Annotated in this window: 57 protein-coding genes (2 of these 57 running past the window's edge); 35 read left to right on the top strand and 22 right to left on the bottom strand. The window is 66.2% G+C overall.

The genetic code is table 11. The annotated features are described in order from the left end of the window. From rlmN to msrA, 4 genes are all read left to right on the top strand, one after another. On the top strand, positions 1 to 168 hold the final stretch of the coding sequence (rlmN, locus tag RDV64_RS06680; protein ID WP_375143794.1) for a 23S rRNA (adenine(2503)-C(2))-methyltransferase RlmN. It extends 1,056 nt beyond the left edge of the window; the window shows 168 of its 1,224 coding nt (coding positions 1,057-1,224); its start codon lies off the left edge, out of view; its stop codon occupies positions 166 to 168. A gap of 1 nt (position 169) precedes the next feature. Continuing rightward, a complete protein-coding gene (locus RDV64_RS06675; RefSeq protein ID WP_309198491.1) occupies positions 170 to 640 on the top strand; it encodes a hypothetical protein in 471 nt (156 codons plus the stop codon). 146 nt (positions 641 to 786) lie between these two features. Next, a complete protein-coding gene (locus RDV64_RS06670; RefSeq protein WP_309198490.1) occupies positions 787 to 1,110 on the top strand; it encodes a hypothetical protein in 324 nt (107 codons plus the stop codon). 32 nt (positions 1,111 to 1,142) lie between these two features. Then, on the top strand, positions 1,143 to 1,802 hold the full coding sequence (msrA, locus tag RDV64_RS06665) for a peptide-methionine (S)-S-oxide reductase MsrA (RefSeq protein WP_309198489.1): 660 nt from the start codon (positions 1,143 to 1,145) through the stop codon (positions 1,800 to 1,802). On the opposite strand, the gene mepA is transcribed toward msrA, so the two are convergent. Together mepA and RDV64_RS06655 are read right to left on the bottom strand one after the other, a co-directional pair. Then, a complete protein-coding gene (gene mepA, locus RDV64_RS06660; RefSeq protein ID WP_309198488.1) occupies positions 1,768 to 2,670 on the bottom strand; it encodes a penicillin-insensitive murein endopeptidase in 903 nt (300 codons plus the stop codon). The two genes, msrA and mepA, sit on opposite strands and share 35 nt — an antisense overlap. Beyond that, positions 2,667 to 3,461 (bottom strand): prolyl oligopeptidase family serine peptidase, encoded by a 795-nt coding sequence (locus RDV64_RS06655; protein ID WP_309198487.1) that lies wholly within the window; start codon positions 3,459 to 3,461, stop codon positions 2,667 to 2,669. The genes mepA and RDV64_RS06655 overlap by 4 nt, the downstream gene beginning before the upstream one ends. 188 nt (positions 3,462 to 3,649) lie before the next feature. Between RDV64_RS06655 and RDV64_RS06650 the strand changes: the two genes are divergently transcribed. The 12 genes from RDV64_RS06650 (at position 3,650) to RDV64_RS06595 (ending at position 14,940) form a co-directional block, all read left to right on the top strand. Next, a complete protein-coding gene (locus RDV64_RS06650; RefSeq protein WP_309198486.1) occupies positions 3,650 to 4,357 on the top strand; it encodes a DUF1698 domain-containing protein in 708 nt (235 codons plus the stop codon). A gap of 152 nt (positions 4,358 to 4,509) precedes the next feature. Further along, positions 4,510 to 5,628: a TRAP transporter substrate-binding protein gene (locus tag RDV64_RS06645; RefSeq protein ID WP_309198485.1), complete on the top strand. Its 1,119-nt coding sequence runs from the start codon at positions 4,510 to 4,512 to the stop codon at positions 5,626 to 5,628. Positions 5,629 to 5,760: 132 nt separating this feature from the next. Beyond that, the gene (locus RDV64_RS06640; protein ID WP_309198484.1) at positions 5,761 to 6,399 is read left to right on the top strand and encodes a TRAP transporter small permease subunit; all 639 of its coding nucleotides are present in this window, start codon (positions 5,761 to 5,763) and stop codon (positions 6,397 to 6,399) included. 42 nt (positions 6,400 to 6,441) lie between these two features. Continuing rightward, positions 6,442 to 7,866, top strand: coding sequence for a TRAP transporter large permease subunit (locus RDV64_RS06635; RefSeq protein WP_309198483.1), 1,425 nt, complete (start codon positions 6,442 to 6,444; stop codon positions 7,864 to 7,866). After that, a complete protein-coding gene (locus RDV64_RS06630; protein ID WP_309198482.1) occupies positions 7,863 to 9,185 on the top strand; it encodes an amidase in 1,323 nt (440 codons plus the stop codon). Before RDV64_RS06635 ends, RDV64_RS06630 begins: the two co-directional genes overlap by 4 nt. A 3-nt stretch (positions 9,186 to 9,188) precedes the next feature. Next, entirely contained in the window at positions 9,189 to 9,950 is a 762-nt protein-coding gene (locus RDV64_RS06625; protein WP_309198481.1) for a sulfite exporter TauE/SafE family protein, read from the top strand. Positions 9,951 to 10,011: 61 nt separating this feature from the next. Next, positions 10,012 to 10,185 (top strand): hypothetical protein, encoded by a 174-nt coding sequence (locus RDV64_RS06620; protein ID WP_309198480.1) that lies wholly within the window; start codon positions 10,012 to 10,014, stop codon positions 10,183 to 10,185. Between the two features lie 135 nt (positions 10,186 to 10,320). Continuing rightward, positions 10,321 to 11,112: a 3'(2'),5'-bisphosphate nucleotidase CysQ gene (gene cysQ / locus RDV64_RS06615; protein ID WP_309198479.1), complete on the top strand. Its 792-nt coding sequence runs from the start codon at positions 10,321 to 10,323 to the stop codon at positions 11,110 to 11,112. Between the two features lie 23 nt (positions 11,113 to 11,135). Then, positions 11,136 to 12,044: a sulfate adenylyltransferase subunit CysD gene (gene cysD / locus RDV64_RS06610; protein WP_309198478.1), complete on the top strand. Its 909-nt coding sequence runs from the start codon at positions 11,136 to 11,138 to the stop codon at positions 12,042 to 12,044. Further along, positions 12,044 to 13,954: a sulfate adenylyltransferase subunit CysN gene (cysN, locus tag RDV64_RS06605; RefSeq protein ID WP_309198477.1), complete on the top strand. Its 1,911-nt coding sequence runs from the start codon at positions 12,044 to 12,046 to the stop codon at positions 13,952 to 13,954. Before cysD ends, cysN begins: the two co-directional genes overlap by 1 nt. 163 nt (positions 13,955 to 14,117) lie before the next feature. Further along, entirely contained in the window at positions 14,118 to 14,603 is a 486-nt protein-coding gene (locus tag RDV64_RS06600; RefSeq protein ID WP_309198476.1) for an SRPBCC family protein, read from the top strand. Beyond that, positions 14,584 to 14,940, top strand: a complete 357-nt coding sequence (locus RDV64_RS06595) for a metalloregulator ArsR/SmtB family transcription factor (RefSeq protein ID WP_309198475.1) — start codon at positions 14,584 to 14,586, stop codon at positions 14,938 to 14,940. Before RDV64_RS06600 ends, RDV64_RS06595 begins: the two co-directional genes overlap by 20 nt. A gap of 17 nt (positions 14,941 to 14,957) precedes the next feature. Here the strand turns inward: RDV64_RS06595 and RDV64_RS06590 are convergent, their stop codons facing one another. Next, positions 14,958 to 15,566, bottom strand: coding sequence for a DsbA family protein (locus tag RDV64_RS06590; protein WP_309198474.1), 609 nt, complete (start codon positions 15,564 to 15,566; stop codon positions 14,958 to 14,960). Positions 15,567 to 15,893: 327 nt separating this feature from the next. On the opposite strand from RDV64_RS06590, the gene RDV64_RS06585 reads away from it, so the two are divergent. Next, complete coding sequence (locus tag RDV64_RS06585; protein ID WP_309198473.1) at positions 15,894 to 17,075, top strand: glycoside hydrolase domain-containing protein; 1,182 nt, start codon at positions 15,894 to 15,896, stop codon at positions 17,073 to 17,075. A gap of 31 nt (positions 17,076 to 17,106) precedes the next feature. Here RDV64_RS06585 and RDV64_RS06580 read toward each other — a convergent pair whose 3' ends face one another. From RDV64_RS06580 to RDV64_RS06520, 13 genes are all read right to left on the bottom strand, one after another. Next, a complete protein-coding gene (locus RDV64_RS06580; RefSeq protein WP_309198472.1) occupies positions 17,107 to 19,305 on the bottom strand; it encodes an EAL domain-containing protein in 2,199 nt (732 codons plus the stop codon). 165 nt (positions 19,306 to 19,470) lie between these two features. Then, positions 19,471 to 19,893: a MarR family transcriptional regulator gene (locus RDV64_RS06575; protein WP_309198471.1), complete on the bottom strand. Its 423-nt coding sequence runs from the start codon at positions 19,891 to 19,893 to the stop codon at positions 19,471 to 19,473. Then, positions 19,893 to 20,594: an ABC transporter ATP-binding protein gene (locus RDV64_RS06570; RefSeq protein ID WP_309198470.1), complete on the bottom strand. Its 702-nt coding sequence runs from the start codon at positions 20,592 to 20,594 to the stop codon at positions 19,893 to 19,895. The genes RDV64_RS06575 and RDV64_RS06570 overlap by 1 nt, the downstream gene beginning before the upstream one ends. Beyond that, a complete protein-coding gene (locus tag RDV64_RS06565; protein ID WP_309198469.1) occupies positions 20,587 to 21,357 on the bottom strand; it encodes an ABC transporter ATP-binding protein in 771 nt (256 codons plus the stop codon). The genes RDV64_RS06570 and RDV64_RS06565 overlap by 8 nt, the downstream gene beginning before the upstream one ends. Then, a complete protein-coding gene (locus RDV64_RS06560) occupies positions 21,354 to 23,201 on the bottom strand; it encodes an ABC transporter permease (protein WP_309198468.1) in 1,848 nt (615 codons plus the stop codon). The genes RDV64_RS06565 and RDV64_RS06560 overlap by 4 nt, the downstream gene beginning before the upstream one ends. A 22-nt stretch (positions 23,202 to 23,223) precedes the next feature. Then, positions 23,224 to 24,072 carry a DMT family transporter gene (locus RDV64_RS06555; protein ID WP_309198467.1) on the bottom strand — a complete coding sequence of 283 codons (849 nt, stop codon included), beginning with the start codon at positions 24,070 to 24,072 and terminating at the stop codon, positions 23,224 to 23,226. A 57-nt stretch (positions 24,073 to 24,129) separates the two neighbouring features. Further along, entirely contained in the window at positions 24,130 to 25,341 is a 1,212-nt protein-coding gene (locus RDV64_RS06550) for an ABC transporter substrate-binding protein (RefSeq protein WP_309198466.1), read from the bottom strand. 28 nt (positions 25,342 to 25,369) lie between these two features. Then, positions 25,370 to 25,762, bottom strand: coding sequence for a cupin domain-containing protein (locus RDV64_RS06545; protein ID WP_309198465.1), 393 nt, complete (start codon positions 25,760 to 25,762; stop codon positions 25,370 to 25,372). 15 nt (positions 25,763 to 25,777) lie between these two features. Continuing rightward, positions 25,778 to 26,362, bottom strand: a complete 585-nt coding sequence (locus RDV64_RS06540; protein WP_309198463.1) for an amino acid synthesis family protein — start codon at positions 26,360 to 26,362, stop codon at positions 25,778 to 25,780. Next, entirely contained in the window at positions 26,359 to 27,213 is an 855-nt protein-coding gene (locus RDV64_RS06535; protein ID WP_309198462.1) for a UPF0280 family protein, read from the bottom strand. The genes RDV64_RS06540 and RDV64_RS06535 overlap by 4 nt, the downstream gene beginning before the upstream one ends. Further along, on the bottom strand, positions 27,213 to 28,643 hold the full coding sequence (locus tag RDV64_RS06530; protein ID WP_309198461.1) for a 6-hydroxynicotinate reductase: 1,431 nt from the start codon (positions 28,641 to 28,643) through the stop codon (positions 27,213 to 27,215). Before RDV64_RS06530 ends, RDV64_RS06535 begins: the two co-directional genes overlap by 1 nt. Next, positions 28,640 to 31,369 carry a molybdopterin cofactor-binding domain-containing protein gene (locus tag RDV64_RS06525; RefSeq protein WP_309198460.1) on the bottom strand — a complete coding sequence of 910 codons (2,730 nt, stop codon included), beginning with the start codon at positions 31,367 to 31,369 and terminating at the stop codon, positions 28,640 to 28,642. The genes RDV64_RS06530 and RDV64_RS06525 overlap by 4 nt, the downstream gene beginning before the upstream one ends. After that, entirely contained in the window at positions 31,366 to 32,202 is an 837-nt protein-coding gene (locus RDV64_RS06520; RefSeq protein WP_309198459.1) for an FAD binding domain-containing protein, read from the bottom strand. The genes RDV64_RS06525 and RDV64_RS06520 overlap by 4 nt, the downstream gene beginning before the upstream one ends. Before the next feature lie 104 nt (positions 32,203 to 32,306). Here RDV64_RS06520 and RDV64_RS06515 point away from each other — a divergent pair, with 104 nt between their 5' ends. Further along, positions 32,307 to 33,293 (top strand): DMT family transporter, encoded by a 987-nt coding sequence (locus RDV64_RS06515; RefSeq protein ID WP_309198458.1) that lies wholly within the window; start codon positions 32,307 to 32,309, stop codon positions 33,291 to 33,293. Here the strand turns inward: RDV64_RS06515 and RDV64_RS06510 are convergent. Beyond that, positions 33,271 to 33,978, bottom strand: coding sequence for an aspartate/glutamate racemase family protein (locus RDV64_RS06510; RefSeq protein ID WP_309198457.1), 708 nt, complete (start codon positions 33,976 to 33,978; stop codon positions 33,271 to 33,273). The two genes, RDV64_RS06515 and RDV64_RS06510, sit on opposite strands and share 23 nt — an antisense overlap. Positions 33,979 to 34,107: 129 nt before the next feature. Between RDV64_RS06510 and alaS the strand changes: the two genes are divergently transcribed. Both alaS and RDV64_RS06500 read left to right on the top strand, forming a co-directional pair. After that, on the top strand, positions 34,108 to 36,765 hold the full coding sequence (gene alaS / locus RDV64_RS06505) for an alanine--tRNA ligase (RefSeq protein WP_309198456.1): 2,658 nt from the start codon (positions 34,108 to 34,110) through the stop codon (positions 36,763 to 36,765). A gap of 157 nt (positions 36,766 to 36,922) precedes the next feature. Then, positions 36,923 to 37,132, top strand: a complete 210-nt coding sequence (locus RDV64_RS06500) for a hypothetical protein (protein ID WP_309198455.1) — start codon at positions 36,923 to 36,925, stop codon at positions 37,130 to 37,132. Between the two features lie 113 nt (positions 37,133 to 37,245). Here the strand turns inward: RDV64_RS06500 and RDV64_RS06495 are convergent, their stop codons facing one another. Continuing rightward, positions 37,246 to 37,647, bottom strand: coding sequence for a DUF4112 domain-containing protein (locus RDV64_RS06495; protein ID WP_309198454.1), 402 nt, complete (start codon positions 37,645 to 37,647; stop codon positions 37,246 to 37,248). A 122-nt stretch (positions 37,648 to 37,769) separates the two neighbouring features. On the opposite strand from RDV64_RS06495, the gene RDV64_RS06490 reads away from it, so the two are divergent. The 8 genes from RDV64_RS06490 to hydA all read left to right on the top strand — a co-directional run bounded on the left by RDV64_RS06490 (position 37,770) and on the right by hydA (position 44,898). Next, positions 37,770 to 38,606, top strand: a complete 837-nt coding sequence (locus RDV64_RS06490) for a transporter substrate-binding domain-containing protein (RefSeq protein ID WP_309198453.1) — start codon at positions 37,770 to 37,772, stop codon at positions 38,604 to 38,606. An 11-nt stretch (positions 38,607 to 38,617) separates the two neighbouring features. Beyond that, a complete protein-coding gene (locus RDV64_RS06485; protein WP_309198452.1) occupies positions 38,618 to 39,418 on the top strand; it encodes an amino acid ABC transporter ATP-binding protein in 801 nt (266 codons plus the stop codon). Then, positions 39,418 to 40,116 (top strand): amino acid ABC transporter permease, encoded by a 699-nt coding sequence (locus tag RDV64_RS06480; RefSeq protein WP_309198451.1) that lies wholly within the window; start codon positions 39,418 to 39,420, stop codon positions 40,114 to 40,116. The genes RDV64_RS06485 and RDV64_RS06480 overlap by 1 nt, the downstream gene beginning before the upstream one ends. Beyond that, positions 40,116 to 40,778, top strand: coding sequence for an amino acid ABC transporter permease (locus RDV64_RS06475; protein ID WP_309198450.1), 663 nt, complete (start codon positions 40,116 to 40,118; stop codon positions 40,776 to 40,778). The genes RDV64_RS06480 and RDV64_RS06475 overlap by 1 nt, the downstream gene beginning before the upstream one ends. Positions 40,779 to 40,920: 142 nt before the next feature. Beyond that, positions 40,921 to 41,850 carry an N-carbamoyl-D-amino-acid hydrolase gene (locus RDV64_RS06470; protein ID WP_309198449.1) on the top strand — a complete coding sequence of 310 codons (930 nt, stop codon included), beginning with the start codon at positions 40,921 to 40,923 and terminating at the stop codon, positions 41,848 to 41,850. Then, positions 41,847 to 42,500, top strand: a complete 654-nt coding sequence (locus RDV64_RS06465) for a flavin reductase family protein (RefSeq protein ID WP_309198448.1) — start codon at positions 41,847 to 41,849, stop codon at positions 42,498 to 42,500. Before RDV64_RS06470 ends, RDV64_RS06465 begins: the two co-directional genes overlap by 4 nt. Next, positions 42,497 to 43,444 carry a dihydrodipicolinate synthase family protein gene (locus tag RDV64_RS06460; RefSeq protein ID WP_309198447.1) on the top strand — a complete coding sequence of 316 codons (948 nt, stop codon included), beginning with the start codon at positions 42,497 to 42,499 and terminating at the stop codon, positions 43,442 to 43,444. Before RDV64_RS06465 ends, RDV64_RS06460 begins: the two co-directional genes overlap by 4 nt. Next, positions 43,441 to 44,898: a dihydropyrimidinase gene (hydA, locus tag RDV64_RS06455; RefSeq protein ID WP_309198446.1), complete on the top strand. Its 1,458-nt coding sequence runs from the start codon at positions 43,441 to 43,443 to the stop codon at positions 44,896 to 44,898. Before RDV64_RS06460 ends, hydA begins: the two co-directional genes overlap by 4 nt. Before the next feature lie 126 nt (positions 44,899 to 45,024). Here hydA and RDV64_RS06450 read toward each other — a convergent pair whose 3' ends face one another. From RDV64_RS06450 to RDV64_RS06435, 4 genes are read right to left on the bottom strand one after another with little or no spacing between them, the layout of a single operon-like run. After that, positions 45,025 to 45,474: a nucleoside deaminase gene (locus RDV64_RS06450; RefSeq protein WP_309198445.1), complete on the bottom strand. Its 450-nt coding sequence runs from the start codon at positions 45,472 to 45,474 to the stop codon at positions 45,025 to 45,027. Positions 45,475 to 45,525: 51 nt separating this feature from the next. Then, a complete protein-coding gene (hpxZ, locus tag RDV64_RS06445; RefSeq protein ID WP_309198444.1) occupies positions 45,526 to 45,921 on the bottom strand; it encodes an oxalurate catabolism protein HpxZ in 396 nt (131 codons plus the stop codon). A gap of 24 nt (positions 45,922 to 45,945) precedes the next feature. Continuing rightward, entirely contained in the window at positions 45,946 to 47,337 is a 1,392-nt protein-coding gene (locus tag RDV64_RS06440) for an AtzE family amidohydrolase (RefSeq protein ID WP_309198443.1), read from the bottom strand. Continuing rightward, positions 47,334 to 47,624, bottom strand: coding sequence for a hypothetical protein (locus tag RDV64_RS06435; RefSeq protein ID WP_309198442.1), 291 nt, complete (start codon positions 47,622 to 47,624; stop codon positions 47,334 to 47,336). Before RDV64_RS06435 ends, RDV64_RS06440 begins: the two co-directional genes overlap by 4 nt. A 220-nt stretch (positions 47,625 to 47,844) precedes the next feature. Here RDV64_RS06435 and RDV64_RS06430 point away from each other — a divergent pair, with 220 nt between their 5' ends. The 7 genes from RDV64_RS06430 to RDV64_RS06400 form a co-directional block, all read left to right on the top strand. After that, on the top strand, positions 47,845 to 49,782 hold the full coding sequence (locus RDV64_RS06430; RefSeq protein ID WP_309198441.1) for an ABC transporter substrate-binding protein: 1,938 nt from the start codon (positions 47,845 to 47,847) through the stop codon (positions 49,780 to 49,782). 162 nt (positions 49,783 to 49,944) lie between these two features. After that, positions 49,945 to 50,928 carry an ABC transporter permease gene (locus RDV64_RS06425; protein WP_309199444.1) on the top strand — a complete coding sequence of 328 codons (984 nt, stop codon included), beginning with the start codon at positions 49,945 to 49,947 and terminating at the stop codon, positions 50,926 to 50,928. Between the two features lie 10 nt (positions 50,929 to 50,938). Beyond that, a complete protein-coding gene (locus RDV64_RS06420) occupies positions 50,939 to 52,087 on the top strand; it encodes an ABC transporter permease (RefSeq protein WP_309198440.1) in 1,149 nt (382 codons plus the stop codon). A 5-nt stretch (positions 52,088 to 52,092) separates the two neighbouring features. After that, positions 52,093 to 53,871 (top strand): ABC transporter ATP-binding protein, encoded by a 1,779-nt coding sequence (locus RDV64_RS06415; RefSeq protein ID WP_309198439.1) that lies wholly within the window; start codon positions 52,093 to 52,095, stop codon positions 53,869 to 53,871. A gap of 42 nt (positions 53,872 to 53,913) precedes the next feature. Beyond that, positions 53,914 to 54,897: a mannonate dehydratase gene (locus RDV64_RS06410; protein WP_309198437.1), complete on the top strand. Its 984-nt coding sequence runs from the start codon at positions 53,914 to 53,916 to the stop codon at positions 54,895 to 54,897. Next, complete coding sequence (locus tag RDV64_RS06405) at positions 54,894 to 56,033, top strand: mandelate racemase/muconate lactonizing enzyme family protein (RefSeq protein ID WP_309198436.1); 1,140 nt, start codon at positions 54,894 to 54,896, stop codon at positions 56,031 to 56,033. The genes RDV64_RS06410 and RDV64_RS06405 overlap by 4 nt, the downstream gene beginning before the upstream one ends. After that, on the top strand, positions 56,030 to 56,416 hold the beginning of the coding sequence (locus tag RDV64_RS06400) for an alpha/beta hydrolase family protein (RefSeq protein ID WP_309198435.1). 648 nt of this gene lie beyond the right edge of the window; only the first 387 of its 1,035 coding nucleotides appear in the window; the start codon lies at positions 56,030 to 56,032; its stop codon lies off the right edge, out of view. The genes RDV64_RS06405 and RDV64_RS06400 overlap by 4 nt, the downstream gene beginning before the upstream one ends.

Below are 56,416 nucleotides of genomic sequence, written 5' to 3'. Positions count from 1 at the left end.
GACTGGGACACCATCGAAGAGTTCGCCGACATCGTGAACCGCGCGGGCTATGCCTCGCCGGTGCGCACGCCGCGCGGGCAGGACATCTTCGCCGCCTGCGGCCAGCTGCGCTCCGCCTCCCAGAAGGTCTCCGCGCGCGAGCAGCGCGCCGCCCTGGCGGCCGAATGAGATGACCGCGATCTGGGCCCTCACTGCCCAAATCTGCATGATCGCGCTCGGCTACGGGGCCGCCCTCGCCACCGGGGCCGCCTTTGCCACCGTTGCCGTCATGCAGTTCGAGACATCGCAGCTCACCAGCGACTGGCGGGTTCTCACCGAAGCGGTGGTGATCTGGCTGTCCTTCGGCATCACGGGCCTTCAGGCCAGTTTCGGCCCGGCCGCGATTGCCATTGCGGTGTGCGAGGGGATGAAATTGCGCGGGCTCGTCGCCTACCTTGTCGCAGCCATTGTGGTGGGCCTTGCCACGGCATTGCCGCTGGGCGCTGCGCTCTACGGGCAGGAGTACCCGCCGCTGGACCGTGACGCGCTGACACTGACGGTTGCTGCCGCCGCAGTGGGCGGGTTTTTCTACTGGCTGATTGCCGGGCGGACCGCTGGCCGCTGGATGGCCTACCCCTGGTCCGACGGGCACCCCCGCTAGCGCCTGCGCCGCGAGGGTTGCCATCGCAGCCGATCCGGCGCGCGGGATCCCCGTTCTCGCGCCTGGAGGGATGCGGCCTGCCCGCCCCTTGATTGCACTTTTACGGGTGCGGCAAATTCGCCCTGTCCGGATGATGAGGAACAATAATGTCTGGTTTGTTGTGGCTGCTCAGCCTGCCTTTTCGCGTGCTCGGCTATGTGAGCGTGATTGCGGCGTTTGCGGCAGGCTTCTGGGACCTGTGGCAGTCGGTCCGGACCGACAGCCTGGTTCTGACCCCGCTGGGTGAGTTGTGGTACCGGCTTTCTGCCGATTCGCTGAACCTCACCCAGGCGGTGACGCAGCGTTACATCCACCCCGCGGTGTGGGATCCGGTGCTGATCTACTTTCTCAAGCTGCCCAGCTTCATGGCGCTGCTCATTTTTGCCGCCTTGGTGCTGCTCATCGCGCAGCTTATCTATCGTCCGAGGTAGGCGGTTCCATCCGCCACAAGAGGAGGCTTGCCATGAATATCTTCGCACGCTTTTCCAAGCCGATGACGCTGCCCACGGCGGATGACGCCTTGCCCGGCCGCGCCGAGCCGCTCCAGACCGCCGAGCGCCATGCGGTGAACGGCGAGCCGTTGCAGGGCCATTGGCCCGGCATGGAGACAGCCGTGTTCGCCATGGGCTGTTTCTGGGGCGCCGAGCGCTTGTTCTGGATGATGGACGGGGTCACGGTCACCGCGGTGGGGTACATCGGCGGCGTGACGGCCAACCCCAACTATCGCGAAGTCTGTTCCGGAAAGACCGGGCACACCGAGGGCGTGCTGGTGGTGTACGACCCCGAGAAAGTCACGTTCGAAAAGCTGGTCTCAAAATTCTTCGAGGGGCATGATCCGACGCAGGGCATGCGCCAGGGCAACGATGTCGGCACCCAGTACCGCTCGGCCATCTTCGTCAACGGTGAGGATCGGCAGGCGGTGGCGGAGAAGATCAAGGCCGCCTTCGAGGCGAAGCTGAAAGCGGCGGGTCACGGGGAGATCACCACCACGATCCACGCCGCACAGACGTTCTACTACGCCGAAGCCGAGCACCAGCAATACCTGCACAAGGTGCCGAACGGCTATTGCGGGCTGGGCGGCACCGGCGTCAGTTGTCCGGTGGGGCTGGGCGCGGCGGCCTAGGCACGGGCAGCACGGCGGACAGGACGTTGCGGCAGGCCCGCGGCATCCGCGCCATGGTCAGCGGCAGTTTTTTCCTGGCGCCGGGCCGGGGCGTGTAGGGCGCATCGGTGAACCAGTAGTCCAGCGGGGCGCCGCAGCCGTCGCCCGCCGGCGGAGGCCGCTGGCCCCGGCACCAGCGCGCGCCGCGCGGGCAGTCAAGCCGCACATGAAAATGCTTATAATGGCCGTACCAGGGGCGGATCTTGCCCAGCCAGGCACGGTCCGCCGTGGGCGTTTCCCATGCGCAAAGGCTCCGCTTCAGCAGCGGATGCACGAAGATCCGCGCCACCCGCTCGTCGCGGGCCGCATGGCGCAGCAGCCGTGCAAACGGGGCGGTGAATTTTTCCGGCGCAACGGCGCTGCTGTCCGCGTTCAGCATGGACAGGAAGGGCACAGTCTCGCGCTCCTCTTCCGACAGGCGCGGCTCGGGCATGTCGGCAAACCAGATGTCGGCATCGAGGCCGATCTGGTGGCTGGAGTGGCCGGACAGCATCGGCCCGCCGCGCGGCTGGCTGAGATCGCCGACAAGCAGGCCGCGCAGCCCGAGCACGGGGGCCGCTGCCGCAAGCTCCTTCACGAAACCAACCAGCGCCGGATGCCCGTATCTGCGGTTCCGCGACAAGCGCATGGCCTGAAACGACGGCCCGTCGGCCGGCAGCGCCACTGCCCCCGCCAGGCACCCGCGCGAATAGCTGCCAATGGCCGCGGGCGCCTGCGGGCTCGGGGTCTGCTCCCGTCCGAAGGCGAATTTGGCAAGGTCGTCGTCACCCGCCGCGGCGGCACCGGGGCCAAGCAGCAGGCAGAGCGCAAGGGCGAGCGCCAGTCTCACCGGCCAACCAACGACCTGTAGCCCCAGCCGATCCACGACGGTTTCACCATGTGGCCGCCGGCGTGGAGGCAGAGGGCGAGAATGTCGCCGTTTTCGGCCGCAGCGCCCTCGCAGCTGAGGTCTTCCGGCGGGTCCAGCGGCGGCAGTTCGCGGTCATACGCGCCGGCAGTGCCAAGGGCCGCCAGCGCGGTTTTTACATCGCCCTGGCGCACATCGGCAATGGCGCGGCCGGCCATGGGCACCACGGGATCGGCGGTGCCGTGGATGTGGATGAGGTTGACGTCGCCGAATGCGCAGTCCCTGGGGACGGGCGCCCAGAAGGTGCCGGACACTGGCAGAAAGCCCCTGAACCGGTCGGCGCGGTGGCACGCAAGCGTCCACGTCATCATCCCGCCGGCGGAAAAGCCCGTCGCCAGAAGACGGTCTGCGTCAATGGGAAACCGTGCCGTAACGTCGGCGAGCACGGCGTCGAAATAGTCCAGCTCGCGGTGATCGTCGGTGAAGCCCTGCTGCGGCGCGTTGCGGATCAGCCAGTCCTCGCCACCGGACTTGGTGGCGATCAGCGCAACGCCGAGGTCCTGCGCCATCTTGCGCATCGCACCGTTGTTCATCACGCCCGCTGCATTGCCGCGGTAGCCATGGCTGTAGACAATGGCGCCGAACGGGCCGTCCCCCTCCGGCACCGCAATGCGATAGGTGCGCTTGCCGATCACACAATCAGTATCCGGTCCGCAGGCCATTGCGGACGGAGCCAGAAGCGCCAGGGCCGCAGCGCAGAACATGAGCCGCATAGTCCGATCTCCATTGAAGCTTCGACGTTAGCAGACCCGGCGGGATGGGCCAGCGCCGCGCCGCCCCCGCCTCGCCTGGTACGACGCCGCCGGGGCGCGGTGAACCTCATCACCAGATCGCTCGCCGGAGAGCTTGCGCCGCCCGCTTGCCGGTGCAAGCGTTCGCCAAAACCAACAGGACCTGCCGAATGCCCGATCCGACCCCGCCCGTTGCGCCGCTGACTGCCGATGAAAAGCGCAGCAGGGTGCAGGCCTTCCGCTGGTTTCACAGTCTTGACCTTGGCGACGGGGTGACGACACCGGGAGTCGTGTCGGCCGAGCGGCTGGCGTTCCAGTCCGACCGGGTGTTCAAGCATCCGGTTGACGGGCTCTCGGTGCTGGATATCGGCTGCTGGGACGGGCATTTTGCCTTCGAGGCCAAGCGGCGCGGTGCAGCGCGGGTGCTGGGTGCGGACCATTTCGTGTGGGACGGGCCGGGTTGGGGCGACAAGGGCGCCTTCGACCTGGCGCGCGGGTTGATCGACCCCACGGTCGAAGATCAGGTCATTGATATCGACGACATGACGCCGGAAACCGTGGGCGAATTCGATGTCGTCCTGTTCCTCGGCATCCTCTACCACCTCAAGAATCCACTCTCGGTGATCGAGCAGATGTCCCGTCTTGCAGGCAGGATGATCGTCATCGAGACGCACATGGACCAGCGCCTGCCGCCGGAGCCGCCGGCAATGGTGTTTTATCCGTTCGACGAGCTGAACAAGGATCCGTCCAATTGGTGGGGCCCCAACCCGGCGGCCGTCATTGCAATGTTGCACGCGTGCGGTTTCAGCAAGGTGGAAGCGGACGAACCCTATTATTCAGGCGGCGGATCGCGCTGTCTCGTTCATGGTATCCGCTAGAAATCACGCGGACTCGAAGCATAAAAGCAAAATTCCTGGAACTATAATTAGACCTTCCGCGAGTCGATTATTTGGATCGGACTTGCTCTCGCGGTAAAACTCGTGTCCTTTCAGTGGCAGCGATCGTAAGAATCGCCCCAGGGAGGACACCAATGAGCCACACGACTCGTCGTCGCTTTCTACAGACGGGCGGCGCTGCCGCCATCGGCGTTTCAGCACTTGCTGCACCCAACGTTGTTCGTGCGCAGGACGCCACTGTTCTGAAGATGCAGTCTGCATGGACGGCATCGAACATATTTCAGGAAATGGCACAGCAATACGCTGACCGCGTGGAGAAAATGTCCGGCGGCCGCCTGAAGATCGATCTTCTGCCGGCGGGCGCGGTGGTGCAGGCGTTCCAGCTCCAGGATGCTGTTGCCGATGGCATTCTGGACGGCGGCCACCACGTCACCGCCTACTGGTACGGCAAGAACAAGGCGGCCTCGCTGTTCGGAACCGGCCCGGTCTTCGGCACAGACGCGCAGCAGATGCTGGCGTGGATCAATTTCGGCGGCGGGCGGGCCCTTTACGACGAGCTGATCAACGACATTCTCGGCCTCGACCTTGTCGGCTTCTTCGCAATGCCGATGCCGACCCAGCCGCTCGGCTGGTTCAAGAACGAGGTCACGTCCATCGAGGACATGCAGGGGCTCAAATACCGCACCGTGGGCCTTGCGACCGACATCATGCAGGGCATCGGCCTTTCGGTGGCGCAGCTGCCGGGCGGCGAAATCGTGCCCGCGCTGGAACGCGGCGTCATCGACGCATTCGAGTTCAACAACCCGACATCGGACAAGCAGTTCGGCGCGCAGGACGTGTCGAAGGTCTACATGCTCGGTTCCTACCACCAGGCGGCGGAATTCTTCGAGATCATGTTCAACAAGGGCCTCTACGAGAGCCTGCCGGAAGAGCACCAGGCGATCCTCGAATATGCCGCCGAGGCCGCCTCCACCGCCAACTACGGGCTGGCGATGGACCGCTATTCGGCCGATCTCGTGGACCTGCGCGACAACAACGGCGTCAACGTCTACCGCACGCCCACCTCGATCATGGAAGCGCAGCTGGACAGCTGGGACACCGTGCTTGAAGACCTCACGCAGGACGATTTCTTCGGCCGCGTGGTCAAGTCGCAGAAGGACTGGTCGGACCGGGTCGGTTATTACAACCTCCTCAACCAGGCCGACTACAAGCTCGCCTACGACCACTATTTCCCGGGCAAGCTCGGCTTCTGACACCGCACGACGGACGGGCGGGGTTAAGCGGGACTCTCGCGCCACTGCCAGGTCCGAAACTGAAAGCGCCGCCCGGTTTTCCGAGGCGGCGCCTTTGTCCGCGCCCCTCGCGCTCCGGGAGCCTGACCGACCGTGGAAACCTACATCCGCTTTGCCGACAAGGTGTCCGCCTGGTTCGGCCGCGCGTTCGCCTGGTGCATCATCCTGATGACCTTCGGCGTCGCCTACGAGGTTGTGGTGCGTTACATCTTCCGCAACCCGACCTCCTGGTCCTTCGACATTTCGTACATGATGTACGGCGCGCTGTTCATGATGGCGGGTGCCTACACCCTGTCGCGCGACGGGCATGTGCGGGCGGACGTGTTCTACCGGCTGTGGCCGGTGCGCGTGCAGGGCGCCGTGGAATTCGTCCTCTACTTCCTGTTCTTCTTTCCGGGCGTTCTGGCGCTGATCATCGCCGGGTGGAAATACGCCTCGCGCTCGGTCGGCTACCGGGAGGTCTCGGTGATGAGCCCGGCCGGCGTGCCGATCTTCCAGTTCAAGATGATCATCGTTGCCGCCGGTGTGCTTCTGTTCATCCAGGGCATTGCGCAGGTGTTCCGCTGCGTCATCGCCATGAAGCGCGGGGCCTGGCCGCCGCGCGAAGGCGACATCGAGGAGCTGGAGACCCAGCTCATCAAGGGCAAAGAGACCGACATTCTGAGGCACGGCTCGGAGGCGGTGGACGTGGTGGCGCCCGCCGCGACACCCAGGCCCCGCCAGCCCCGCTGATATCCGCCCCACCGCAGACCCAGACCCAGCCAGGAGACCCCGGTGACAGATCCTCAAGTGGCCGTTCTGATGCTGGCTTCGTTCATCGTCATCATCATGCTGGGCTTTCCCATTGCCTTCACGCTGATGGCGATGGCGGTGGGCTTTGGCTACTACGCCTATTTCGACGCCACGCGTCAGTTTCGCGTCTACGACCGGATTGCGGAGGCCGGTGATGCCGGCATCTTCGAGCTGTGGAGCGAGTGGCTCCAGAGTTTCCTCAACAACCGCATTTTCGACCTTCTGGTGAACCAGACCTACGGCGTGATGAGCAACGACGTGCTCACCGCCGTGCCGCTGTTCCTGTTCATGGGCTACGTTGTGGAGCGGGCCAACATTGTGGACCGCCTGTTCTCCACCCTGCAGATTGCGGCGCGGCGCATTCCAGGCTCCATGGCCGTCGCGGCGCTGATCACCTGCGCGCTGTTTGCGACCGCCACCGGCATTGTCGGCGCGGTGGTCACGTTGATGGGTCTCCTGGCATTCCCGGCGATGCTCAACGCGCGCTACAACACAAGCTTCTCGGCCGGTGTGATCTGCGCGGGCGGAACCCTCGGCATTCTCATTCCGCCGTCGATCATGCTGATCGTCTACGCCGCCACGTCCAACGTCTCCATCGTCCGCCTTTATGCCGGCGCGCTGTTGCCGGGCATGCTGCTGGCCGGGCTTTACGTGGTCTACGTGATCGGCCGCGCGTGGTTGCAGCCGTCGATCGCGCCCAAGCTGCGCGAGGAGGATGTGTCGCACATCTCCACGAGCAAGGTGGTCATCATGATGATCACCTCGTTCGTGCCGCTGGCGGTGCTTATCTTTTCGGTGCTGGGGGCGATCCTGTTCGGCCTTGCAACGCCCTCCGAGGCGGCAGCCATCGGCGCGCTCGGCGGTCTGTTGCTGGCGATGGCCTACCGCGCACTCACCTGGGACCGCCTTCGCGAAAGCGTCTACCTCACGGTCCGAACCTCCGCCATGGTGTGCTGGCTGTTCGTCGGCTCGTGGACGTTCGCGTCGGTGTTTTCCTATCTTGGCGGCGAGCAGCTGGTGTCGGAGTTCGTCACCGGGCTCAATCTTTCACCGCTGGAATTCCTCATTCTCGCGCAGATCATCATCTTCCTCCTGGGCTGGCCGCTGGAATGGTCGGAGATCATCATCATCTTCGTGCCGATCTTCCTGCCGCTCCTGGTGGTGTTCGAGATCGACCCGCTGTTCTTCGGCATCCTTGTGGCCCTGAACCTGCAAACGTCCTTCCTGACGCCGCCGATGGCGATGAGTGCCTACTACCTCAAGGGCATCGCGCCACCACAGGTGCGCTTGGCGCAGATCTTTGCAGGCTGTATGCCTTTCTTGGCTATGGTCTTTCTCACGATGGTGATTCTCTACGTGTTCCCCGATATCGTCTTCTGGCTGCCCAATCTCGTGTACGGCCGTTGAGCGCGCCGTCCGCCGTCGAAATCGCCCGCCAGGTCGCCGCTGGCGCACTGTCTGCGCGTGACGTCACCGATGCGTGTCTGGCGCGGATCGAGGCGCGCGACGGCGAGGTTCATGCCTTTGTGCATGTGGACCCCGCCCACGCCCGCCATCAGGCGGATGCGCTGGATGCCCACCGCCGGGCCGGCTGCCCGCTGGGGCCGCTCCACGGCATTCCGGTCGGCATCAAGGACATCATCGATACCGCAGATCAGCCGACTGCGAATGGCAGCAAGCTCGACGAGGGCCGCCAGCCGAAGGCCGATGCGACGCTGGTTGCGCGACTGCGCGCTGCCGGCGCTGTCATCATCGGCAAGACGGTCTCCACCGAATTTGCCTATATCCACCCTGGGCCGACCCGCAATCCGCACAATCTGGCGCACACGCCGGGGGGCTCCTCTCAGGGGTCCGCCGCCGCGGTGGCGGACGGGATGGTGCCTTTAGCCGTCGGCACGCAGACGGTGGGGTCGGTGATCCGTCCGGCCTCGTTCTGCGGCGTGGTCGCGATGAAGCCGACCTTCGGGACCATTTCGGCAACCGGCGTGCTCGACCTTTGCAGCCCGTTCGACACCATCGGCGCGTTTGCCGCCAACCTGCCCGATGTTGCGCTGCTGGTGAACGCCATGCAGGGCCATGACCCGGCCGACCCGCGCACCAGGATGATTGCCCACGCCGACCTTCTGGCCGCAGCCACGAGCGAGCCGCCGGTGGCGCCGACATTCGCCGTTGTCGGCGGCCCGTTCTGGGACGAAGCCTCGCCCGACATGCAGGCGTTGCTGGGCGAGGTGGCCGATGCCCTCGGCGGGCGCGCCGAACGGGTCGACCTGCCGGCGGTGTTCGACAACGCGCTGCCCGCGCACCTCGCCATCATGAAGACGCATTTCGCCAAGAACCTTGCCCATTACCGCCGCCGCGACGCGGACGGCATCAGCCCGGTCATGCGGCAGGCCATGGATGAAGGCGCCGCCATCACCGCCGCGGACTACCTCAGCGCGCTCGACTGGCAGACCGTGCTGCGCGACGGTCTTTCCCGGATCTTCGACCGGTTCGACGCGATCATCACGCCGGCGGCGCCGGGCGAGGCGCCCGAAACGCTGGACAGCACCGGCGACAGCCGCTTCAACGCGTTGTGGACCTTCGTCGGCGCGCCTTCCGTGACCCTGCCGCTGGGCAAGGGCGCCCACGGTTTGCCGCTCGGCGTGCAGGTGGTCGGCAGGCCGGGCGAGGATGCGCGGCTACTGCGCAGTGCCGCGTGGCTGTCAAAAACGCTCGAAACGGCCTAGAGTTTGCCCGATTTTTCGGTTTCCCTCTGGGTCGCTGTCATCGCGATCACCCTTGTGGCCGGGTTCGTGAAGGGGACCGTCGGCTTTGCAATGCCGATGATCATGATTTCGGGCCTCGGCTCCCTGCTGCCGCCCGAGCTGGCGCTGGCCGCCCTGATGTTTCCGACCCTTGCCACCAATGCGGCGCAGGCCATGCGCGGTGGCGGTTCGGCTGCGCTCGCGTCCGCCAAAAAGCACTGGCGCTACATCGTGATCGTCATGGTGATGATTGCGTGCAGCGCACAGCTGGTGTCGATCCTGCCATCCTGGGCGCTGTTCCTGATCATCGGCGTTCCGGTGGTGATCTTCGCGCTGATCCAGCTTGCTGGCGTCCGGTTCACGATCCCGCCGTCCGGGAAGGTGTATGCCGAGTTCGGCCTCGGCGGCTTTTCGGGCTTTGTGGGCGGGATGTCCGGGGTGTGGGGGCCGCCGACGGTGCTCTACCTCACCGCGCTCGACACGCCGAAGGTGGAACAGATGCGCGTGCAGGGCATCATCTACGGCCTTGCCGCCGTGGTCCTGTGCGCAGCGCACATCAATTCGGGCGTATTGACCCTGGCCACGGCGCCGCTCTCGGCCGTGCTTCTCATTCCGGCGATGCTTGGCATTGCGGTTGGCTTCCGCATGTCCGATGCGCTGGATCAAGTGAAATTCCGCAAGGCAACCCTGGTGGTCCTGGTGGTGGCCGGGCTGAACCTGATCCGGCGTGGCATTGAAGGCTTCTGACGCTTCTGTCCCAGAATGCTGTTAGGTTTCAGCCATCGGCGTGCTGACAAGGAATTTGCCAATGACACCGCTTGATTGGGTGCTATCCCTCCTCGGCCTTTCCGGGCTGATTGCGTTCGTGGGAATTATCGCTGTTTTCGTGCCCGAGCCGGCCCTTCTGGCTGTGATCGGCATCACAGTAATGCTTGCAGTCTATGATTTCTGGGTCAGACCGCTCTTGCATCGCCACAATTAATCGGTAGGACGACCTCTGGATTGGGGCTTTCGTTTGTTGCAGCTATATGCATGCCGCTGATTGATGCACGGCTTCATGTTGCAGTGCAGCGAAGGTTCGTCTAGGCCTGCAGCCTAGCATTTGGAGCGTGCGTCAATGACACAGCCGACTTTGGATCGCCTCGTCGAGATTTCCCTCGAGGCGGGCCGCGCAATCATGCCCCACTACGAAAGTGGCGGCGAGGCCCGCGAGAAGGGCGACGGTTCCCCGGTTACCGTTGCCGACGAAGCAGCCGAAGAGATCATTCTCCAGCGCCTGCGCGAAGACGGCGTCGAGACCATTGTGGCCGAAGAGGCCATGGCCGCCGGCAAGATGCCCCCGCCTGCGGACATCTTCTACCTTGTCGACCCGCTGGACGGGACGCGTGAATTCATCTCCAAGAACGGCGAATTCACCGTCAACATCGCGCGGATCGAGCATGGCAAGCCGGTTTCGGGCGTGGTCTACGCACCCGCCATCAACGTGATCTACGCTGGCGACGAGAACGGTGCATGGCGCGCCGACGTGGTGGACGGCAAGGTCGGCACCCGCACGCCGCTGACGGTTGCAGCGCCCGACGCCGCAGTGCGCGTCGTCGCCTCGCGCTCCCACCTGACCGACGAGACCAAGGCGTTCATCGACCGGTTCACGGTCGAGAGCTTCGTCTCGTCCGGGTCATCGCTCAAATTCTGCCGCGTTGCTGAAGCTGCGGCAGACCTTTATCCCCGCATGGGTCGCACCATGGAGTGGGACACCGCAGCCGGGCACGCCGTGCTGAAGGCAGCTGGCGGTGAAGTCTACACGCTCGACGGCGCGCCGCTCTCCTATGGCAAGCGCGACGGCGACACGTTCGCCAATCCTCATTTTGTGGCCGCGGGTGCGTTCGACCCGTTCGCCCTCGCCGCGTAACCCTTTTTCACAGGACACACCGTATGGCAGTCGACCGCGGATCGCATCTGAAGCGACTGGAAGACGAATCGATTCACATCATCCGTGAGGTTGCGGCCGAATTCCGCAACCCGGTGATGCTGTATTCCATCGGCAAGGACTCGGCAGTGATGCTGCACCTTGCGATGAAGGCGTTCTATCCGTCCAAGCCGCCCTTCCCGCTGATGCACGTGGACACCACGTGGAAGTTCAAGGCGATGACGGACTTCCGTGACCAGATGGTCAAGAAGCTCGGCCTCGACCTGATCGTGCACACCAACGAGGACGGCGTGCAGCAGGGCGTCGGCCCGTTCAGCCACGGCTCGGCCTACCACACGCAGGTGATGAAGACCGACGCGCTGAAGCAGGCTCTCACCAAGTACGGCTTCGACGCGGCGTTCGGCGGTGCCCGGCGCGACGAGGAGAAGAGCCGCGCCAAGGAGCGCGTCTTCTCCTTCCGCACCACCAACCACGGCTGGGACCCCAAGACCCAGCGTCCCGAGCTCTGGCACCTCTACAACTGCCGCGTGGCCAAGGGCGAATCGATCCGCGTGTTCCCACTGTCGAACTGGACCGAGCTCGACATCTGGCAGTACATCATGATGGAAAACATCGAGATCGTGCCGCTCTACTACGCCGCCATGCGTCCGGTTCTGGAGCGTGACGGCCAGCTCATCATGCGCGATGACGAGCGCATGCCGCTAGAGCCCGGCGAGGAGCCGGAGATGAAGATGGTCCGCTTCCGCACGCTCGGCTGCTACCCGCTGACCGGCGCGGTGGAATCGCCGGCTGCGACGCTGTCCGAGATTGTCGCCGAAATGCTGATTGCCAAGACATCCGAGCGCCAGGGGCGCGTCATCGACCAGGACGAGAACGCGTCGATGGAGAAAAAGAAGCGCGAGGGTTACTTCTGATGCAACAGTCCGCCATCGCAGAAAATTTTTCAGCCGAAGAATTTGCCGAGTATCTGGAGAGTCAGGAAAGGAAGTCCTTCCTGCGCTTCATCACGTGCGGCTCCGTCGACGACGGCAAGTCCACGCTGATCGGCCGTCTTCTGTACGAAACCAAGCTGATCTTCGAGGATCAGCTGGCCGCCGTCGAGCGCGACTCGAAGAAGCACGGCACCACCGGTGAAGAGATCGACCTTGCGCTGCTGGTCGACGGCCTGGAGGCCGAGCGTCAGCAGGGCATCACCATCGATGTCGCCTACCGCTTCTTCACCACCGACAAGCGCAAGTTCATTGTGGCCGACACCCCCGGCCACGAGCAGTACACGCGCAACATGGCGACCGGCGCTTCCACCGCCGATCTCGCGGTCCTGCTGATCGACGCACGCCACGGCATCCAGGTGCAGACCAAGCGCCACGCCTTCCTGGTGTCGCTGCTCGGCATCCGCCACGTCGTGCTGGCGATCAACAAGATAGACCTCGTCAACTTCGACGAGGACAAGTACAACGCCATCGTGAAGGATTTCGAGCAGTTCGGCCGCTCGTTCGACTTCGACTCCATGGTCGCGGTGCCCATGTCCGCCCGCTACGGCGACAACGTCACCACCAAGTCCGAACGCACGCCGTGGTATCACGGCCCGTCGCTGCTGGAGCACCTCGAAACCATCGAGGTTCAGTCCGACCTGGAGCAGCGCCCGTTCCGGATGCCGGTGCAGTGGGTCAACCGCCCCAACCTCGACTTCCGCGGCTTCTCCGGCACCATCGCCACCGGCACGATCCGCCCCGGTGATCCCGTGGTCGTCGCAGCGTCCGGCCGTGACGCCAAGGTTTCGCGCATCGTCACCATGGATGGCGACCTGCCCGAAGCCGGCGCGTCCGATGCCGTGACCATCGTGCTCGACCGCGAGATCGACGTGTCGCGCGGCGACATCCTCGTTCCGCCGAGCCACCGCCCGGAAGTGACCGACCAGTTTGCCGCGCACATCGTTTGGATGGGTGAGGAAGAGCTGTTCCCCGGCCGGCCGTACCTGCTCAAGATCGGAACGCGCACGGTCACGGCGACGGTCACCGAGATCAAGCACCGGATCGACGTTAACACCTTCGACCACCTTGCCGCCAAGGAACTGGGCCTCAACGAGGTCGGCTTCTGTAACGTTTCGGTGTCCGAGGAAATCGCGTTCGATCCCTACGAAGCCAACCGCGATACGGGCGCCTTCATCCTGATCGACCGGATGACCAATCTCACGGTTGGCGCCGGCATGGTGTGGTTTGCGCTGCGCCGCGCGACCAACATCCACTGGCAGGCGCTGGACGTGTCCAAGACCTCCCGCGCGGCGCTGAAGGGGCAGAAGCCTGCGGTGCTGTGGTTCACCGGTCTTTCGGGCTCCGGCAAGTCGACGATTGCCAACCTCGTCGAGAAGCGGCTGCACGCGCAGGGTCGCCACACCTACATCCTCGACGGTGACAACGTGCGTCACGGCCTCAACCGCGACCTCGGCTTCACCGACACGGACCGGGTGGAGAACATCCGCCGCGTTGCCGAAACGGCGCGGCTGTTCACCGAAGCCGGCATGATCACGCTGGTCTCGTTCATCTCTCCGTTCCAGGCCGAACGCCGGATGGCGCGCGACATGGTGGAGGACGGCGAGTTCCTCGAGGTCTACATCGATACGCCGATCGACGTTTGCCGGACGCGGGACCCCAAGGGCCTCTACAAGAAGGCGGATGCTGGTGAGCTGAAGAACTTCACCGGCGTCGACAGCCCCTACGAAGGGCCGGAAAACCCGGAGATCGCCATCGACACCACGCTGGGTGAGCCCGAAGAGCACGCCGAGCGGATCGTGAAGCTCCTGAAGGAGCGCGGGATCATCGACTGATCCCTGCCGCTCGCGATTGCAGCCAATCAAAAGCCGCCGGCCCAGCGCCGGCGGCTTTTTTGCATTTTGATCGATCAATGGCGCAATAGGCAACAAAAAGGTTGCGCGAGCGGCTGATGCCTCTAAAGTGCAACTTATGAGTTGCCAATTGGAGCGCCAGATCATGACAATCGAACAGCCCGAACCCGCCTGCGTCGACGTTGCGGATGCCATAGTCGAAGAGATCGAGATTGCCGCGCCTGTCGCCCGCGTCTGGCGAGCGCTCACCGATGCGGCCGAGTTCGGCCAGTGGTTCGGTGCCACCATCAGCGCGCCGTTTCGCGAGGGCGAGACGGTGGAGGCGCACCTCACGCTGCGCGGAAAGGACTATGTGGTGCAAATGAATGTGCAGGCGTTGGAAGCGCCGGACCGCTTCGTCTACACATGGCACCCCTACGCGCTGGACCCCGCGATCGATTATTCGCAGGAGCCGGAAACGGTGGTCGAGTTCCGGCTTGCTGCCCGCGATACGGGGACGCTTCTCACCGTCCGGGAGAGCGGGTTCGACGCCATTCCCGCATTCCGCCGGGCCGAAGCCTTCCGGATGAATACAAGCGGCTGGTCCTATCAGCTCGCCAACATCGGACGCCATGCCTCAGAACGACCCTGACCCCGAACCCGGCCTTCCTGCCACGGCCCCGGTCTTCGCCGCCCTCGGAGACCGGACGCGGCTCACCATCGTGGCCACCTTGTCGGCGGGGGACCCGCGCTCCATCAGCGCGCTGGCCGATACATCAGACCTGACGCGGCAGGCGGTGACCAAACACCTGAAGGTGCTGGAAGGCGCCGGCCTGGTGCAAAGCCGCAGGATCGGCCGGGAAACGGTGTATTCGTTTGAGGGGGAAGCCCTTGCCGGCGCCTGTGCGCAGCTCGATGCCATCGCCCGCCAGTGGCAGGGTGCGCTGGGCCGCCTGAAGCAACATGTGGAGGACGACGCGGACAGTTGAGCCGGTCCGCGCGTCGCTCAGCTGTGCTGCGGCAGCGCGCCGGTGCGCTCCCAGTGCAGCGCGTCGGCCAGGCGATCGTCGCCCCAGAAGAGTGACCCGTCGGCAGTCACGAAGGACGGGGCCCCGAAAATGCCGAGTGATTTTGCGCGGTCCACCGCGGCAAACAGCGCTTCCTTGACGGGCGGTGCGGCGGCTTGCTCCAGCACGGTTGCAGGCGACAGCCCGGCCGCGAGCGCCGCTTCCTTGATGATATCGGGGTTGGCAATATCGTTGCCGTTGGCGAAGATTTCCGCAAATACCGCGCGCGAAAAGGCCGGACGCTGCGCTGCGTCGACGGCAATGGCGGCGCGGGCCGCCAGAACGCTCTTTTGCGGAAAATCGCCGGGTTTGGCGAAGCGTTCGCCCCGATGGGCGGCACGGCGGGCAATATCACGCCACATGTATTCGGCCTTGGTGGCCAGCATCAGGTTCGGCGAACCGCCATAGCCCGCTTCGGCAAAGATCGGCCCGAGCAGGAAGGGCTGCCAGATCACCTCCACGCCCTCGTCCGCAGCCAGCGCCTCCACCCGCAAGGCGGCCAGATAGGAGTAAGTCGAGGAAAAATCATACCAGAAGGTCAGCGCCATCGCTCGTCTCCGCTTGGTGCGTTGCTCAAAGGCGAAGGCAGGGCCTGCCCTTGCGGCATCACGCTGGGTCCAGCACCGATGGGAAAATCGGCGCGCTGTCAACAGCCCGGCTCCGGATGCCGTCGCCATGGCGGGCACTGCTTTCCGGAACGCAGGGAAGGGGCGCCGGATTGCGCCGCTCCGCAGGGCGCCGCCATTTCTCCGCCGCCGGCGCGGGAAAGCGTGCGGCCGGCATGTGAGTGACCTTGATGGGTTTGAGACCGGGATGGGGTTGAGACCGGGCGCTGTCTTCTCCAAGGTCGCTCCACATGCAAGCAGGGGGTCTACATGCGCATCGCACCGGTCGTCGCGGCATTCCTGGCCGCGGTTCTGCCGCACGCCGCACTGGCGGATTCGCGCCCGGCCATCATCGACGCGGCGTGGGACACCCGGCCTTACGTCAAGGCGCTTGCCGCCTCGGGCGTTGAGGTGGTCGGCCGCTATCTGGCGCGCTGTCCGCAGCCGGAGCGCGGCATTCCGGAAAAGCGGCTGATGGACCAGGGTCTCATCAACGATCCGCGCAGCGAGGTGCGGCAGATCATCGACAACGGCATGGCGGTGCTGTCGATCTACCAGTTCAACAACGACTCCAAGCAGAAATTCTTCGGCAAGGACCGCAACGGCAAGCCGCTGCCCGACGGGTCATGCCGCGCAACAAGCCGGCCGCGCACCCCGGCGCAGGAGGGCGCGCTGGACGCCAAGGCGGCCGTGGCGCAGGCCCGCGCGCTGGGCCAGCCGCGGGGCAGCGCGATCTATTTCGGCGTCGACATCGCGTTCAGCGCCGGCGATGCACCCACCCGCAAGGCAATGCTGGAATACATGACCGAGGTGCGCCGCATCCTGCGCGGTGCGCGCTACAAGCTGGGGGCCTACGGCAACGGCGATGCGCTTGATGTGCTGCAAAATGCACGATTGATCGACCATTCGTGGCTGTCCGCATCCCGCGCCTACCCCGGCACGACGGCCTTCCACAATTCCAGCCGGTGGGACCTCTTCCAGCACGGGGTGAACCTTGAATGGTTCACCGGAACGCCGGGCGCCTGCCGCCGCGGTCTGCCGCTGGACACCAACATCAAGAATGCCCGCTTTGCCAACAAGCCGCTGGGGGCCTGGACCCGCCGCGGGATCGTCCGGATCAAGGCAAGCCGCACGCGCGAGGTCTATGCCGCCCACCGTTTTGCCTGCGACGGCGATGCCCGCATCCGCAAAAGCGCCAACTCCGGCCCGCGCGATCTCATTTCCAGCCAGAGCCGCTGCCGGGGTGGCCGCACCGTGCGCCACAGCGACACGGTGGATTACGCCAACGCCGCCCGCATCGGCCGGCAGGCGGGCGATCTGGTCGAGGTCGATTATGACCACGACGGCACGTTCGACGGCTGGACCGCGCGGTCAAACCTCTCGCCCGACTTCGGCTCGAAGCCGGCATGGATCTCGTCGCGCGCGGCGAGGCGCGGCGCACGCTGCCGGTAGGCCGCGCCTGCGCGCCGAAGCGGGTCCGCGCCTACAGGCCGGAGTGCTGGAGGAGGGCGTAAATCCGTCGCTGGCGGCCCAGAAACTCGGCCGCCTCGTCGAACGGCAGCGCCGGTGCAAAGACGAAACCCTGGCCCACGGTGCAGCCGATTGCCCTGAGCTTTCGCAGCGTTTCTTCGTCCTCGATGCCTTCGGCCACCATCTGGAGGCCGAGCTTGCGGGCCATCTGGACGATGGCGGTGACGATCTGCTGGTCGGACGCGCTGGAGCCGGCGTGGGTGATGAAGCTGCGGTCGATCTTGATTTCGCGAATGAACGGCTCGCGGATGTGCTTGAGCGAGGCAAAGCCGGTGCCGAAATCATCCAGCGCAATGGTGAAGCCCGCGTCGCAAAGCGCGTGAAGGTTGTCCTGCACAATGTGCTTTTCGCGGATCAGGACGTTTTCCAGCACCTCGAACACGATGCGTGATGCGGGCACCTTGTACCTGGATTGCAGCGCTTCGACCATGTCGAGAAAATTCGCACGGTGCAGCTGCAGCGCGTTGAGGTTGACCGCAATGTGGCCGAAATCGAGCGACATGCGGGAGAATTGGCTGGCGGCCCGGAAGGCGCCCACCATCGACACATCCGACAGTTCGGCGCCGATGCCGGCGGCGTTGAAGGCCGGCATGAATGCGCCGGGCGTGAGAATGCCCCGTTGCGGGTGGATCCAGCGGCACAGCGCCTCGAAGCCCACCACAAGCCCGCTCTCCAGGTCCACTTTCGGCTGAAAGAAGGGCGTGAACTCGTCGTCCTTCAGCGCGAGGCGGACGTCCTCGATAATCTTGCGCTCCTTTTCGCGCTTGTCGCGGATGAGCGGATTATAGCGGTGTACGCTGCTGACGCCGCTGCGCGTCGCCTCCGACAACGCAAAGGAGGCGGCGTCGTAAAGGTCGAGCCCCGTGGTGGTATCGTCCGGATAGATGGCAACGCCGATGGAGGCGCTGAGGGTGCTGGCTTCGTCTCCGATGGAGACATTGCTCTCCAGTGCATCCTTGATGATGCGGGCGCGGCGCATGAGGCCGTCCTCGTCGGTCACGTGATCCATGACGATGGCGAATTCCTCGCCGCTGAGCCGGAGCACAACGTCGTTGGTGCGCACGTTGGCGGTGAGGGCGCGGGCGGCAAAGCGCAGCACCGCGTCACCGTTTGCGCGGGCAAAGTGCTGCTCCGTGTTCCGCATCGTGTCCAGCGAGATGAGGAGCAGCCCGGCCATTGTCTCGGATTTCTGGGCGCGGGTGGTGGCGCTGCTCACCGCGTCACCAAACGCGTTGGCATTGAGGATCTCGGTCAGCGGATCGTGCCGGGCGGTATGTTCCGCGGCGCGCAGGGCGGTGCGGTGGTCGCTGATATCTTCCACAGTGGCAATCCAGGCGGGATCGGCAGCCTCAACCTCAGCCTCGGGGTCCAGCATCATCCGCCGGATCCGAACGGATGTCATCGTGCCGTCGGGGTTGTCGATGTCGTACTCGCCGGACCTGGGGCCGTTCCCATGGGTACCGCTGAGGAGATCGCGCACGGCGGCCCGGTCGTGCGGGGCGAAGCAGGCGCTGAGATTCTCCACTGAATCGATGTCGCGCAGCCGCATGATGCGCAGGACCCGCTCGGACACGGTGAGGGTCCCGCTGTCCCCGTGGCAGGCGATGGTGCCGACCCCGGCCAGCGCCTGCACCTTCTCGTGCAGGGCCACTTCCTCGGTGAGCCGGTTGGTCCACATCATGGCCGCGCGCACGCGCTGGCCATAGTCGCCGCCGATTTCGTGCAGCAGCGCGGCGAGGGCGGTGTCCCGTTCTGAGGCCGTCTTGCGGCCGGGGTCGATGGCGGCGATCCACACATCGCGCCCGAACAGGGTCACGGGAATGCTGACGGCAATGCCGATGGGCGTGCTTGCCGGCAACGCCGGATCGATGAGGGTGGTGACCCCGGCGATTTCCGGCGCCTGCCAGGCGCGCACATAGGGTGCGGTGTCGAAATCCTGTTCTTCGGCAAGGGGGTAGATGGTGGTGTCCCCAAAGCCCGGCAGGTGGATCAGCGCCAGCGGCATGTCGAGAATCTGCGCCGCAAACTCGGCAAGTCGCGCTGCCCGGATGGTGTAGGCGGGCAGCGCGACTTCATTGAACCGGGATGCGGAGCCGTTGGCCCTTGGCGGATCGCGCGGCGGGCCTTCGCGTGGTGGCTGGGCGTGCGTCATCGGCAGCGGCGCCCTGCCCGCAAACCACCTGCACCACTCCGCTTCCGTCCTGCGACCACGCGTCCCCCGCTGCGCACCCGTGCGCTTCGCCGATGTGCGGAGCGAGCACTCCGTCAGCGGTAACGATAGAGGATGCGGCCTTCGTGGGGCTTTCCGGTCGGGCGGTCAGCTGATCCGGCGGAGAAGGGCAAGGAGGGTGGCGCGCTCCGCCTTGTCCAGATCGCCCAGCGTGGCGTCGGTGATCTGGTGCCCCAGCGCCTGAAGTGCCGGCAGGAGCTTGATCCCGTCTTCCGACAGGGCAATGAGCCGGCGGCGGCTGTCGGCAGGGTCGGCAGCGAGGGTGATGAGGGCCTTGGCTTTCAGCCGGTCGATCACGCCCTTGGTGGTGGCGACGTCCATTCCGATCATCCGGCCGAGCTGGTTTTGCGAGCCCTGACCCACCTCGCCAAGGCGGATCAGCATGGCGAACTGGGTTGGCGTCAGGTCGTGTTCCATGAGGGATTGGAACAGCGCCACGTGGCGCTGACCGGCCAGCCGCAAGAGGTATCCGATCTGGTCGTCGAGCCGGTAGGGCGCTTCGCCGGCCATCAGACGACCAGATATTGCTGGGCGATTTCCGGCTGTTCGGCCAGCGCCGCAAACGGTCCGGCAAAGCGGACCTCGCCTTTTTCGATGATGACCGCCCGGTCCGACACCAGCTTGGCAAAGTAGAGATTCTGTTCCGACAAAAGCACCGTGACGCCCTGCCGCTTCATCTCGAGGATCACGCCGGCCATCTCTTCCACAATGCGCGGCGCAATCCCTTCCGATGGTTCGTCCAGCAAGATGAGCCGCGGGTTCCCCATCAGCGTGCGCGCAATGGTCAGCATCTGCTGTTCGCCGCCGGACAGGCGCCCCGCGGCCTGCCGCCGCCGTTCGCCAAGGTTGGGAAACAGGGTGTAGAGCGCATCCTCGCTCCATGTGGCGGTGTTTTCGCGGGGTGGGCGGCGGCCGACCTCCAAGTTTTCTTCCACCGTCAGCGCTGCAAACACGCGGCGGTCTTCCGGCACATAGCCGATCCCCTCGCGGCAGATGCGGAAGGCGGGGGCGCCGGCAATCTCCTCGCCCTCGAAGCGGACGCTGCCCGAACGCGGCCGGACCAGCCCCATGATCGACTTCATGGTGGTGGATTTGCCGGCCCCGTTGCGGCCGAGAAGCGCCACGACCTCGTTGCCGGCGAGAGCAAACCCGACATCGCGCAGGATGTGGGCGCCGCCGTAAAAGGTGTTAAGCGCGGAAACCTCAAGCATTGGCGGCCTCCTCGCCAAACACCGAGCCGCCACCGAGATAGACCTCGCGCACCAGAGGATTGGCGCGGATCTGTTCGCCCGACCCTTCGGCGATCAGCTTTCCGCGGTTGAGCACCAGAATACGGTCGGCATGGGCAAAGACAACGTCCATGTCATGCTCGGTGAAGAGGACGCTGACGCCCTCCTGGTGGACGATGTCCGCCGTCAGCGCCATCAGCGACAGCCGTTCGGACGGGGCCATGCCGGCGGTGGGTTCGTCCATCAGAAGCACCTTGGGGCGGTTGGCGAGGGCAACGGCAAGCTCCAGGCGCTTCAGGTCGCCATACGCAAGCTCGGATGTGGCACGGCCGGCGTCGTCCGCCATGCCGACGCGGGCGAGCAGCGCCTCCGCTTCGGCGCGGTAGAGGCGGGTGGCGCGGGCAAGCATGGAGAGCGTGCGGTGGTGGTGCGAGATCAGCGCCATCTGCACGTTTTCGGCCACGGTCATGGTGGCGAAGGTCTCGGTGATCTGGAAGGTACGGCCCACGCCCAGCCGCCAGACCTTGCGGGGGCGAAGGCCGGTGATGGGCGTATCGCCGAGGTGAACCATGCCCCTGTCCGGCTTGAGGTAGCCGTTCAACATGTTGAAACAGGTGGTCTTGCCGGCGCCGTTGGGGCCGATCAGCGCCAGAAACTCGCCGGTATCCAGCGTGAACGACACGTCCGACACCGCATCCACGCCGCCGAACGACTTGGCGAGACCCTTGACGGTGAGCGCGCTCATGCCGGTGCCTTTCGCCGGAACACACCAAGGAGGCGCGATATTCCCCCGGAAATCCCGTCAGGGGCGAGGAGCACGATGGCAAGGATGATGGCGCCGAAGATGAAGCGCCAATAGTCGAGCCGGGTCACGAAATCCTCGATCAGCACGAAGGCGGCGGCGCCGAACAGCGGCCCGGAGAGCGCCTGAACGCCGCCCAGAAGCACCATGATGAGCCCGTCGATGGACTGGCTGATGGCGAGCGTATCGGGAAACACCGAGCCCTTGGAGAAGACGAAGACGACCCCGGCCAGCCCCGCGAACATGCCGGCGATGATGAAGCCCAGCCATTGGTGGGCGTTGAGGTTGATGCCGATCGCCTCGATCCGGGTTGGCGAGTCGCGTCCGCCGCGCAAGACGTAGCCGAACGGGGTGTGGGCGAGGTGTCGGATCAACAGAAGGCCGCCGCCGCACAGCGCCAGCGCGATGTAGAAGTAGGCGACGTTGCCGGAGGCCCAGCTCGCGGGCCACACGCCGAGAATGCCGTCATCCCCGCCGGTGATCCCCTGCCACTGGAAGGTGATGCCCCACAGGATCTGCGCGGCGGCCAGCGTAAGCATGGCAAGGTAAACGCCCGAAAGCCGCACGCAGAACCAGCCGAAGATCATCGCGCCAAGCCCCGCGACCAGCGGGCCGAACGCCATGGCCGCAAGCATGGGAAGTTCCAGTGCCCGCACTGCCAGCGCCGCTCCGTAGGCGCCCAGCCCGAAATACGCCGCGTGGCCGAACGAAACCATGCCCCCCACCCCCATGATGAAGTGGAGGCTGGCGGCGAACAGCATGGCAATCAGAACATCGGTCAGGAGGACCAGAATGAAGCCGCTCTCGAACGCGGGGAGGGCGACGGCACATGCAATCAACACCGCCGCGACGATGAGACCGCCACGGCCGAGCGGGCGCATCGGCGCCTCCGGCACCGTGGGAGCGCCGTGGGCGGAGGCTGCGGTCCCGAACAGCCCGTAGGGCCGGACCACCAGCACGATCGCCATCACCAAAAATGGCAGGATCAGCGAGATCTGCGGAAAGACGAGCACGCCGAATGCGTTGAGGACCGAAATGATGACGGCGGCAACGAACGCGCCGGTGACAGAGCCCATGCCCCCGATCACCACCACCACAAAAGCCTCGCCGATGATGGACAGGTCCATCAGCAGGCTGGCGGATTCGCGCGGGATCTGGATCGCGCCGCCAAGGCCCGCCAGAAAGGAGCCGACCATGAAGGTGCTGGTGAAAAGCCAGCGCTGGTTGACGCCGAGCGCGCCGACCATCTCGCGGTCTTCGGTGGCGGCGCGCACCAGAATGCCCCAGCGCGTGCGGTTGAAGATCAGCCAGATGATGGCGAGCACCAGCGGCCCTACCCCGATGAGCGCCAGATCGTACTCGGGGATCGGTTCGCCGAAGATCCGCACGGCCTTGGACAGGCCCGGCGCGCGTGGGCCGAGAAGGTCCTCCGCGCCCCAGATGGCCTGCACCACGTCCTGTACGATGAGGACGACGCCGAAGGTGGCGACGAGCTGGAACAGCTCCGGCGAACGGTAGATCCGCCGCAGGATCAGGATTTCGATGGCACCGCCGATGACCGCGACGATGCACGCGGAGGCGAGCACCGAGCCCCAGAAGCCGAAGACGCCAAAATCGAGCGTGGTGATGAGCGTGTAGGCGAGGTAGGCGCCCAGCATGTAGAGCGAGCCGTGGGCAAAGTTCACCACCCGCGTTACCCCGAAGATGATCGACAGGCCCGACGCGATGAGAAACAGCGAAGACGCGTTCGCAAGGCCGGTGAGAAGCTGCGCAAAGTAAAAGCTCATGGGCAGTCTCCGGCGGGGGATGTCATGATTTGGCAGCGCGCAGCAAGATCGCGCCCATCAGCGTTGTTGCGGTGGAAATGAGCTTGCCGAGGTCGAGCCGTTCGCCCAGCGCAAACACGCCGATCATCAGGGCAAAGACGATGCTGGTTTCCCGCAGTGCAGTGACCAGGGCGATGGGGGCATGGGTGAACGCCCAGACCACAAGCGCGTAGGCGGCGAAAGAGCAGCCGCCGCCGATGAAGAACATCCGGCGCCCGTCCGTGACGAGGCGGGGCAGCACGTCCGGCCGCATGAACAGCGTAACCACCCCGAAGGCGAACCCGCTGCCCAGCCCCACATAGGCGTAGAAGCCGAGCGGGCTGCCGGCGGCGCGGGCGCCGAGCCCGTCAACCAGCGAGTAGGCGGCAATGAATGCGCCGGTGCCCAGCGCCAGCACCGCGGCCTTGCGGTTGCGCAGGCCATCCCGTTTGCGCACCAGCGCCAGCGAGATGATGCCGGCGGCAATGAGGAGCACGGCAAGGAGCTGCAACCGGTCGAGCACCACCCCCAGGACGAAGACCGAATAGGCCGTGACGATCAGCGGCGCGCTGCCGCGGGCCATGGGATAGACCTGTGTGAGATCGCCGATCTTGTAGGCCGCCAGCAGGAAGAGCTGATAGCCGAGATGCAGGGCGATGCTGGCGATGATCCAGGGCAGGCTTGCCATGTCCACCGCCGGGGCAAAGGGCAGGACAGCCAGCGCAAACGGCACATGGCCGATGGAGACAGCCGCCATGCCCAGATGCTTGTCCGCACCGCCCTTGACGAGCGCGTTCCAGACCGCGTGGAGGAGCGCGGCCAGCAAGACGGCACAGAACACGGTGGTCGACATCGGCGGGAACTCGATTGGTGAAGGGGTGGGAGCGGCCCGCAAGCCGCTCCGCTCGTCTTACTGCGCGGGGCGCATCTTGGCGGCGTCGGCCTCGCTGGGGAGGAAATCCGCGCCGGGGGCATAGACCCAGTCGACCATGGAGGGCTTGCCGTCCACCAGGGCGGTCTTGCCCACATAGGCGCCCATGGTGGCCTGATTGTCGGCCTTGCGGAACACGAACGGCCCGGTGGGGCTGTCCACCTCAAGGCCTTCCATGGTGGCCAGAAGGTCTGCCGTATGGAGCGACGGCGCGGTCTCGATCAGCTTCTTGATGGTCATCACCGAGTTGTAGCCCACGATGGAGCCGGTCTTCGGCGCTTCGCCCCATTTTTCCATGTACGCCTTTTCGAAGGCGTCGTGCTCGGGGGTGTTCACGTCGTTGCCGGGGTAGCCGGTGACAATCCAGCCGTCCGGAGTCTCGTCGCCCAGCGGCTCCAGATATTCAGGCTCGCCCGACAGGAGCGACACCACCTCGCGCCCGTCGAACAGGCCGCGGATGGAGCCTTCGCGCACGAACTTGGCAAGGTCGGGGCCGAAGGTGACGTTGAAGATCGCGTCCGGCTTGGCGCCTTCCAGCGCGCGAACCGAGGAGCCGGCGTCGATCTTGAACAGCGTCGGCCACTGCTCTTCCACAAACTCCACCTCGGGCTTCAGTGCCTTCAGCTGGGTCTTGAAGGCATCCACAGCGTCGGTGCCGTAGGCGTAGTTGGGGGCAATCGTCGCCCATTTGGTGGCGGGGAGCTTGGCAGCCTCCGCGGCCAGCATGCCGGTCTGCATCCAGTTGGAGGGGCGCAGGCGGTAGGTGTAGTCGTTGCCGTCGGACCAGACGATCGCGTCGGTCAGCGGTTCGGAGGCGAGGAAGAAGATCTTCTTCTGGTTCGCAAAGTCGGCAACGGCGAGGCCGATATTGCTGAGGAAGGTGCCGAACAGGAAGGAGACGCCTTCGCGCGAGGTCAGCTCGTCGGCAATGCGGATTGCGGTGGCGGGGTCGCCGGTGTCGTCCCGGCTGATGATCTCCAGCGGCCGTCCGTCGATGCCGCCGGCGGTGTTGATCTCCTCCATCGCCAGCTCCCAGCCCTTCTTGTAGGGCTCGGTGAAGGCCGGCAGGCGGGTGTAGGAGTTGATCTCGCCAACTTTGATCGGCGTGCCATCCTGCGCGAGGGCGGCCGGGGCGAGCCCGGCAATCGTGCCGGCAAGTGCCAGTGCAAGCGTTACGCGTCGTGTGATCATGGTCGTCTCCCTTGGTGTCGGAGGGGGCTCAGGCGGGGTCGTTTTCGGCGTCCCGGCGATCGCCCGGATCATCGAGGTTCTGCTGGATCCAGCGGTCGCTGAGGTGGATGTCGGTGGTTTCGAGGCGGCCAGGCCCCATGTTGGTGAACTTGTGCGGGACGTTGGCGGGGCCAAGCACAATATCGCCGGCTTTTGCGTCGATCGTGTCGTCGCCGACAGTGTAGCGCACGCGCCCTTCGCGCACGATGAAGATCTCATCATACGGGTGAACGTGGAGCGGTGCGCCGCCACCGGGTTCGGAGGCGTGGAACAGCACCGTCACGTTGGTGCCGAGCGTCAGCCCCTCCACATGGCCGCGCCAGCTCTCGCCGGGTTTCTCCCAGGCAGCGCGGCGAAGCAGCGTTCCGCGACGCTCGCTCACAGGCGGGCCGCCCGGTCAGCGCAAGCCATCGTCACCCACGATTTCCTTCTTGGTGAGGCCGCCGACGCGCGGCAGCGGGCGTCCGGAATCGGTCACCGCGACGGCGACCAGAATCTCGTTGGCACGGGGGGCATCGTTGAGGCGCACCTCGATCCCGTCGAAGTGCGAGCGCACATAGGCGGCATTCTTGTGGCCAAGGGGGACGTCCAGGACCTGTCCGGGGCCGCCCATCTTCTTTGAGGAGGGGACGAGGGCCTTGCCGCCGCCCACCTCGTCGCGCAGGGGCGCGCCGAGCTTGGGGTGGAGGATGGCGGCGGCATGCTCCAGCTCGCCGTTTTCGCCCACTATCGCGGCCTTGCCGTAGCTTTCGACCCGCTCCGGCGCAATGCCGAGCGCCTGCACGGCGCGGTTGCCGAGCATGGCCCCCATCTCGGCACCGATCTCCATCAGCTCCGACAGGTCGTGCTGATAGGTTCCGGCGAACGGGTTCTCGATCACGGCGATGGCGGCGGCCCGGCGCGTTGCGGGGGCGATGGTGCGGCCCATTTCCAGGTGCGTCTCGTCGAGAAAGACGGCGATCTTGCGGACTTTGGCGCTCATCGGTCGGGATTGCCTTGGGTGATGATTGGGAAATTGAGGAATGTGCCGACGGTGCGGCCTTCGCCAGCCAGGATCAAGGCTGTCGCCGCGATCAGCCCCTCTGCCTGCATTTCGCGTGCAGCGGATGCGCCCCGTTCCAGCGCCTCGGCCACCTCGGCGCGGGACAGCGGGCCGACCGCGGTGGTGACGGGGCGGGTGCCGAGGTCGCTGTCCGGGTCCAGCAGATTGGCAGGCGTGCGGATGATGGCAGGGCTTCCCGGCAGGTCGACGGCGTTGGCAATGAGGGTGGCGGCGGCGTCCGCTTCGGCAGCGCGGGGGGCAAGCACCGTCACGCTGTCGGCAATTCCGAGCGAGAGGCTGCGGCCGTGGCGGCCGGAGGTTGCGATGCCGCCGATCCCGTCCCCGGCGCTGATGGCAATGTGGCCCGCCGTCGATCCATCGCCCAGCGCAATGCGTGCGTCGGCCTTTGTGCCGGGGGCCAGATGAAGCGCAATGTCGCCGCCGTTGTTGACGATGGCGCGGGTGAGGGGGGCCGCTGCAATCATCGCGACCAGAACTTCGTCCGCCACGGCGCCGGCAACGGCGGCCATCGGGGTCACGAAGGCGGTGTGAGGGGCAACGGCCCTGGTCATCCGCGCGCCGACAGGGGAGGCGCCGATGCCGCCCGCGGTGCGCAGCGCAGGGAGTTCGGCTGCAAGTTCGGCCAGAATGGTGGCGAAACGGGCGGTGGCGGCGGCTTCGGCAACGGTCACGGCGTCCGCGGCGCCCTCGGCGCTGATGACGAGGTCGATCGGACCGTGTGACAGGTGGAGACGGCCATCGGCAAGGCGGTGCGCGCTGGCCCGTTCCATCACGCGGCCTCGCCGTTTTCGGTTCGCACGCCGGCGGGCATCCCCTTTGCCAGCACGTCCTCAAGGCTTTGCACCTCGTTGATGTAACCGCCGAGCGCGGCGTAGTCGCTTCGCCGCAGGGTAAACTCGATGGGGGCGACCAGCGCCGGTGTCGGCACGGAGCCGAATGCGTTTTCGGGCATGGCGAGCACGTCGGCCATCACCGTGATCCCGCCACCCGGCCACACGAATGCCGGTGCCCCGCCCACCGTGACGCGGGTGAGCGCGGCCTTCACCGAGCGGGTGAGCCTCACAGGGTTTTCCGTCACACCGGCGCGCAGCGACCCGCCTGCGCCCCCCATGAAGAGCACCGACGCCGTGGCCGGTTCGCAATTTTCCGAAATGCGCGCCACCACCGCCTCCAGTGCCGTGGTGAGGTCGGTGGGGACGGGCTCCAGCGCCTCATTCAGCGTGTAGTAGGCGGATTGTTCGCCGGTGGTGGAGACCATCAGCAGGCGCATGCCGGGCCACGCGACCTTGGGGTTGAACGGCCCCAAAATCTCCAGCGGGTCCGCAATGTCCGTGCCGCCCCACGACGTGCCGGGCCCGGCAACCTGGAAATACCGCCCCGGCGTCGACTTGCGGCCCTTCAGCTTGATGCCGGTGGGCGGCACGTCGAGCAGTCGCCCCGCCTGATGCTCGGACAGGACGCCGGTGATGTGGTCGTCCACCACCACCACATCGTCCACCAGCGGCGCCCACTGGCGGGCGAACATGCCGATGGTCGCCGAGCCGCAGCCGACGCGCATCCGCGCTTCTTCCGTGCCGTTGATCACCGGCGCCTTGCCGGCCGCGATGACGAGACGGGCGCCGTCCTCGACCTCCATCTCGACCGACTGACGGTTGCACAGCGCCAGAAGGGTCGCGCAGGTGACGCGGCCCTCCTTCTTGGAGCCGCCGGTGAGATGGTCGACGCCGCCCAGCGAGAGCATTCGCGAGCCGTATTCGCCGGTCATCACATGGCCGACGGGCTCGCCGTCCACGCGCACGATGGCGCGCTCCTCGCCGATGTGGCGGTCGGTGTCGATCTTCACCTTCACGCCGCAGTAGCTGAAGATGCCTTCGGTCACGACGGTGACCATGTCTTCGTCGCCCACCTTCTGGCTGACGATGAAGGGGGCGGGCTTGTAGTCCGGATAGGTGGTGCCGGCGCCGATGGCGGTGACGAACTTGGCGCCCGACGAAAACGCCTCGCCCTCCCAGTCCTGAGCGCCCGACAGGAAGGGGACGACGCGCTGGTCGTCGCCAGCGATGTCCAGCACGGTCAAGGGGTCGAGGCGGACGAGGTTGCCGTCGTGGTTGGCGTACCGGTCGCATGCGCCCGTCCGCCCGTCGGCAATGTAGCAGAGCACCGGGCAGGCATCGCAGCGGATCTTTTCGGCGGCGGTCATGGCCTGGCGGCCTTGATGGCGGCACGCACCCGGTCCGGTGTGGCGGGCACATCCGTGAGGCGTGCGCCGGTGGCATGGCGGATGGCGTTGAGGATCGCCGGTGCGGTGGGGATGAGGCAGTGTTCGCCAAGGCCCTTGGCGCCATACGGGCCGTGCGCGTCGGCCTCCTCGATGATAAGCGTTTCCACCGGCGGCATGTCGCCGATGGTGGGGATCAGATAGTCGTGCAGGTTCTCGGTGCGGCCGGGGATGTATTCTTCCATCAGCGCCATGCCCATGCCCTGCGCAATGCCGCCCTCCACCTGGCCCTCCACCAGCGCCGGGTTGATGGCCTTGCCCACGTCGTGTGCGGCGGTGAACTTGATGAGCCGCACACGCCCCAGCGCCACGTCGACTTCCAGCTCCACCAGATGTGCCGCGTAGCCGAACACGGCGTAGGGCGCGCCCTGACCGTTCTCGTCCAGCGGTTCGGTGGGCGGATCGTAGCTTTCTGCAACCACCAGTGCGTACGGCCCCTCGGCGGCCGGCAGCTCGATGATCTGCTTCCGGTCGCCGTCGACCACCGCCAGGCCCCGGCCGGGGACGATCTCGGCATCCGGGCCGGCATTGGCAAGGCGCAGCAGAGCCGCGCGCAAACTTTCGCCGGCGCGTTTGGCGGCGTTGCCGGAAATGAACGTCTGCCGGGAGGCGCTGGTCTTGCCGGCATCGGGCGTCACGTCCGTATCAGGGCCGACGAGGGTGATGGCGGCCACCGGCACGCCGAGCGCCGTGGCGAAGATCTGCGCGATGACGGTGTTGGAGCCCTGGCCAAGGTCGGTGGCGCCCTGGTGGAGGACGATGGTGCCGTCCGCCGTTACCCCCGCCTTGATGGTGGAGGGGTTGGCCATGGAGGTGTTGCCGCAGCCGTACCAGCCGCAGGCAATGCCGGCGCCGCGGCGCAGCGTAGCGGTCGAAAGGGCTTCGGCATCGGCCCGCGCACGCTGCCAGTGCGGCCTCAGCGCCTCCAGGCACGCCGCAATACCGACGCCCTGTTCAAACACCTGCCCGCACACGGTGGGCGTTCCGTTGCGCAGGACATTGGCGAGGCGGAATTCCAGCGGATCGTGGCCGAGCGCCAGCGCAAGATCCTCGAACAGCACCTCCTGCGCGATGGCCGATTGCGGAACGCCAAAGCCGCGAAAGGCGCCGGACGGCGGGTTGTGGGTGTGGATCGCCTCGCTGGTCGCCTCGTAGTCGGCCACGCCGTAGGGGCCGGAGGCGTGGACGGGCACGCGGTTGGCCACCGTCGGCCCCCAGCTGGCGTAGGCGCCGGTGTCGAACACGCCGTGGAAGGCAAAGCCGCTGATCCGGCCGTCCCGTGTTGCGCCGATCCGCGCGTGGATGGTGGCTGGGTGCCGCTTGGTGGTGGACTGCATCGATTCGGTGCGGGTGTAGGCGATGCGGGCCGGTCGGCCCGTCTTCAAGGCGGCGATGGCCACGAAGGGCTGGACCGAAAGGTCGAGCTTGGAGCCGAAGCCGCCGCCGATCCCGGTGGGCACCACGCGCACATCCGCCAGCGGCCGGCCGAGGATGGCGGCAAGGCCTTCCTGGTCCATCACCGGGGCCTGCGTGCAGGCATGGACTTCGATGCGCCCGTCCACCACCTGCGCGAACCCGGCTTCCGGCTCGATATAGGCGTGCTCGACGAAGGGCGTGGTGAAGGTGCCCTCAACCACAATGTCGGCGCGGGCAAGGCCTGCGGCGGCGTCGCCATGGCGGACCGCGCCGCGGCACATGACATTGCCGGGGCGGCTGCCATGGATGCGGGGCGCCGTGTCGGCCAGGGCAGCGACCGGGCTTTCCAGCGCAGGCAAAGGTTCCCACGACACCGGAAAGGCGGCAAGGTCGAGCGCCGCAACCACCGCCGGCTCGCCGACAATGGCGGCAATGGCCTCGCCGCGGAAGCGGGCGGTGCCCTCGGCAAACACCGGCTGGTCGGCAAAAGGCGGGATCACGCCGAAAATGTTGCTGCCCGGCACGTCGCGCGCGGTGAGAATGGCGGCAAGGCCGGTTGCGTCGCGGTAGGCGGTGAGATCGCCCAGTGTGAAGGCGGCGTGGGCGTGGGGCGAGCGCACCACCTTGACGACCAGCGTTCCCTCGGGCGCGACATCGTCGCCGAACCGCTCGGTTCCGGCCACCTTGGCGCGGCCGTCGATCCGGGGGATCGCGTCGCCGACGCGGCCCTCGCCGTGGACCGCCGGGGCGCCGGCCACATCGAGAACCGCGGCGATGATCTTGCGGTAGCCGGTGCAGCGGCAGAGGACGCCGGCAAGCGCCTCCTCCACGGCACTGGCGGTTGGGGCCGCATCATGCTCGAGCAGGGCCGCGGCCGACACGAGCATTCCCGGCGTGCAGATGCCGCATTGCGCGGCCCCGTGCCTTTGAAACGACGCGCCGAGGGCAGCCCCCAGCGGCGAGGCCGCAAGGCCGGCCACAGTGTCGACGGCGCGCCCCTCGGCCTGCCCGGCACTGACGAGGCAGGCGCAGACCGGCTCGCGGTCCAGAAGCACGGTGCAGGCGCCGCAGTCGCCCGCATTGCAGCCGACCTTCACGTCACGGGCGCCGAGCCGCTCGCGCAGCACCTGGCTGAGCCGTTCGCCTGGCGCGCCATCGTGTGCCACCGCAACGCCGTTGAGGGTGAACGAGGCGGCAGCTTCCGGCGCGCTGCGGACGGCAGCATCGCTCATGACGGGACCTCACCAGCAGATTTCAGGGTGCGGCGCACCAGCTCCAGCGCAGCCTCCATCCGGAACGGGGCGGAGGCGCGCACATCGCCGATGGGCGCAAGGTCCGCGAAATGATCCGCCGCCACCGCGCAAGGTGCATCTGCCACCAGCGTGCCGGCCAGCGCGGCTTCCAGCGCGGGAAGCCGTGCGGCAACGGCCGAGCACGCCCCCACGGCAACGCGGGCTGCGCTGATGTGCCCGTTTTCTGTCTCCAGAACGGCAGCGGCCATGGCGATGGAGATGACCAGATAACGCCGGGCGCCGAGCTTGACGAACGCGCCGCGCGCCGCCGCGCCGTGCGGCGGGATGAGAATTGCCGTCACCATTTCACCCGGTGCAAGGCTGGTCTGGCGGACACCGGTGAGGAAGGCGGACAGCGGCTCCGTGCGTAAACCGCCGGAGCCTGCCACCTCGATGCTGGCGCCCAGAGCCAGCAGGGCCGGCACGCCGTCTGCCGCAGGAGAGGCATTGCACAGGTTGCCGGCAATGGTGCCGGTGTTCTGGATCTGCACGGCGCCAACCTCGCGCGCGGCGGCCTTCAGCCCGTCGAATGCCGGGGGGAGGGGGGCGCGCACGATGTCGGTCCAGGTGGTGGCGGCGCCGAGGCGCCAGCCGCCTTCGTGCGGGGTGATGGCGCGCAGGCCATCGATGCGGGTGATGTCCACCACGGGGAAGTTGAGCGGGCGGTCGCCAAGCGCTGCGTAAAAGTCGGTGCCGCCCGCAAGAATGCGTGCGTCCGCCACGCAAAGCGCAGCCAGAGCCTCGTCAACAGTTCGCGGGCAGTGATATGACATTCACCCGTCCTGATCGTTGGTATACGAACGTTAAGCCGCGCTCAGCGAAGTTGTCAATTTGGAATAATGCGCGACAACGCACGGCGGGCGGTGAAGGAGCGGAATTGAACGCATCGAACACTTCGGCACCGCAAGACACGGCGCAGGTGCCGCCTGCCACCGGCGTGGCTGCGGTGCACGCCGCATCCGAGGTGATTGCCGTGCCGGCTCACCCTGCGGCACCGGCCGTGCCCGCTGCTCGGCCGTTGCTGGCGGTGGGGCTGATTGCGCTGGCCTCCGCGCTGGTGGCGATGACGACGGTGCTCGCCAAGGCGCTCGGCACGCCTGTTTTGGGTGCGCCGCTGCATCCGCTTCAGATCACCAACGGCCGCTTTCTGTTTGCGCTGGGTGCGGTGGCGCTGGTGGCCGCTGCCGTGCGGGCGCCGTTCACGCGGCCGGCGCTGCCGCTCCACGCGCTGCGCGCCGTTTGCGGGTTCAGCACCGTCACGCTGATGTTCATGGCGGCGACCCTGATCCCCCTCGCCGACGCCACCGCGATCTCGTTCCTGAGCCCGGTGGTGACGCTGGTGCTGGCGGGCCTCATCCTGCGCGAACGGGTGGGCCGGTGGCGCTGGATTGCGACGTTGATTGCACTGTCCGGCGCGTTCGTCCTCTTGCGGCCGGGGGAGGGCGCCATGTCCCTCGGCGCGGTGGCGGCGCTGGGAGCGGCGCTCTTCATGGGGCTGGAGCTGACGATCATCAAGCGCCTGTCGGGGCGCGAGCCGCTGTTGCAGATCCTGCTGCTGGCCAACGTCTTCGGGCTGATCCTGTCGTCGGTGGCGGTTTTGCCGGTGTGGCGGATGCCGACGCCCGGCCAGTGGCTGGCGCTGTGGGCGCTGGGCACGCTGATGCTGGGCGCGCAGATGTGTTACACTGCCGCCATGAAGCGGGCCGACGCCAGCTTTGTGGCGCCGGTGGGCTACACCACGCTCATCTTCGCAGCGGTGTACGACATCGCGATCTTCTCGGTCTGGCCCGACCTCGTGAGCGTGGCTGGCGCCGGCCTCATTCTCGCCGGCGCGCTGGTGCTTACGACCCGCGCGCAGCGGTGAGCTGGGTCGGCATCACGGGCACCGTCTCCCGTTCGGAGCGGGCCAGAAGCGCAACGCCCAGCGCCTGCGCCGTAGCTGCCTGCACGGGGTCGATCACCGGAACGCCCATGGCGCGGGCCAGCGGGGCGCGGTGCTTCACCATGCCGGCGCAACCCAGAATGATGGCTTCGGCGCCCTGTTCGAGGAGACGCTCGGCAGCGGTCTGGACGGCGGGGTAGGCGGATTCTTCCTCCGCGTCGGCGACACTCATGTGGAGCGGCGCCGAGCCGGCCCAGCGCGCGGTCACGCCCATCTCGCGAAATGCGCGCGACTGCCGCCGGATGGAGGCAGGCCCCAGCGCAACCACGCCGAAGCGGTCGCCCAGCGTGAGTGCGCTGAACACGGCGCATTCGCGGATGCCGAGCACGGCGGCGCCCGTCGCCTCGCGGCAGACGGCGAGGCCGGGGTCCGAAAAGCAGGCGATGATGAACGCGTCAACGTCCCGCCGCGAGGCGACGATGTTGCGCAGCGGCAGCGTCACGGCTTCCACGTCGGCCTGGGATTCAACGCCGAAGGGGCCGGTTGTCAGCGTGATGCACTCGACTTCGGGCCCGCCATGGACCTTGTACGGGGTGACGGCGCCTGCCATGCCGTCGGTCACGGCCTGGTTCGAGTTCGGGTTGATGAGAAGGATTTTTCCCAGCATTCGCGTCGGCTCCCGTGTGACAAAATGGCGTGGGCTTGGTGGATCCGGCAAGCCCGCGCGCTGACAACTGGTGACATTGGGCGAGGAAGCGGCTACCTCGCGCATTGATTAGACTTGGGAGAGCATCGGGTGAGTGGCGTCAACGATATCCGCTCGAAGTTTCTGGATTATTTTGCGAGCGAGGGACACGAAATCGTGCCGTCGAGCCCGCTCGTGCCGCGCAACGATCCGACGCTTCTGTTCACGAACGCCGGCATGGTCCAGTTCAAGAACGTTTTTACCGGTGCGGAAAGCCGGCCGTACAATCGTGCGGTAACGTCTCAGAAGTGCGTCCGCGCGGGCGGCAAGCACAACGACCTTGAAAACGTCGGCTATACCGCGCGCCACCACACCTTCTTCGAGATGCTGGGCAATTTCTCGTTCGGCGATTATTTCAAGGAAGAGGCGATCACGCTCGCATGGCGGCTGATCACCAAGGAATTCGGCCTCTCCCCCGACCGCCTGCTCGCCACCGTCTACGCCGACGACGACGAGGCATTCGGCCTGTGGAAGAAGATTGCCGGGCTGCCGGACCACAAGATCATCCGGATCCCGACTGACGACAATTTCTGGCGGATGGGCGACACCGGCCCCTGCGGCCCGTGCTCGGAAATCTTCTACGACCATGGCGACCACATTCCGGGCGGCCCTCCGGGCTCTCCCGACGAAGACGGCGACCGGTTCATCGAGATCTGGAACCTTGTCTTCATGCAGTACGAGCAGGAGACGCCGGACCGCCGGCTGGACCTGCCCAAGCCGTCGATCGACACCGGCATGGGGCTGGAGCGGATCGCGACCATCCTGCAAGGCGTCCACGACAATTACGACATCGACCTCTTCAAGGCGCTGATCCGCGCCACCGAGGACGCCATCGGCGCCAAGGCAGAGGGCGACGCCGCGCCGAGCTTCAAGGTGATTGCGGACCATCTGCGCGCCCTCGGCTTCCTGATGGCGGACGGCGTGATGCCGTCCAACGAAGGCCGCGGCTACGTGCTGCGCCGCATCATGCGCCGCGCCATGCGCCACGCCAACATGCTGGGCGCGACGAAGCCCGTGCTTTACAGGCTGGTGCCGGCGCTGGTTCACGAGATGGGCCAGGCCTACCCTGAGCTTGGCCGCGCCGAGCAGCTGATTGCCGAGACCACCGAGGCAGAGGAGCAGCGCTTCGGCCGCACCCTCACCCGCGGCCTCGCGCTGCTGGAGGAGGCCACCGAGGGGCTGACGGCAGGCGCCTCGCTCCCCGGCGAAACAGCGTTCAAGCTCTACGATACGTTCGGCTTCCCCTACGACCTGACCGAGGACGCACTGCGCCCGCGCGGGCTGACGGTGGACCGCGCCGGGTTCGACGAGGCGATGGCCGGCCAACGCGCCGAAGCACGCAAGAACTGGCAGGGCTCGGGCGACGCGACGGACGAGCGCGTCTGGTTCGGCGTGCGCGACCGCGTCGGCGTCACCGAATTCCTCGGCTACGACACGCTGGTGGCGGACGGCTCGGTCGGCGCCATTGTGGTGGACGGCAAGGAAGTGGACGAACTCACCTCCGGCGAGGCTGCGCTGGTCTTCAACCAGACGCCGTTTTACGCCGAAATGGGCGGCCAGGCGGCCGACCACGGCGTTGCCGTCGCGGGCGGTGCCCGCTTCGTCATCACCGATGTTGCGAAGGCGGCGGACGGGATTTTCGTCCACCATGGCCGGCTGGAATCGGGCGCCATCAAGCTCGGCGATGCGCTGACCCTCAAGGTCGACCCCGCCCGGCGTGACCACATCCGCGCCAACCACTCCGCAACCCACATCCTGCACGAGTGTCTGCGCCGGACGCTGGGCGACCATGTGGCCCAGAAGGGCTCGCTCGTCGCGCCGGAGCGGCTGCGGTTCGACTTTTCGCACAACGCACCCATCAGCCCCGAAGACATCGCGGTGATTGAAACCCATGCCAACGACCGGGTGCGCGAGAACGACACCGTCGACACCCGCGTGATGGCGATCGACGAGGCCCGCCAGTCCGGCGCGCGGGCGCTGTTTGGCGAGAAATATGGCGATGAGGTCCGCGTCGTCTCCATGGGGCGCAACCGGGCTGACGACGGGGCACCGGCCAACACGCGCTTTTCGGTTGAGCTGTGCGGTGGCACGCACGTCGCCCGCACCGGCGACATAGGCCTTATCGCGCTGACCGAAGAGGGCGCCGTGTCCTCCGGTGTGCGGCGGATCGAGGCGCTCACAGGTGAGGCGGCCCGTGCCTATCTTTCGGGCGAGCGGGCGCGCCTTCGCGCGGTGGCATCCGCGCTGCGGGTGTCGCCGGCCGATGCCGCCAGCCGTGTGGAGGCGCTGATGGAAGAGCGTCGCCGCATGGAGCGCGAGCTGGAAGACGCCAAGCGGAAGCTGGCGCTTGCCGGTCCCGGTCAGGCGGATGCGGCGCGCCAGGTGGCGGGCGTCAGTTTTGTCGGCCGCGTGGTGGACGGGCTCCCCGGCAAGGCGCTGAAGGGGCTTGCCGACGAGGCGCGGCAGGCCGCAGGCTCCGCAGTGGTTGCCATTGTCGGCACGGCGGAAGGGCGCGCCAGCGTGGTCGTGACCGTCAGCGAAGACCTGACCGGGCGCTTTGATGCCGTTGCGCTGGTGCGGGCTGCGTCCGAGGCGCTGGGCGGCAAGGGCGGCGGCGGGCGGCGCGACATGGCGCAGGCCGGCGGCCCCGATGCCGGCAAGGCGGAAGACGCCATCGCCGCCATTGTCGCCGTGATTGAACAGGGCTGAGGCTGCAAAACAACGCGGCGGTGGCGCAACTATAGGCTTGACGTGGCCCCGGTCTCCATTGTTCCATGACTGACTTCGGCTGGTGCGTGATCGCGGTCACTCAGTCATGCGCACACCAGCCTTAGATCTCGGGTCGTGAAACTCGGAGACTGATGCGATGAACGACGTTACCGCCGCCGCTCAATCCACCAGCCCAGTGGGCTCTTTGTTCGGGCTGATCAAAGCCATGTTCGGCAAGGGGCCCGTGCATTTGCCGGTAGAACGCCCGGACGCTCCGGGCCACGAAGGCGAATTCGCCGACGAGGGCTATTTCAGCGAATACCCGTTCCGGTGCCACGGCATCTACGGGGGATTCGGCCACTACTGACGCGCATTTCGTGTCGCGGCCGCCCTGCGCATAAAAAAAGCGGCAGGATTGGTCCTGCCGCTTTCGGTCTTAATGTATGCTCGCGCCAGATGACGCGGCGGTCCGCCGCTCCGTCAGAAGCGGCGTTTCATCTTGCCGCGTTCGATGTCGCGGTGCAGCAGTCGCATGTTGCTGCGGTTCGACTTCCAGAACACGTCGATCACCGTGCCCAGCACCGGGATGGCACCGAACACGGTGTCCCCCATCACGTTGACGCCCATGCGGGCCAGCGTGCGCTTGCGGGCGCCCATCTTATAGCCCTGACCCAGAATATAGGCGGACATGCCGAGGCCGGCGAGATCGCCGATGCCGGGCACGAGTCCCAGCATCGAATCCACGCCGAAGCGGATCCCGAACAGGCTGAAGCGGCTGTCCAGCATATGGGCAAGCTTGTCGAGCTGTTCGGTCGACGGCGGAGCCTCTTCCGCTTTGCGGTGGCTTCCAGACGAACGCGGCATTGTCAGTGTGGGGGCCATCACGGTCACTCCTTGGTTGCGCATACAACAGAATTGCAACCCGGTCGGTTCCACTTGTTCAATTGACTGGCACAAAACTGGCCTGCATATTTTCAATGCAACCCCATCAGGAGATGCCAAACATGGCTTCGTCGCTTCGCCTCATTGCCCTCACCCTCGCTCTGGGTGCCGCGTCTGCCGCCCATGCGCAGGATAAATACAACGTTGCGCTGGACGGCACTTTTGCACCGCACGCGATGCCGAAGCTCGGCGGCGGCGTTGAAGGCTTCAACGTCGATCTGGCGAACGCCGTCGGCGAAAAGCTCGGCGTCGAGATGGACATCACCGCGACCCAGTGGTCCGGCCTTCTGCCTGCCCTCCAGGCCGGCACCTACGATTTCATCGTCGCACCCACTACGGTGACCGAAGAGCGCGCCGAGAGCCTCCTGTTCACCGAAGGCTATCTCAACACCGACTTCCAGTTTGTCGTGAAGGCCGGTCACGAGCCGGTGACGGACCTCAAGCAGTTCGCCGGCAAGACCATCGCGGTCAACAAGGGCTCGGTCTACGATTCCTGGGCGCGTGAGCTTGAGCCGGAAATCGGCTGGACCGTCGAGAGCTACGGCACCAACGCCGACGCGGTGCAAGCCGTGATCTCCGGCCGTGCCGATGCCAACGTGGCCGGAAACACCGCCTCCCAGTGGCTTGCGAAGAAAAGCCCCGAACTCGACATTTCGTACAATTTCGTCACCGGCAAGGTGTGGGCGATGCCGTTCCGCAAGGACGATGCCGCCACTCGCGACAAGGTGGAAGCCGCGCTCGAATGCCTGAAGCTCGACGGCACGATGGCGGCCCTGTCCGAGAAGTGGTTCGGCGTCACGCCGCCTGAAGGCGCGGCGGCCGTGACCGTGCAGGTCGGCTTCGGCGAGCCCGGCTACAATGGCTACGACGAGACCCCGCACGAAGCGACCTGCGACTGAGCGAGCAAGCCATGCAGCAGGTAGTGGCAGAAACCTTGCCCGATCGTTCCACCGCCGGCGCGCGTTCCCTCACGGGGGCGCCGCCAATCCTGAAGGTCCGCGGCCTTCACAAGCGCTTCGACGCCTTCGAGGCCCTGAAAGGCATCGATCTCGACGTGGCGACGGGGGAGATGGTGTTTCTCATCGGCCCGTCGGGGTCGGGCAAGAGCACGCTGCTGCGCTGCTGCAACCGGCTGGAGGAGCCCACCGAGGGCACCATCACCGTGGACGGCACAGACATCACCGCCCGCGGCGTAAACCTCAACGCCGCGCGCAAGACCATCGGCATGGTGTTCCAGTCGTTCAACCTTTACCCGCACAAGACGGCGCTCGGTAACGTGACGCTGGCGCTGCGCAAGGTGCGCGGCTTTTCCAGGGCAGAGGCCGACGAGCGGGGCAAGGCCGCGCTTGCCGACGTGGGCCTTGCCGACAAGGCCGGCAACCACCCCGCCGCGCTCTCCGGCGGGCAGCAGCAGCGCGTGGCGATCGCCCGCGCGCTGGCGCTGGAGCCCAAGGTGATGCTGTTCGACGAGCCCACCTCGGCGCTCGACCCCGAGCTTGTCGGCGACGTGCTGGACGTGATGCGCAAGGTGCGCGAGGCGGGGATGACGATGCTGGTCGTCAGCCACGAAATGCGCTTTGCCGCCGAAGCTGCCGACCGTGTGATCTTCATGGACAACGGCCGGGTGGTCGAGGAAGGCACGCCGGACGCCGTGTTCAAGGCGCCGCGCGAAGAACGCACGCAGGCGTTTCTCTCGCGGGTCAGCCACTGATGGAAACGGCCCCCATGTCGGGTTACGAGCGTTTCGTCGACACCTTCTTCAACCCCGTCGTCACCGAACGCTATCTGCCGAAAATTCTGGAGGGGATGGTCGTCACGCTGGAACTTGCGGTTCTGGTGGTGGTGACGGGCATCGTTCTCGGCCTCGCGCTGGCCTGTCTGCGCGCCTACAAGATCCGCGCCGTCAACGCGCTGATCATCCTGTTTGCGGACATGTTCCGCTCCCTGCCGCCGCTGGTGCTGATCCTTCTGTTCTATTTCGGTCTGCCCAATGTCGGCATCTCGCTGTCGGCGTTTCTGGTGATCTGGATCGTGCTGGCGCTCACCCTCGGCGCCTTTGCGGAGGAAATCTTCTGGGCCGGCCTCACCTCGGTGGACCGGGGCCAGTGGCAGGCCGCCCGCTCCACGGGGCTGAATTTCACGCAGACGCTGTTCTCCGTGATCATGCCGCAGGCGGTGCGGATGACGGTCCCGCCGCTGACCAACCGGGCCATCGCCATCACCAAGTCCACCGCGCTCGGCATGGTGATCGGCCTTGCCGACATTCTGGGCGAGGCGACCACCGCCCAGTCCTTCTCCGGCAACGCCTCGCCTTTGATGATGGCGGCCATTGCCTATGTCATCCTGTTCCTGCCGCTCGTGATCTTCTCGCGCTGGCTTGAAACCCGCTTTCGCTGGAAACGCGCCTGATGCACGACCTCATCCAGCAATTCTTCAACTTCGAGATCATGAAGGCCGCCTGGCCGATGCTTCTGTCCGGCCTCGGCATGACGGCGTTGATCTGCGTCATCGTCATTCCGCTCGGCCTCGTCTCGGGCATCTGTGCGGCGCTGATGTCGATGTCCGCCAACCCGTGGATCCGCTGGCCGACCATCGCCTACGTGGACTTCTTCCGCGCCATCCCGCCGCTGGTGCTGCTGATCTTCGTCTATTCCGGGCTGCCCTTCGCCGGCATCCGGCCGTCGCCGTTGCAGGCGGTGGCGATCGGCTTTCTCCTCAACAACTCGGCGTATTATGGCGAGATCTACCGGGCGGGCATCCAGTCCATCGGGCGGGGGCAATTCGAAGCGGCGCGCTCCACCGGGCTCAGCCACACGCAGACGATGCTCCACGTCGTTCTGCCGCAGGCGATCCGGAACGTGCTGCCCGACCTCATTTCCAACACGGTGGAGGTGGTCAAGCTGACGTCGCTTGCCTCCGTCGTGTCGCTGGCGGAGCTTTTGTACCAGGCCAACATGGCGCGCTCGGTCACCTTCAACGCCTCGCCCATTGTGGCAGCGGCGCTGATCTACCTTCTGCTCCTGTGGCCGTTCGTGCGTCTTGTCAGCCGGATGGAGCGCCGCCTTGCCTGAGGCACACGGTTCGCGCGGGAAGTTTTTGCAACGCGCGGCCGGCTTGTAATAAACCAACACCAACGCCGCGCGGCCGCATTCGTGCACGCCGCGCGCAACCCGTGCCGGCACACCCCGGCGCGCGACCCATGGGACGTAGAGCATGAGAAATATCACCGTCGGCGCCGCACAGCTCGGTCCGATCCAGAAGGCTGAAGGTCGCCAGAACGTCGTCGCGCGGATGATCACGCTGCTGGACGAAGCCGCCTCGAAGGGCGCCGATCTGGTCGTCTTCCCCGAGCTGGCGCTGACCACGTTCTTCCCCCGCTGGTACATGACCGACAGCGCCGAGATCGACTCGTGGTTCGAAAAGGAGATGCCGAACGCTGCCGTCCAGCCGCTGTTCGACGCCGCCAGGAAGCACGGCTGCGCCATCACCTTCGGCTTTGCCGAAAAGACGCCGGACGGGCACTACTTCAACACGTCGATCTTCGTCGACAAGGAAGGCAACATTGCCGGCAAATACCGCAAGGTGCACCTGCCCGGCCATTCGGAGTGGGATGACAACCGCGCCTTTCAGCACCTGGAAAAGCGCTATTTCGAGCCGGGCGACCTCGGCTTTCCGGTCTACCGGACGCTGGGCGGCATCTTCGGCATGTGCATCTGCAATGACCGCCGGTGGCCCGAAACCTTCCGCGTGATGGGCCTTCAGAATGTCGAGATGGTGACGCTCGGCTTCAACACGCCGTCGGTGAACTCGGAGAAGGGCGGCGAGGGCATCGAGCAGCGGCTGTTTCATCACCGCCTGTCGCTCCAGGCCGGCGCCTACCAGAACGCCACCTGGGTGGTGGCCGTGGCCAAGGCCGGCAGCGAGGACGACCACCACCTGATGGGCGGCACGCTGATTGTCGACCCCAACGGCCACATTGTCGGCGAGCTGCCCGGCGAGGACGACGGGGTGCTGGTCCACACCTGCGACCTCGACGAGACGAAGTTCGGCAAGTCCACCATCTTCGACTTTGCGCGCCACCGCCGGATCGAGCACTACGGCCTCATCACCGAGCGCACCGGCGCCGAAGAACCCGCCGAATGACCGCCTTTCACTTTGACGACCTCACCCGCGCCGAGCGTTACAAGATGCTGTGCGCTGCGGTGATCCCGCGGCCGGTGGCGTGGATCACGTCGGTTGGGCCGGACGGCGTGGTGAACGCTGCGCCCTACTCCTTCTTCAACGTCTTTTCCGATGAGCCTGCGCTGGTGATCATCGGCATCGACAAGAAGGCGGACGGCGGGCCGAAGGACAGCCTGACCAACATCCAGTCGGCCGGGGCGTTTGTGGTCAACCTTGCCGACACCGCGCTGGTGGACGCGATGGTGAACACGGCCGCGTTGTTCCCCGCAGGCGTCGGCGAACCGGACGCTCTCGGCCTTGCGACGGCGCCCGGCACGGTGGTCGCGGTGCCCCGGCTGGCCGACGCGCCGATCTCGCTGGAATGCAGCCTGTTCGAGGACAAGCCGGTGGGCGACTATCGCCACCTCATCATCGGCGAAGTGCGCGCGCTCCATGCCCGGCCGGGCCTTTTTGACGAGACCACCAAGCGGATGACGGTGCCGCATTACGACCCGGTCGCCCGCCTGTTTGCGCAAGGCTACGCCAAGCTGCACGAGCCCTACGAAAAGCCGGTGCCCGACTGGCGCGATCTTGCCCCCACAGCCGCAGCAAACGCCGAGGAGCCAAAGTGAGCCACCGCCTGACCGAGGACGCAACGGGCGTCTACATCATCTCCGCGACGCCATTTGAGGATTCCGGTGCGGTCGACCACGCCAGCCTCGAAAAGCTCACCGAATTCTACATCGGCAAGGGCGTCTCCGGCATCACCATCCTCGGCATGATGGGCGAGGCGCCCAAGCTGACGTCGGAGGAAGCGACGGCCGTCATCGGCCGGGTGATGGACACGGTCTCTGGCCGCGTGCCCGTTGTCGTCGGCGTCTCCAATCCGGGGCTCGACAACCTCGTGAATCTCGCGGAAACCGCGATCTCCAGGGGGGCAGCCGGCGTGATGGTGGCGCCCAATGCCGGCCACAAGACCGAGTCCGGCGTTGTTGGCGCGTTCCAGGCCATCGCCAGGCGCCTGCCCGACGTGCCGCTGGTGTTCCAGGATTTTCCGCTGACGACACAGATGCCGATTTCGGCCGGCGGGTTCGCCAACCTCGTCGCCAACGTGCCTTCGGTGGTGATGCTGAAGCACGAGGACTGGCCGGGTCTTGCCAAGCTTTCGGATGTGCGCGCCGTGTCCGAGAAGCGCGGCGTGAAGCGCGTTTCGATCCTGTGCGGCAATGGCGGCCTCTACTTGCCGCAGGAGCTCGCGCGCGGCGCCGATGGCGCGATGACCGGCTTTGCCTATCCCGAAATGCTGGTCGAAGTCGTCCGCCGCCACAAGGCCGGCGACGTGGATGGCGCCGAAGACCTGTTCGACGCCTACCTGCCGCTGGTGCGCCACGAGCAGCAGCCGGGCTTCGGCCTTGCGGTTCGAAAGGAAATCCTGCGGCGGCGCGGCGTGATTGCATCGGCGGCGACGCGCGCCCCCGGCCCCAAGCTGGACGCCACCGGCCACGCCGAACTCACCCGTCTGATGGACCGGCTCGAAAAGCGCCTCGCCGTCGTCGCACCGGAGCTTGTGGCATGAGCTATGATCTCGTCATCAAGGGCGGCCTTGTCGCCACCGCGTCCGACACCTTTGCCGCCGATGTCGGCATCAGGGACGGCAAGATCGCGGCCATTGCCGCCGCGCTGGACGGCGGCGCCGAAACCATCGACGCGACGGCCAAGCTGGTGCTGCCGGGCGCCATCGAGACCCACGCCCACATCGAGCAGGAATCGGCCACCGGCGCGATGACGGCGGACGACTACCGCACAGGGTCGATCTCCGCGCTTTACGGCGGCAACACCTCGTTCGTGCCGTTCGCCGCGCAGCACCGTGGCCAGTCGGTCACCGATACGCTGGCGCTCTACCACGAGCGGGCGGAAAAATCGGTGATCGACTACTCGTTCCACCTGATCGTGACGGACCCCACCGAAGAGATCCTCAAGAAGGAGCTGCCGGAAGCGTTTGCGGGCGGGATCACCAGCTTCAAGGTCTTCCTGACCTACGACAAGATGATCGTGCCAGACGAGGCGATGCTGGACATCCTCGTCACCGCCCGCGAGCACGGCGCGCTGACGATGGTCCACGCCGAAAACAACGCGCTCATCAAGTGGATGGTGAAGCGCCTTGTCGAGACCGGCCACACCGCGCCGAAATACCATGCGGTGAGCCACCCTGCGGCGGCGGAAGCGGAAGCTATCAACCGCGCCATCACGCTCGCCAATTTCGTGGGTGCGCCGCTTCTGATCGTCCACGTCTCCACCGAGGAGGGCGCCAACCTCGTGGCGGATGCCCGCCGCGCCGGCCACCCGATCTTCGGCGAGACCTGCCCGCAATATCTGTTCCTGACGCGGGACGACCTCGACAAGCCGGGCGCCGAGGGCGCGAAATTCTGCTGCTCCCCGCCGCTGCGGGACGTGAAGACGCAAGAAGACCTATGGCGCCACCTCCAGGCCGGCACCTTCCATCTCTGGTCGTCCGACCATGCGCCCTACCGTTTCGACGAATCGGGCAAACTCTCGGCAGGCCCCAACCCGCCATTCAACCGTATCGCCAACGGGATGCCCGGCATTGCCATGCGCGTGCCGCTCCTGATGTCCGAAGGGGTGCGCAAGGGCCGCCTGTCGCTGAATGATTTTGTGGCGCTGACGGCGACCAACGCAGCCAAACTGTTCGGGATGCATCCGCAAAAGGGCACAATCGCGGTCGGCGCCGACGCCGATATCGCGATCTGGGACCCCGAAGAAACCCGCACCGTGACCGCCGCCGACATGCACGATGCGATGGACTACACCCCGTTCGAGGGGATGGAGATCACCGGCTGGCCGACCACCGTCATCACCCGCGGAAAGGTCGCGCTGTCGGGCGGCGAGCTCCACGCCGAACCGGGCGACGGCAAGTTCATCGCCCGCCAGCCGTTCGACTTCACAGGCTATACGAACCGGCCGTTCCCGGAACTTGATCCGGCCGCCTTCGGGGTGAAGCTGATCGACTGAGCTTCAAGGATCCCGCAGAGCGCGTTGGGGAGCGGTCGGCGCGTCAAAGCGCTCTGGCGCGATCTGACCCAGACGAATCGGAAGTCCGGAACACCGGACTTCCGCCGGAACAGGGAAGACCGACCGTCAGTCTTCCGCGATGTCTTCTGACCAGAGTTCCGGCTTTTCCTCGATGAAGCGCTTCATCAGCGCGATACAGTCGGGATCGTCTGCGAGGACCACCTCGACGCCGCGTTCGCGCAGAAAATCCTCGTTGCCGCCGAAGTTGACGTTTTCGCCGATGACAACGCGCGGAACGCCGAACTGCACGATGGTGCCCGAGCACATCATGCAGGGGCTGAGCGAGGTGTAGAGCGTGGTGTCACGGTAGGTCTTCTGCCGGCCGGCCTTTCGCAGCGCGTCCATCTCGCCGTGGGCGATGGGGTCGCCGCCCTGAACGCGCTGGTTGCGGCCCTGCGCCACAACCTCGCCGCCGCGGGCAAGCACCGAGCCGATGGGGCAGCCGCCCTCGTCAAACCCCGCCTTCGCCTCCTCATAGGCAAGGCGCAGCATCTCTCGGTCGGTATCGCTCAGCATATGTCTTCTCCTGAAGGGGGCGGCAAACACTGCCGTCCCCGTGCTGGCGGATCAAGCCGGATCGGCGGGCCGTGCAATAACGCTCACATGCGCGGCGACAACGCGCCACCCGTCGGCGGTCTTCACCCAGGTCTGGCTCTGGCGGCCGATCTTTGCGGGGTCCTCCCGCTCGAACAGGGTCATTGCGGTGGCGAACTCGTCGCCGAAGGTGGTGATGACGGTGCGCGACAGGGTGCGGGCCAGGTTGGTCGCAGGGCGACCGGCGCGAAAGGCCTTGATCTCGTCATAGCCATAAAGGTTCTCGCCGCCGCCGTAGCGGATGGTGGTGGGCGCGTCGTGAAACAGCTCGTCCAGCACCGCGACGTCGTTGGTGACCAGCGCGGTCTCGTAGCGTTCGAACGCGGCAGTTACCTCGGCGAGTACGGCGGGGCGGTTGATTTCAGGCATGTGCGGGTCGTTCCGGTTGAGAGGTCAGCGAAGGGCGGGGGCGGGGACGGCTGCAACGCCATCGCGCTCCAGGCGGCGGGCGGCGGCCAGCGCGATGTCCTCGCGCCAGGGGGCTGCGATCAGCTGGACGCCGATGGGCATGCCGTCGATCAGCCCCGCCGGCACCACCACCACGGGCAGGCCGATGAAGGAGATGGGCTGCGTGTAGATGCCGATATTAGGGCGAAGGAGAACCTCCTCGCCATTGATGGTGCCGATCTGCTGGCCGATGGCGGGCGCGGTGAACGGCGTTGCCGGGGCGACCAGAAGGTCCGTTTCGGCAAACACGGTGGCCAGCTGGGCGGCAAAATTGCGGCGCACGCGCTGGGCACGCACATAATGGATGCCCGGCAGGAGCAGACCGGCCATCAGCCTGTCGCGCACCATCGGCTCGAAGTCGCCGGGGCGGGTGGCCAGCCGCTCCTCGTGGAGCGCCGCACCCTCGATGTTGGAGATGATGAACGCGGCGGCGCGTGCCTCGGCAACATCCGACAGCTCGAGCGGGTCGCCCGCGCCAAGCGCTGCGGCAATGCGGTCGGCCGCGTCGTCCACCGCAGCGTCGCCCTGGCCGCGGAAAAAGCCGCCGAGACGCCGGACCCGAAGGGAAGCTTCGTCCAGCTTGCCTTCTGGCGGGGCAGGGGCAGCGTCGCTGCAGACCGGATCGCCGTCGTCACCGCCAAGCATGGCGTTGAAGGCGAGGGCGAGGTCTTCGGCGGAGCGGGCCATGGGGCCCAGATGGTCGAGGCTGTCGACAAAGGGAAAGGTCCCGGTCCGGGGGAGGCGGCCATAGGTGGGTTTGAGGCCGAAGATGCCGCAGAACGAGCTGGGGACCCGGATGGAGCCGTTGGTGTCGGAGCCCAGCGCCAGCGGGACCAGTTCGCCGCCGACTGCGCTGCCCGAACCGCCGGACGAGCCGCCCGACATGCGCGACAGGTCGTGCGGGTTGCGCGACGGGCCTTCGTGAGTGTTTTCGCCGGTGAAGTCGTACGCATATTCGCCCATGTTGAGTGCGCCGAGGCACACGGCGCCGGCTGCCACGAGCCGGCTGACCAGCGTGGCGTCGCTGCTGGCCGGGGGATTGTCGCGGTTGATGATGGAGCCGGCGAGGGTCACCTCACCCTCAAGGTCGAACAAGTTCTTTACCGCAAAGGGCACGCCAGCCAGCGGGCCGGGGTCGCCGCCGGCGGCAACCTGCGCATCGACGGCGGCGGCCTCGCTGCGCGCCCGCGCCGCGGTGACGGCGGTGAAGGCGTTGAGCGCGCCGTTGCCGGCCTCGATGCGTGCCAGCGTCTCGTCGAGGACAGCGGTTGCGGTGGTCTTGCCGCTTTTTACGGCAGCGGCAATTTCATGGGCGGCGGGTGCCGTCGACGCGCTCACGGCCGGAAAACCGGCGCGGCCTCGTGGGCACCGGGCCCGATCTGGCGGGCAAGGGTCAGCCCGTTCACCAGATGCGCCAGAACGGCGGCCTGGTTTTCAGCCGGAATGGCGATGCCGCTCAGCGCCTCTGCGTGCGCCATCAGCGCGTTGGCAGCGGCGGCGGTGTCGTCGGGGGTGGGGGTCGTGCCCATTTCGGTCTCCTGTGCCGCAAGGGGGAAGGCAAGGCCGATGCCATGGATGAACCGGTCATGGCTTTCCGGCAACCGGGTGGCGTTCGGCCGTCGCACCGGTCGCGGCCGGACCGGAGTGTCTGCCTCTGCAGAGGCCGGCATATTGATATGATGATTTTGCGGGCCGTGGTGCAAGAACAACCAGTCAGGCAGCGCCAGCAATGCGACGTTCTGGTCAGCTATATGATGAATTGGATGTTGACCCCCGCAGTCGTCTCAGTCAGGCTCTGCTCTAATGACCGCATAAAAGGCGGCTTGATATAAAGGGGAGAAACGCGTGAGAACCTTCACAATGGGTCGTGGCGCTATCGGTCTGTCTGGCCGCAAGATGGCGACGGCGATCATCCCGGTGGCGCTGTTGCTGGCTGGTCCGGCGTCAGCGCAGGAATACCAGCAGGCGCCGATGCTGGATGGCATGGACCTGCCGCCCGTCGCAGAACGTCTTCCTGAACAGCCCGAAGTCGTCGAGGCCCTCAGTGTCGGCACCTATGGCGGTGCCTTGCGGCGCGGCCTGCGCGGCTCCAGCGACCACAACAACCTTCTGCGCGTTGTCGGCCCGCAGGGACTGACCCGCTGGGCTGCCGACTTTTCGGGGATCGTCCCCAACGTGGCAGAGCGCTGGGACGTCAACGACGAAGGCACCGAGTTCACCTTCCACCTGCGCAAGGGGATGAAATGGTCCGACGGTGAGCCCTTCACCGCAGACGACATCATGTTCTTCTTCGAGGACCTGCTGCCCAACAAGGATTTTTACGCAGCGCCCCCGCCGCGTTTCGTGTCCGAGGGCACGCCCGCAACGGCCGAGAAGATCGACGACGCCACCGTCAAGATCACGTTCTCCAAACCCTACGGCCAGTTCCTGACCGAGCTTGCGACCCCGCTGGCGCAGGAGCCGACCCTGTGGGCCAAGCACTATTGCAGCCAGTTCCACCCCAAATATAACGAGAATATCGACGAGCTGATCGAGGCTGAAAACGCCGACACCTGGGCGACCCTGTTCCGCAACAAGTGCGGCGACATCGAGATCCCGGCCCGCTGGGGTAACGCAGAGCGTCCGACGCTCGACCCGTGGGTTGTGGGCGACGAAGCCTATTCCGGCGGCGCCACCCGCGTCGTGATGGAGCGCAACCCATACTTCTGGCAGGTCGATCAGGAGGGCAACCAGCTCCCCTACATCGACGAGATCGTGTCCACCATCAACCAGGACTCCGAGAGCCTGCTCCTGGAAGCGATGGCCGGCAAGATCGACATGCAGGCCCGCCACCTCGATGCGGTCGCCAACCGCCCGGTTCTCTACGAGAACAGGGAGAAGGGCGGCTATGACATGTTCCGCATGGTCAACACGCTCGCCAACGTGATGGGGGTCTACCCCAACATCACGCACAAGGACCCGGCGATGCGCGAGATGATCGGCAACAAGGAATTCCGCCAGGCAATCTCGCACGCCATCGACCGCGAGGAGATCATCGACGTCGTCTACTTCGGCCAGATCGAGCCGCGGCAGACCGGCCCGAACGAGGACAACGAGTTCTACAGCGAGAAGATGGCCACCCAGTTCCTGGACTACGACCCGGACAAGGCCAACGCGCTGCTCGACGGCCTCGGCTACACCGAGCGTGACGGTGACGGCTTTCGTCTGCGCCCCGACGGCGAACGCGTGGCCTTCGGCATCAACGTGATCCCGAACCTCTTCCCCGAGTTCACGGATAACCTGGAGCTGATGAAGGCGCAGCTTGCCGACGTTGGCGTCGACATGACCATCAACGTTCTGGAGCGGTCGATCTTCTACCAGCGCGCCGATGCCAACGACTTCGACATGCTGATCTGGGCCTCGCCCGGCGGTCTCGACCCCACGCTCGACCCGCGTGACTTCGTGGCGATGCACGCGCAGGGCACCTGGTACGCGATCCCCTGGGCCAACTGGTACCTCTCTAACGGCGAGCAGGGCGAAGAGCCCAGCGAGAGCATGAAGAAGCGTCTCAAGCTCTACGACCAGTGGAAGCAGACCGTCGATCCCGCCGAGCAGCAAGCCGTGTTCCAGCAGATCATCGACGAAGCCGCCGACCAGTTCGAGGTCATCGGCCTTGCCTCCGCGCCGGACCGCTACGGCGTGGTTGCGAAGAACCTGAAGAACGTGCCGGACGGTATGCCCGCTTCGTGGATGTACCCGAACCCCGCACCGACCCTGCCGCAGACCTACTACTACGAGAAATAGGCCGGCCGGCGCGGCGGCCACCGCGGCGCCAACCCTTTGAAGGGCCGGCGGGGCCAGAAGCTCCGCCCGCCATCACCGACACCTTCGAGCAATCGACGCGACCCCGCGCGGCCACAGGCCGCCGCCGGGCGCGGCATCCCCAGCCGGGAGCGAGCGGCGATGCTGTTCAAGTTCATACTCAAGCGGCTGCTCTGGACGATCCCGTTCCTGTTCGCCGTCTCCATCGTCTCGTTTCTGCTGATCCAGGCGCCTCCGGGCGACTATCTCACCACCTACATCGCGACGCTTGCCCAGCAGGGCGAGATCGTCGACCAGGCACGCATCGAGAATTTGCAGGAGCGCTACGGCCTCAACCAGCCGCTCTATGTCCAGTATTTCAAATGGGTGTGGGGGATGTTGCAGGGCGATTTCGGCATCTCGTTCGAGTGGCAGCAGCCTGTCGGCGACCTCATCTGGGAGCGGATGGCGCTGACCTTGCTCCTGTCGTTCGCAACGCTGGTCTTCACGTGGGGCCTCGCGCTCCCCATCGGCATCTACTCGGCCGTGCGCAAATATTCGGTCGGCGACTACGTGGTCACGTTCATCGGCTTCATCGGCCTCGCGACGCCCAACTTCCTCCTGGCGCTGGTGCTGATGTACGTCGCCGTCGTGCACTTCGGCACGGATGTCGGCGGCCTGTTTTCGGACGAGTACGTCAACGCGCCCTGGTCGTTCGCCAAGGTCGGCGACCTGATGAGCCACCTGTGGCTGCCGATGATCATTCTGGGCACCGCCTCTACCGCCAGCCTTGTGCGCATCATGCGCGCCAACCTGCTCGACGAACTCCCCAAGGCCTACGTCACCACGGCGCGCGCCAAGGGAATGAGCGAGTGGCGGCTCATCCTCAAATACCCGGTGCGGGTGGCGCTCAACCCGTTCATCTCCACCATCGGCTGGCTGCTGCCGCAGCTTGTCTCGGGCGCTGTCATCACCGCAATCGTGCTCAATCTGCCGCTCGCCGGCCCGCTGATGCTGCAGGCGCTGCTCAGCCAGGACATGTACCTTGCCGGCGCGTTCGTGATGCTGCTCTGCTCGCTCACCGTGCTCGGCATGCTGGTTTCCGACATCCTGCTCGCGCTGCTCGATCCGCGCGTGCGTTACAGCTGAGGATGCGGAGATGACATCCATCGACACCGCCCCGCCCGCAGGCGCCCAGCCGGCGGCCCCGGTCGCAGCCTCCACAAGGTTCGACGTTGCGTCCCAGTGGCAGCTCACCTGGTGGTCGTTCCGCCGGCACAAGCTTGCCATGTTCGGGCTCGCCATCGTGCTGCTGCTCTACCTCATCGGCTTCTTTGCCGAGTTCGTGGCGCCGTTCTCGCCGACCGATACCAACCGCCGCGCGGTCTACCATCCGCCGCAGATGGTGCGCCTGATCGACATGTCGGATGGGTTCGCCTTCCGCCCCTGGGTGCCGAAGGTGAAGGTGTCGCGCGACCCGATCAGCCTGGCGCAGACATACGAGGCGACGGACGAGAGGATTTACCTACGCTTCTTCGGCAAGGGCGAGCCGTATGAACTTCTCGGCCTGATCCCGTGGGATCGCCATCTGCTGGCGCCCGAAAAGCCGCGGGAGCGCTTTTATGTCTTCGGCTCCGACCGGCTGGGCCGCGACCTGTTCAGCCGCACCGTCTACGCCACCCGCGTCTCGATGACGATCGGCCTCGTCGGCGTGATGATCAGCCTCGTCCTCGGCCTCATTCTCGGCGGGCTGTCCGGCTATTATGGCGGCAAGGTGGATGCGTTCATCCAGCGGCTGGTGGAGTTCACCCTGTCGCTGCCGACGATTCCGATCTGGCTGGCGCTGGCGGCTGCCGTCCCCAAGGACTGGCCGATGCTGCTGCAATATTTCGTCATCACCACCATCGTGTCGCTGGTGGGGTGGACCGAGCTTGCCCGCGTGGTGCGCGGCCGTTTCCTGTCGCTGCGCGCGGAGGACTATGTGGTCGCCGCCCGGCTCGATGGGGCATCCGAAAAGCGCGTCATCTTTCGCCATATGATGCCGGCGCTGACCAGCCACATCATCGCCTCCGTCACCCTTGCCGTGCCCTTGATGATCCTTGCCGAAACAAGCCTCTCCTTCCTCGGGCTGGGGCTCCAGCCGCCTGCCATCTCGTGGGGCGTTCTCCTGAAGGAGGCGCAGAATGTGCGGTCCATTGCGGCAGCGCCCTGGCTCTTCATTCCGGGCGGGTTCGTGATCCTGGCGGTGCTCTGCCTCAACTTCCTTGGCGACGGTCTGCGTGATGCGGCCGACCCCTACGCGCGCTGATGACCATGAGCGATAATCTGACAGCCATGCCCGCCCGCGCCGCTGCCGAAACCGGCGACATCGTGCTGGAGGTGAAAAACCTCAACACGGTATTCCCGCTGAGGAAGCGGATGCTGGAGGCGGTCAAGAACGTCTCCTTCACGCTCCACCGCGGGCGGACCACCTGCGTTGTGGGCGAGTCCGGCTCCGGCAAGTCCGTCACCGCGCGCTCGATCCTGAAGATCGTCGACCCGCCGGGCCAGATCGTCGGCGGCGAAGTGATCCTTCATCGCCACAACACCGACCGCGGGGCCGCCGGCGGCGAAGACCTTATCGACCTTGCCAGGCTCGACCCGCGCGGCAAACCGATCCGCGCGATCCGCGGCCGCGACATCGCTATGATCTTCCAGGAGCCGATGTCGTCCCTGTCGCCGGTCCACACCATCGGCGATCAGGTGGCCGAATCCATCCGCCTGCACGAGAAGGCGTCGAAGAAGGACGTTGCCCGCCGGGTGATCGAGCTTCTGACGATGGTGGAGATCCCGCGCCCCGAAGAGGCTGCGAAAAAGTACCCGTTCGAATATTCCGGCGGGATGCGGCAGCGCGTGATGATCGCAATGGCGCTGGCCTGCAACCCGTCCGTGCTGATCGCCGACGAGCCGACCACCGCGCTCGACGTGACGACGCAAGCCGAAATCCTCGACCTCATCGCCAACCTTCAGCGCAACCACGGCATGGCGGTGATGTTCATCACCCACGACATGGGCGTGGTCGCCGAAATCGCGCACGACGTGGTGGTGATGTACCTTGGCGAAGTGGTCGAGAAGGGCACCGTGGAGGCCATCTTCAACAACCCGCAGGAGGCCTACACCAAGCGCCTTCTCGACAGTGTGACCCGCCTTGGCCGCCGCGCGCCGCAAAAGGGCGAGCAACCGCGCGACCTCGACCGCCGGGCCGAAATCCTGCGCGTCGAAAACCTCAACCTCACCTTCGGCGAGGATGCGGGCCTGTTCGGCGGCAAGACCAAGGCGGTGAAGGCTGTCGACGACGTCTCGCTGGTGCTCCACGAGGGCGAGGCGCTGGGGATCGTCGGCGAATCCGGCTCGGGCAAGACCACGCTCGGCCGCTGTATCGCACGCATCTACGACCCCAATTCGGGCAAGGTGATCTACCACACCAAGGAGGGCAGCGAGGTCGACCTCGCGTCGCTTCCGGCGGGCGACCTCAAGCAGTACCGCCGCGAAATCCGGATGATCTTCCAGGACCCGTTCGCGTCCCTCAATCCGCGGATGACCATCTCGCAGATCATCGCCGAGCCGCTGATCGTCAATGGCGTCGCATCGGGCTCGGAGCTTCAGGACCGGGTGGCGGACCTTCTCACCCGCGTCGGCCTGCCGACCGAGGCGATGGAGCGTTACCCACACGCCTTTTCGGGCGGTCAGCGCCAGAGGGTCGGCATCGCGCGCGCCATAGCGGTCGACCCGCGCATCGTGATTGCCGACGAGGCGACCTCCGCGCTCGACGTGTCGGTCCGCACCCAGGTGCTGGACCTTCTGATCGAGCTTCAGAAGGAGCTTGGCCTGTCGTTCCTGTTCATCAGCCACGACATCGCGGTCATCCGCTATTTCTGCGACCGGGTGGGCGTGATGTACCGCGGCAAGCTGGTCGAGACCGGCGATGCCGACGCGGTGTGCGACAACCCCACCCATCCCTACACCAAGGCGCTGCTATCGGCGGTTCCGGGCGATGACCCCAGCCGCCGCCGCATTGCCCAGCGCACCCGTTACGCCCCCGCCGCAGAATAGAACCTGCCGCGAAGAGCGCGGCCAATAACGAGGACACGTCCCTTGAAGCTCGGCACGCAGATCGCCGCCCGCAACGACGACGACTATCGCATCATGGCGCAGCTTGGCGTCACCCACGTCAACGCCGATCCCCCCGGCAGCCCGCACGACTGGATCCGCGCGGACCTTGAAAAGCACCGCGACCACATCGAGTCCCTCGGCCTGGTGCTGGACATGGTGCAGCTCCCGCTCGCCTCCCGCCCGATCGAAGAGAGCCAGAGCCCCGACATCCTGACCGCAGGCCCGGATCGCGACCGGCAGATCGACTCGATCTGCACGCTGATCGAGAACCTCGCCGCGGTCGGCATCCCGGCGGCGAAGTACAACATGAACATCATCGGCATTCCCCGCACGCCCGATGAGCCGGGCCGCGGCGGCTCCATGAACGCCGCCTTCCGCTGGGACAGGATCGACCAGAACGCCGCCCCCGGCCGCGCCGGCGTCCTCTCCGAGGACGAGAACTGGGCGCGGATCGACTATTTTCTGGAACGCGTGGTGCCGGTGGCGGAGGCCAACAAGGTCCGCCTCGCCTGCCACCCGCACGACCCCTACACCCCGCCGGGCTACAAGGGTGTCACGCGGGTGCTCGGCACCGTCGAAGGGCTGAAAAAGTTCGTGCAGATGCGCGAGAGCCCATACCACGGCCTCAACTTCTGCCAGGGCACAGTCGGCGAGATGCTGGACAACCCGCGCGAGGAAATCGCGGACGTGATCCGCTGGTTCGGCAGCCGCGACAAGATCTTCAACGTCCATTTCCGCAACATTGCGGGCGGCAAACTCTCCTTCATGGAGACGTTCCCCGACGAGGGCGACATGGACATGATCGAATCCCTGCGCCTCTACCATGACCTCGGCTACCAGCACATGCTGATGCCGGACCATGTGCCCACCGTTTCGGGCAACGATCCGCAAAATGTCGGCTTTGCCTTCTGCTACGGCTACATCGCTGCCGGTCTCCAGATGATCCGCGCCGGGGCGGCCCGATGAAGATCACCGGCCTGCGCACCTTCATGCAGCGGGTGGACGACCGCCCGCGGCTTCTCGTTGCCATCGACACCGACGCCGGCATCACCGGCTGGGGCGAGACCTACAATCACGGCCCCGACAAGGCCTATCCGCCGCTGCTGGAATTCCTGCTGACCCAGTTCGCCGGAGACGACCCGCGCCGGATCTCCTATATTCACCAGAAGCTCCTGCAGCAGACACGCTTTCCGCCGGGTGCGCTCGGCCTTGCCGCCATTGCCGCCATCGACCATGCGCTGTGGGACATTTCGGCTAAGGCGCTGGGCGTTCCGGTCTACCAGCTCCTCGGCGGCCATGTGCGCGACCGCATCCGCGTCTATTGCGGCGTCTACACCGCGCCTGAAACCGATGAGGCCGTCCGCCAGGTGATGGCACTCCACGAGGAGTTCGGCTTTACCTGCTTCAAGCTCTCCCCCTACCGCACCAACCTTCACGTTGGCCGCTGGGGCGAAATGTGCGCCGCCGCCGGCAAATGGTTCGGCGAGATGCGCGCCAGGCTCCCCTCCCACTTCGAGCTGGCGTTCGACGCCCATGCCCGGATCGACGAGCCGATCAAGGCGATCCAGCTTGCCGAGGCGCTGGCCCCGCACGATCCCTATTTTTTCGAGGAGCCGCTGCGGCCCGAGCACATGGCGGCCTGGGGCCGTCTGCGCGCGCAGATGACGGTGCCGCTCGCCACTGGGGAAAGCCTCTACAACCGCTGGGAATTTCTGGCGCTGCTGCAGGCTGGCGGGGCGGACATCATCCAGCCCGACATTGCGGTGGTGGGCGGCATGACCGAGATGAAGAAGATCGCCGACATTGCCAGCGCTCACTTTGTCACCGTCGCGCCGCACAACCCCATGGGTCCGCTGGCGACGGCGCATAATCTGCATTTCTCCGCCGCCTGCACCAACTTCCGCATCCTGGAATACAAGGTGGCGCGCAATGCCCCGTGGGCGGTGGACCAGTATCTGCCGAAGGACGGATATCTGGATTTGCGCCCCGATCGTCCCGGCTGGGGGATGGAAATCGACACCGATGCGCTGAAGGTGGACGACTACATCCACTGGGAGCGCAAGGTGGAGGTCAAGCCGGACGGGTCCACCGCGTACCCATGAGCGAAGCGGGGGAGGGCACCTTGCCGGCGTTTGTCCGCAACCGCCTCGGCGCTGCCGCCCCGTTCGCAAGCTTCGGCGCCGCGGCGGGAGATTACGGCGCGTGGCGGGCGTCCGCCCTTGCCTTGTATGAGGCGGCCGTAGCCCCCGCGCGAACCGAGGCCACGGTGGCGGCAGGAACCCCGGCCGATCTCGGCAGGTTCAGACGGACGCCCCTTCGCGCAACATTTTCCCATGGCGGAGAGGCTGCCGGCGCTGTGCTGACGCTGGCGGGAACCGCCCCCAGCCGCGCGATACTCCTCCTTCACGACCATGGCGGCTATTTCGACCTTGGCTGGGCCAAGGGCTTTCCGCTGCCCGAGGCCGCGTCATGGCAGGCTCGCCTG

The sequence above is a fragment of the Acuticoccus sp. MNP-M23 genome (assembly GCF_031195445.1).
Classification (GTDB): Bacteria; Pseudomonadota; Alphaproteobacteria; order Rhizobiales; family Amorphaceae; genus Acuticoccus.
The sequence above is the reverse complement of the archived record's forward strand: the minus strand, read 5'-3'. Positions and strand labels throughout refer to the sequence as shown.

Coding starts and splice junctions, on each gene's coding strand:
- RDV64_RS06675 (WP_309198491.1), top strand. CDS start 170: ATGACCGCGATCTGGGCCCTCACTGCCCAAATCTGCATGATCGCGCTC.
- RDV64_RS06670 (WP_309198490.1), top strand. CDS start 787: ATGTCTGGTTTGTTGTGGCTGCTCAGCCTGCCTTTTCGCGTGCTCGGC.
- msrA (WP_309198489.1), top strand. CDS start 1,143: ATGAATATCTTCGCACGCTTTTCCAAGCCGATGACGCTGCCCACGGCG.
- RDV64_RS06655 (WP_309198487.1), bottom strand. CDS start 3,461: ATGCGGCTCATGTTCTGCGCTGCGGCCCTGGCGCTTCTGGCTCCGTCC.
- RDV64_RS06650 (WP_309198486.1), top strand. CDS start 3,650: ATGCCCGATCCGACCCCGCCCGTTGCGCCGCTGACTGCCGATGAAAAG.
- RDV64_RS06645 (WP_309198485.1), top strand. CDS start 4,510: ATGAGCCACACGACTCGTCGTCGCTTTCTACAGACGGGCGGCGCTGCC.
- RDV64_RS06620 (WP_309198480.1), top strand. CDS start 10,012: ATGACACCGCTTGATTGGGTGCTATCCCTCCTCGGCCTTTCCGGGCTG.
- cysQ (WP_309198479.1), top strand. CDS start 10,321: ATGACACAGCCGACTTTGGATCGCCTCGTCGAGATTTCCCTCGAGGCG.
- cysD (WP_309198478.1), top strand. CDS start 11,136: ATGGCAGTCGACCGCGGATCGCATCTGAAGCGACTGGAAGACGAATCG.
- cysN (WP_309198477.1), top strand. CDS start 12,044: ATGCAACAGTCCGCCATCGCAGAAAATTTTTCAGCCGAAGAATTTGCC.
- RDV64_RS06600 (WP_309198476.1), top strand. CDS start 14,118: ATGACAATCGAACAGCCCGAACCCGCCTGCGTCGACGTTGCGGATGCC.
- RDV64_RS06595 (WP_309198475.1), top strand. CDS start 14,584: ATGCCTCAGAACGACCCTGACCCCGAACCCGGCCTTCCTGCCACGGCC.
- RDV64_RS06590 (WP_309198474.1), bottom strand. CDS start 15,566: ATGGCGCTGACCTTCTGGTATGATTTTTCCTCGACTTACTCCTATCTG.
- RDV64_RS06585 (WP_309198473.1), top strand. CDS start 15,894: ATGCGCATCGCACCGGTCGTCGCGGCATTCCTGGCCGCGGTTCTGCCG.
- RDV64_RS06580 (WP_309198472.1), bottom strand. CDS start 19,305: ATGACGCACGCCCAGCCACCACGCGAAGGCCCGCCGCGCGATCCGCCA.
- RDV64_RS06575 (WP_309198471.1), bottom strand. CDS start 19,893: ATGGCCGGCGAAGCGCCCTACCGGCTCGACGACCAGATCGGATACCTC.
- RDV64_RS06570 (WP_309198470.1), bottom strand. CDS start 20,594: ATGCTTGAGGTTTCCGCGCTTAACACCTTTTACGGCGGCGCCCACATC.
- RDV64_RS06565 (WP_309198469.1), bottom strand. CDS start 21,357: ATGAGCGCGCTCACCGTCAAGGGTCTCGCCAAGTCGTTCGGCGGCGTG.
- RDV64_RS06560 (WP_309198468.1), bottom strand. CDS start 23,201: ATGAGCTTTTACTTTGCGCAGCTTCTCACCGGCCTTGCGAACGCGTCT.
- RDV64_RS06555 (WP_309198467.1), bottom strand. CDS start 24,072: ATGTCGACCACCGTGTTCTGTGCCGTCTTGCTGGCCGCGCTCCTCCAC.
- RDV64_RS06550 (WP_309198466.1), bottom strand. CDS start 25,341: ATGATCACACGACGCGTAACGCTTGCACTGGCACTTGCCGGCACGATT.
- RDV64_RS06540 (WP_309198463.1), bottom strand. CDS start 26,362: ATGAGCGCCAAAGTCCGCAAGATCGCCGTCTTTCTCGACGAGACGCAC.
- RDV64_RS06535 (WP_309198462.1), bottom strand. CDS start 27,213: ATGGAACGGGCCAGCGCGCACCGCCTTGCCGATGGCCGTCTCCACCTG.
- RDV64_RS06530 (WP_309198461.1), bottom strand. CDS start 28,643: ATGACCGCCGCCGAAAAGATCCGCTGCGATGCCTGCCCGGTGCTCTGC.
- RDV64_RS06525 (WP_309198460.1), bottom strand. CDS start 31,369: ATGAGCGATGCTGCCGTCCGCAGCGCGCCGGAAGCTGCCGCCTCGTTC.
- RDV64_RS06520 (WP_309198459.1), bottom strand. CDS start 32,202: ATGTCATATCACTGCCCGCGAACTGTTGACGAGGCTCTGGCTGCGCTT.
- RDV64_RS06510 (WP_309198457.1), bottom strand. CDS start 33,978: ATGCTGGGAAAAATCCTTCTCATCAACCCGAACTCGAACCAGGCCGTG.
- RDV64_RS06500 (WP_309198455.1), top strand. CDS start 36,923: ATGAACGACGTTACCGCCGCCGCTCAATCCACCAGCCCAGTGGGCTCT.
- RDV64_RS06495 (WP_309198454.1), bottom strand. CDS start 37,647: ATGGCCCCCACACTGACAATGCCGCGTTCGTCTGGAAGCCACCGCAAA.
- RDV64_RS06490 (WP_309198453.1), top strand. CDS start 37,770: ATGGCTTCGTCGCTTCGCCTCATTGCCCTCACCCTCGCTCTGGGTGCC.
- RDV64_RS06485 (WP_309198452.1), top strand. CDS start 38,618: ATGCAGCAGGTAGTGGCAGAAACCTTGCCCGATCGTTCCACCGCCGGC.
- RDV64_RS06480 (WP_309198451.1), top strand. CDS start 39,418: ATGGAAACGGCCCCCATGTCGGGTTACGAGCGTTTCGTCGACACCTTC.
- RDV64_RS06475 (WP_309198450.1), top strand. CDS start 40,116: ATGCACGACCTCATCCAGCAATTCTTCAACTTCGAGATCATGAAGGCC.
- RDV64_RS06470 (WP_309198449.1), top strand. CDS start 40,921: ATGAGAAATATCACCGTCGGCGCCGCACAGCTCGGTCCGATCCAGAAG.
- RDV64_RS06465 (WP_309198448.1), top strand. CDS start 41,847: ATGACCGCCTTTCACTTTGACGACCTCACCCGCGCCGAGCGTTACAAG.
- hydA (WP_309198446.1), top strand. CDS start 43,441: ATGAGCTATGATCTCGTCATCAAGGGCGGCCTTGTCGCCACCGCGTCC.
- RDV64_RS06450 (WP_309198445.1), bottom strand. CDS start 45,474: ATGCTGAGCGATACCGACCGAGAGATGCTGCGCCTTGCCTATGAGGAG.
- hpxZ (WP_309198444.1), bottom strand. CDS start 45,921: ATGCCTGAAATCAACCGCCCCGCCGTACTCGCCGAGGTAACTGCCGCG.
- RDV64_RS06420 (WP_309198440.1), top strand. CDS start 50,939: ATGACATCCATCGACACCGCCCCGCCCGCAGGCGCCCAGCCGGCGGCC.
- RDV64_RS06415 (WP_309198439.1), top strand. CDS start 52,093: ATGAGCGATAATCTGACAGCCATGCCCGCCCGCGCCGCTGCCGAAACC.
- RDV64_RS06405 (WP_309198436.1), top strand. CDS start 54,894: ATGAAGATCACCGGCCTGCGCACCTTCATGCAGCGGGTGGACGACCGC.